This window comes from Erythrobacter sp. SCSIO 43205, assembly GCF_019904235.1.
Classification (GTDB): Bacteria; Pseudomonadota; Alphaproteobacteria; order Sphingomonadales; family Sphingomonadaceae; genus Erythrobacter.
Map to the genome: position 1 here is coordinate 1 of NZ_CP063202.1, position 54,489 is coordinate 54,489.

The window sequence follows — 54,489 nt, forward strand, 5'->3', positions numbered from 1 at the left end:
CGTTCGAAGATGCGTTTATTCAAAATCACTCGGCGCGGGACAGTCCGGGTTCAAACAATTGGGACGACTGGTTAGCCGGCGGGGGGTGCTCTGCCGGAGGGGATCTCTTCGCCTGTCGCAACGGTAACATATCCAACCTTGGAAGATGCACTCTTTCCAAGGGGGCACTCGTAGTGGGGAAGCAATGGGCTATAATATTGATAAAGCGCGGACAACGCGCCGAAAAGCGGACGACGATTTGATGGAAGATGCAGAAGCCGTAAATCTCGCGGCCGATTGGGCGGATATCAGCCAGGGGCTCAAGAAAGATCTGGGCCATCAGCTTCACAGCCAGTGGATCAAGCCGATCCAGGTGGGCGGCATCAACAAGGAGACGGGCCAGCTTGACCTGTTCCTCCCTACAGAATTTTCAGCGAACTGGGTGAAGGATCGTTTCCACGACCGCCTGCAGCTTGCGTGGAAGATTATGCGCGGTGATGTGCGCTCGGTTAACATTCAGGTGCACCCGGGCCGTCGCCAGCTGCCTGACCTTCGCATCGATGATGGCCGCCGGCCTGCCAATGATGGCGCGAGCGCGATTGCGGTTGCTGCTGGTACGATCAATGATACAGGCTTCACCTCAAGCGTCGGGCTTGACCCGTCGCTTACCTTTCAGGCGTTCATCACGGGCGAGGCCAATGTGCTTGCCTGCAATGCTGCACAGCGCATGGCCGCAACCGAACAGCCGCAATTCTCACCGCTCTATCTCAAAGCTGCGACAGGGCAAGGCAAGACGCACTTGCTCCACGCCATCGGTCACGGCTTCTTGGCCAGCCACCCGCGTGCGCGCATTTTCTATTGCTCCGCTGAACGCTTCATGGTCGAGTTCGTGCAGGCATTGAAAGCCAACCAGATGATCGAGTTCAAAGCACGCCTTCGCAGCTTTGACTTGCTTCTGGTGGACGACATCCAATTCATCATCGGCAAGGCATCAGCTCAAGAAGAATTGCTCTACACGATTGACGCGCTTCTGGCTGAGGGCAAGCGGCTTGTGTTTGCTGCCGACCGCGCACCGCAGGCACTGGACGGGGTCGAACCGCGCCTTTTGTCGCGCCTTTCGATGGGCCTTGTCGCCGATATTCAAGCTGCTGACATCGAGCTTCGCAAGAAGGTTCTGCACTCAAAGCTTTCGCGCTTTGCACCATTGAGCGTGCCAGAGGATGTCATCGACTTCCTTGCACGCACCATCACGCGCAACGTCCGCGAACTCATCGGCGGATTGAACAAGCTTATCGCTTACGCGCAGCTGACAGGGCAGGAGGTGTCACTACAGCTCGCTGAAGAGCAGCTCACCGATATTCTTTCAGCGAACCGCCGCCGGATCACGATTGACGAGATCCAGCGCACCGTTTGCCAGTTCTACCGGATCGACCGGTCGGAAATGTCATCCAAGCGCCGCGCCCGGGCGGTGGTGCGTCCACGTCAGGTTGCGATGTACCTGTCCAAAGTGCTCACGCCGCGCTCTTATCCAGAGATTGGCCGCAAATTCGGTGGCCGCGATCACTCGACGGTTATCCACGCCGTACGCCTGATCGAGGATTTGCGCACGCGCGATGCCGATATGGACGGCGATGTGAGGAGCCTGCTGCGCCAGCTTGAGAGCTGATCCAAAGGTTAATTCGCACACTTTATGCACATAGGGGGAACAGGGTGGTTCACAGCCACCCTCCCAAGCCCATCAACCGTTTGCCAACACGTTAGTCACAGGGCCATCCACAGCCCTGTCGACACCTCATGCACATCCTGTAAACAGCTTTTCCATGAGCTTATCCCCTTCCCCGCCGCTGCACTCTGACAGCAAACCAAACCTGCCGCAAAGCTGGTTTGATGCCGTTTTCAGAGGTCTTAAAAGCACCTGCCCCAGATGCGGGGAGGCAAAGCTGTTTCGCAAATGGCTCAAACCCCACGACACCTGCCCCCATTGCGCGCAGGATTGGTCACAACAGCAGGCTGATGATTTCCCCGCCTATATCGGGATCTTCGTGGTCGGCCACCTGCTCGCCCCCGTGGTGATCGCCATGATTGCGACCTTTGAAATGAGTGCATGGGCTACACTTGCAATCATTTTGCCGCTCGCCGTAGTGCTGCTGATCGCAACCTTGCAGCCTGTCAAAGGCGCGGTGATCGCTTTTCTGTATTGGCACGGGATTGGCGCATTTTCGAAAGAACGGCGCATCGACGATGTCATCATCGAAGAAACGCCAGATCAATGAGCCTGCCTCCAGCCCGCCTCGACCGCTTTGCCCGCCATATCGTGCTGCCGGAAATCGGCGGCGCGGGTCAGGTGGCGCTGGCGGGTAAGCATATTGCGGTGATCGGGCTTGGCGGTATCGGCTCGCCCGCTTTGCAATATCTTGCGGGCGCCGGGATCGGGAAATTCACCCTCGTCGATGATGATGTGGTGGATGTGAGCAATCTCCAGCGCCAGACCATCTTCACCACTCGCGATGTCGGCCACGGCAAAGCGACAAGTGCACGCCGATGGCTCGCGAATTTTGACGATGCTCTGGATGTGACCATATCCGACAGCCGCATCACCGCTCAGAACGTGGGCGACCTGATCGCTGGCGCAGATTTGGTGCTTGATGGCACCGATAATTTCGCAACGCGCCTTGCGGTGTCCAATGCTTGCGTTGCCGAGCGTGTTCCGTTGCTCTCTGCTGCCGTAGGTCGCTTTCAGGGTCAGGTCGGTGCCTTTGCAGGCCATCTTGCAGGCCAGCCCTGCTACCGCTGTTTTGTCGGCGATGCCTTCGATGCAGAGGATTGCGACACCTGCGCCGAAGACGGGATGCTGGGCGCGATGGCAGGTTGGACCGGAAGCTTTGCCGCAATGCAGGCGGTGCGTGTGCTGCTCGCCGGGGTCAGCCGTTTTGGCGATCCCCAATGGGGCAAGCTTCATATCCTTGACGGAATGACGCCGGGTATGCGCACCCTCACCATCACGAAAGACCCTGCGTGCAAGGGGTGCGGGCACGTCGAATAGGCAATAAGTCGATTGGTGTGATCGGATAAATCCTGCCCAAAATTCGCGATCACGCTGGACATTGAGGGACCCTATCGGCCACCAGTTTGTTGATTGACCAACGTCAGAACGACATAGCCCAACTCAGATTGATTCCGGAACCAGACTTAATGATTACCCTTCTCTCGCCCGCCAAAAAGCTCAACTTTGATGAGCCCAGCACTTCGCTTGAGATCACCCGTCCGCGTTTTGAAGAGGACACGCGCGAGATTGCGGGCGTTGCGAAAAAGCAATCGGCAAAAGACCTAGCCAAGCTGATGAAGATTTCAGACAATCTGGCTGAACTTAATGCAGAACGCTTCAAGGCGTTTGATCTGGATGGCCGTCCCAATTCGGCAAAACCCGCCGGCCTCACCTTTGATGGCGATGTTTATTGGGGGCTCGAAGCAAAGTCGTTGGGAGATGAAACGCTCCGCTACGCGCAGGACCATTTGCGCATACTTTCAGGGCTTTATGGCGTGCTGAGGCCCATGGACGCGATCCAGCCTTATCGCCTTGAAATGGGCACCAAGATGAAGAATCCGCGCGGTAAATCGCTCTATGATTTCTGGGGCAGCCGGATTGGTGAGCAATTGGCGCACGACCTCGAAGGCCACGGCGATCAGACTATCGTGAACCTTGCCTCCAATGAATATTTCAAGGCGGTCGACACATCAGTGCTGCCGGGCAAAGTGATTGAGGCGACCTTCCTCAATGTGAAAGACGGCGAGGCGCGCCGCCTCATGTATCACGTCAAGTTCGCGCGTGGCCTGATGGCGCGCTGGATCATGGAAAACCGGATCGAGAAGGCGGACGATTTGCGTGGGTTTGATGCCGAGGGCTATAGCTTCGATGCCAAGGCTTCGAGTGAGACGCAGCTCGTGTTCATCCGGCCTCAGCCCCCGGTCAAAAAGAAGTAGTCAAAAAGAAGTAAGCGCCATGAGCGATGACAAATCCTCCAACGATCTGGCCGAAGACCGCACGGACCTGGCTCAAGACCGCACCGATTGGGCGGAGGATCGCACGCTCATGGCGAACGAGCGCACCTTCGCCGGATGGATGCGCACCGGGCTTGCTGCGGTGGGTATCGGGCTTGGCTTCAATGCGCTTTTCGGCAAACTCGAACCCGCTTTTTTGCCAAAGGCAATCGCGACGATTTTCATCCTCCTCGGGATCGGCATATTCTTTGCCGCTCAGCGTAATGGATGCGCGGTGCACACAAGGCTTCAGGCGCATAAGGCCGAACCCCTTCAAACGATGAATATGCAATTGATCGCAGGCTTTATGGCCTTTGGAAGTGCAAGTCTTGCGGTGGGCATCTGGTTGATGGATTTTTGAAGACCGACCGCTCAAGAGGCAAGGAATTCATCCACCCATTGGGGCACCAATTCGCCCGCTTTGCCATAGCGGGCCTGCGAAAAGAAATGCGAGCCTTCACTGGGCTCAAGGTTGAGTTCAAGCGTTTGCGCCCCATGGCCGCGCGCTTCCTGAACAAAACCAGCAGCTGGATAAACCGCGCCGCTGGTGCCAATGGAAACAAACAGGTCGCACACGCTCAAGGCGGCATAAATCCGCTCCATCTGGTAAGGCATTTCGCCAAACCACACGACATCGGGGCGCAATGTGGGCGCTTGGCAAACGGGGCACGGTGGGCGCTGTCCATCTTTGGCCGACATGGGCGCATCCCACGGTGAGCGGACCTCGCATGAATTGCACAGTGCAGACTTCAATTCACCGTGCATATGCAGAACCTGAGACGAGCCACCGCGCTCGTGCAAATCATCCACATTCTGCGTGACGAGAAGGAGATTGCCGGAAAACTCACGTTCCAACCGGGCAAGCGCGGTGTGCGCCGGATTGGGCTCTACTGTGGAGAGCGCCTCGCGCCTGGCATCATAAAAGCCGAGCACCAGATCAGGATTGCGAGCAAATCCTTCAGGTGTTGCCACATCCTCGACCCGGTGTTGTTCCCATAAGCCTCCGGCTGAGCGAAAGGTGTCTATGCCGCTTTCTGCGCTAATCCCGGCCCCTGTCAGGATGACGATGTTCTTGAAGTCTGCCATGGTGGTATTGAAACACTGCACGAATGAGGGAAGCAATGGCAAAATTTGCAGTCATCGGACACAAAGGCCGCATGGGTCAGGCGCTGGCCACCGCGATAGAGGAGGCTGGCCATGAGTTTTGCGTTGGGATAGACCTTGGCGGTGATCCCGCGCCTGTCATTGGCCAATGCGATGTCGTGGTCGATTTTTCGTCACCGGATGCTTTGGTGGGAAATGTGAAGGCAGCGCGTTCAAAAGGCGTGCCCATCCTGATCGGGACAACCGGGCTTGAAGAGGCGCATTTTTCCGCAATCGACGAGGCAGCCAGAGACATCCCCATCCTGCAGACCGGCAACACCTCGCTTGGCATCACCTTGCTCAGCGCTCTGGTGAAGCAGGCGGCTGAGCGACTTGGCGATGATTGGGATATCGAAGTGCTCGAAATGCATCACCGGATGAAAGTCGATGCGCCATCGGGCACCGCCAAGCTTTTGGGCGAAGCGGCAGCAGAAGGGCGCGGCGTCGCGCTCGACGACAAAATGGACAGCGGGCGGCATGGTCAAACTGGCGCGCGCACGCCGGGCGATATCGGCTTTGCCACACTTCGCGGCGGGACCGTAGCGGGTGATCACTCGGTGATTTTTGCCGGGAATGAAGAACGCCTCACCCTCGCACATTCGGCCGAAAACCGGATGATCTTTGCACGCGGCGCAGTGCGAGCAGGCGGATGGTTGATCGGCAAGCCACCTGCGCGCTACACCATGCACGACGTGCTGGACCTTTAGTCTGGTGAGTGGGGGTGAAAATGGGGGCGATGCGGACCAAACTGTATGAGCAGCTCTTTGTCGGAGCGCATCCTGACGGGCGCCTGACGCTGCTCAACCGCTTGCTAATCCTGACCATTGTCCTCGCCGTCATCGGCGCCGCGTTGGGTACAGAACCCACTCTCTCACCCGAATGGCATAGCGCGCTTTTAGTCGGGGAACTTGTTTTTGGCACGATCTTCCTCGCGGAATATGTGGCACGTGTTTACGCCGCCGCCGAAGCGCCGGGAGAAGGCTCTGCTTGGGCCAAACGTTGGGCTTTTATGCGCAGCTGGTTGGGGATCGTCGATCTGATCGTGGTGGTGGCAACTCTTGCGCCTCTTATCGCAGGCGATGCGGCGGTTTTGCGGGTCCTGAGGCTCTTCCGCGTGATCGCAGTGATGAAATTTGGCCGCTTCAGCCTCGCGATCAAATCGGTATGGCAAGCGATTGCGGACCGGGGCGATGATTTGATCGTGACAGTCGCGCTTGCCTTTGTCTTCGTTCTGACAGGCGCAACCTTGCTGCACGTGGTTGAGGGTTCGATCCAGCCCGAACAGTTCGGCTCGATCCCGCGCGCTCTGTGGTGGGCAGTGATCACCTTGACCACCGTTGGCTATGGCGATGCCTATCCGGTGACGATCATCGGCAAGTTCATCGGCGGCACGCTAGCGCTGTCAGGCGTCGCCTTTGTCGCCATGCCAACCGGGATCATCGCCGCTGCATTCTCCGATGCCATGCAAGCGCGCCGCGACCAGAAAATCCAAGAAATGCGCGAGCATCTGGAGCGATTGGACGAGATCGACGAGAACGTGGTGGCAAAGCTTGAGCGGCTAGAGCGGGCAAGCCAGACGCCGCCGGGGTCTTGAGGGGGGGGGATTGGATGGCAGGAAAGAGGACAACGCGGCCCGCTCATCTGCCACATGGCCGTTGGCTGAGCGATTTGGAGCCACCGCAGTTGCGCATTGCGGAAAAAGCCCTGGTCGAGTGCTGCAAACGCGGAGAGGCTTGGGAACCGAAGAATTGGGATAAACAAAGGCCTGAAAAAGGCACCAACGCCAACCGCATCCGGGCGGGGTTAATCCGCTTTTTGCTTTTAGGGGGCGATACGAACCACCCGGTGCACGAAACGGGGGTACAATTGAAAGGGGCATGGGTCGAGGGCGAACTCGACCTGGAAGAAATCGAGAGCCCTAACCTTCTATCGATGTCCGAATGCCATTTTTGCGAGTATATCAGAATGAGCGATGCCCGGTTTTCAGGCTTGATCCTGAGCCGCTGCCGGATCGCAGGGCTTTCTGCGCAGCGTGCTCGTTTCGCTGGCAATGTCTCGCTCGAAGGCTCACGTTGCGAAGGGTTCATCAGCTTCGCTGCCGCAACTATCGAAGGTCAATTCGACCTTGATGACACGCGTTTGCTCAATCCGCTGAAAGAAGGTGAGGATGAAGGCGACGAGGAGAGCCATATCAAGCGCGCTGGCAAGGCGCTGATCGCGCAGAACCTTGTGGTCAAAAACCAGATGTTCTTTCGCCCCAAAAAGGTTCAGGGCATTGTCCGCTTCACCAATGCGACGATCGATACTCTGATCGATTGCCACCAGGACGACTTTGGCGATTGCAAAACCTATTGGCCCGATCACCAATATTATCTCGACGGCCTCGTTTATAAACGCCTGCCGCGCGGGGTGAATGTCACACGGCGGGTCGAATGGCTGAACAAACAGCACTCCGAACAACTTGGAAAAAATTTCGCCCCCCAACCATGGGAACAACTCGCCAAAGTCCTTCGCGAAAACGGCCACAGCGGCGAGGCTGGCGAAGTCGCCATCGCCAAACAGGAAGCGCGGCGTAAAGCGGGACAAATCGGTTGCCGGCCGGTGAGCACCTTTGACGACAGCCGAATCCCAAGTGTTCGCATGGGGATTGACTTTATCTGGAAAGAAATCTCGAACCGCATCGAATACGCATGGCATTGGATATATGGCGGAATTTCGGGCTATGGCTATCGCCCGCAGCGCATTGTCTATCTCATGTTCGGCATCGCGCTTTTGTCTGCACTTGCCTATCAGGAAGGTTCGCGTGCGGGCCATTTCGGGCCAACGCACCCACTCATCCATCAGGACGATGATCGAGTCGAATGCGGCCCTGATGGCAAAAATTGGGTGCTGGCCGAATGCAGTGTTCCCCCAGAACATTCGACCTTTCAGCCCATGCTGTATTCGCTCGATTTGATCCTGCCACTTGTCGACCTTCATCAAGAAAGCGATTGGCAGCCTATTGTCGTTAAAGAGGACGGCGAGACGGTATGGGCGGGCTGGTGGCTTCGCGCACTAATGTGGTTTGAAATCCTGTTTGGGTGGTTTGGCTCACTGATGCTGGTCGCGATCCTTGGCCGCCTCGTGGAAAAGGACTAAGCGGCCACTCACCATGACCAAAGACCAGATTTTCGAGTTTTTCCGGCGCTTGGCCGAGGACAATCCTGAACCTGAAACCGAGCTTGAATATGGCAATGCCTATCAGCTGGTGGTGGCCGTGGCTCTCTCGGCGCAGGCGACCGATGTGGGGGTAAACAAGGCGACGCGCGCGCTTTTCGCCAAGGTTGAGACACCGCAACAGATGCTTGATTTGGGGCTTGAGGGGCTCATCGAACACATCAAGACGATTGGCCTGTTCAACTCCAAGGCGAAGAATGTAATCGCCCTGTCGCAGCTCCTTATTGACGAATACGGCGGTGAGGTTCCCGACACGCGCGATGATCTGGTGAGGCTGCCGGGAGTGGGGCGCAAGACGGCGAATGTGGTGCTGAACTGCTGGTTCAAACAGGAGACCTTTGCGGTCGATACGCACATCCTGCGCGTCGGCAATCGCACCGGGCTTGCCAAGGGGAAGACGCCGGAGCAGGTCGAAGCAAAACTCGAAAAGCGCGTGCCCCAGCCCTTTCGCCTCCACGCGCATCACTGGCTGATCCTGCATGGCCGCTATGTGTGCAAGGCGAGGACACCTGAGTGCTGGCGGTGCGATCTGGTTGATCTGTGTTCTTTTCGCAAGAAGGTGCTGGAAAAGCCCAAGGGTCGGTGACTCAGCGCGGGTTCAGCTTTGGCGACCTATTGCAAGTCAAACAGGAGAGCGCTCATGATCCGTCACACCCTAGCACTGTTGCCTGTGGCCGGCCTTATGGCTTGCGCCACCGCTGAAGGCGAACCGCGCCAAGACCCGGCACTTGCTGGCCCTGCGGTGAAAACCGTTGGCGAGGCGCAAAGCTGTATCAATCGCACCGCCATTCGTAACACGAAGGTACGCTCCGATCAGGTGATCGACTTCGAAATGCGCGGCGGGAAGGTCTATCGCAACGTGCTGACGAGCCGTTGTCCAAGGCTGGGGTTTGAACGCGCGATCACTTACGAAACATCGCTTAGCCAGCTGTGCCGCACCGAGATTATCTACACGCTCGAAAACATGGGCGGCCAAGTGCAACGCGGCGCGGGATGCAGCCTCGGTGAATTTGTGCCGGTGGAATATGTTGAGGATGACGCCTCAGGCGAGTGATCACAAGGTCATACAAGGCTTTGGCTGAGTGCTATGGTGTCTGCCGGGGCCCCAAACCACTTATCGCTGACCAGCACTAAACATCATCGGCGCTGATAAGTTCGGCCCTGTCCAGCTCACCCGTCATCGCGGCCACCGTGGTCGCCACGGCTGCATCGCCGCTGACATTGGTGGTGGTGCGCATCATATCCATGATCCGGTCGATGCCAGCGACAAGAGCAATCGTCTCAAGCGGAACGCCAACCGCGCCGAACACCAGCACCATCATGATAAGGCCGGCCCCCGGAATCCCTGCCGCGCCAATCGCGCCCAGAGTGCCAAGGATCGAGATCAGCACATAGTCGCCCATGTCGAGGGTCACGCCGAACACTTGCGCGCCGAACAATGTCGCAAGGCCCAGATACATAGCAGTGCCGTTCATATTGATCGTGGCGCCAAGGCTGATCACAAAGCTTGCGACCGAGTTTGATACACCCAAGTTGCGCTGAGCACAGCGCAAGGTCACAGGCAGGGTCGCATTGGAGCTAGCGGTAGAATAGCTCACCGCGATTGCGTCGACGATCCCGCGGAAGAAATCGATCACCGGAAGCTTGGCGATGAATTTGATCATCCCGCCATAGATGAGCCCGATGATGAGCAAGCAGCCCACGTAATTGAGCACCACCACAATGCCGAGCGCCTGAAGCGCCTCAAGCCCCAAAGTGCCCGCCACCCACGCCATCAGCGCAAAGACGCCAAACGGGGTCAGCTCCATGACCACCATGGTGACTTTCTGCATGACGACACTGCCCGAATCGAAGATTTTGAGGACAGGCTCGCCCTCTTCCTTGGCCATCAAAATGCCAATACCGATCAGCAGCGAGAATATGATGAGCGGGAGGACATTGACATCCGCCATCACCTGAACCGGGCTCGATGGCACCATTTCAAGGATCATCTGCTGAACGGTAACGCCATCTTCCTGCCGCGCCTGAGCACGCTCCAAGGCGGCAGCATCAAGGTTCATCCCGCTTGCGTCCAGCCCTGAACCCGGTTGTACGAATGTACCAATACCAAGACCCAGCCACACCGCCATTTGCCCCGTTACGACAAACAGCAAAAGCGCGCGCCAGCCGACGCTGCCAAGCTTTTTAAGATCGCCGATACTCGCGACTCCAGCGACAAGGCTGAAGAAGATCAGCGGCACGACCAGCATTTTGATAAAGGCGATGAAAATATCGCCGATAATCTTGATGCTTTCAGCCCCCGGACCCCAGATATATCCAACGACAATCCCAAGGATCAGCGCACCGATCACCCGCTGCCACAGCGGAATTCTGAACCAGGCTTTCATGTGTCGTTACGCCTCTTCTTGCGTTGTTTCGAGCTGAAGCGCCCCCAGCGCTGCACGTGTGTAAATCCTTGCTAGCGCATCCAGATCAGGAATGGCCACCGCTTCATTTCGCTTGTGCATAGTTGCATTGCACAGGCCAAATTCGATCACGGGGCAAACGCTGCGAAGGAACCGCGCATCCGATGTGCCGCCGGTGGTGGAGGCTTCGGGTGTGACGCCGGTTTCCGCCTCAATAGCTGCGGCCAGCATATCCGAAAATGGGCCCGGAGCAGTGAGGAACGGTTCACCAGAGATAATCGGCAATGCGCTCCCGCCGTGCTTTTCGGCGACTTCGCTTGCCCATTGGGAAAGGCTTGCGCCCGAATGAAGGTCGTTGAACCGGATCGAAACCCGCGCCTTCGCCGTCGCCGGGATCACATTGTGCGCGGGATTGCCGACCTCAAGATCGGTAATTTCAAGGTTCGATGGCTGAAACCAATCGGTGCCCTTGTCGAGTACCTGACGGTTCAAATCGTCCAGCATCGCAACCAGTTTAGGGATCGGATTGTCGGCCAGATGCGGATAGGCAACGTGGCCTTGCGTGCCCTCAACCGTCAGCCAGATATTGACCGATCCGCGCCGCCCGATCTTCATCATGTCACCAAGGCGATTGACGCTAGTGGGCTCGCCCACAAGGCACAGATCAGGCTGAATACCCTCGGCATCCATATAGTCGATCAGCGCGCGCGTGCCGTGGAGCGCTGGCCCCTCTTCATCGCCGGTGATGATAAAGCTGATTGTGCCAGCGTCCTCTGGAATGTCGTGGCACGCAGCGACCATACAGGCAATTGCGCTCTTCATATCGACCGCGCCGCGGCCATAGAGAAGCTCGCCCTCTTGGGTGGGGGTGAAGGGATCGCTTTCCCACCCATCTCCGGGCGGCACCACGTCAAGATGGCCTGCAAAGGCAAAATGCTTGGAGCCTTCCGGCCCTTTGCGAACGGCAAAAAGGTTTTCGACAGGGGCCTCATCCGTGCCCTTTGCCCCGTCTCCGCGTTTGAAGCGGTGGATGTCAAAGCCCAAAGGCGCAAGCAACGCCTCCATCACATCGAACACCTCACCTGTTGCAGGGGTGACAGAAGGCGCGGCAATTAGGCGTTTGGCGTAGTCTAAAGCTATACTCATAGGCCAGCGTGCTAGCAGGAGATGCGCCCAATGCCCAAGCTTGATTTAACGAGCATTCCGCAAACCAATGCGACCGGATACCCCGCGCCGTTTGATGCACCTGTTCAGGGGCGCAATTACCGCCGTCTTGCCCCTGCGACAGGGATGGAGCGGCTGCGCGCAAGCCACGTCGTGCTGGAACCTGGCGCATGGTCATCGCAGCGCCATTGGCACCGCGAGATTGATGAACTTCTGGTGATGATTTCAGGCGAGGCTGTTCTGGTCGAGGACGATGGGGAAAGCGTGGTGCAAGCTGGCGACATTGTCGCTTGGCCAGCGGGAAAGGAAAATGGCCATCACTTGCAAAACCGGACAGATGAGCCCTGCGTATTCGTGGTGGCTGCTGCGGGACAATACGACACAGACGGCGGTGAATATCCCGATATCGACATGGTGTTTGAGCCGGACGGCTACTTCCGGAAGGACGGGACAAAATACGAAACCGACCGGATCCCTTAGTCGCGCCTAGTTACGCTGAGGCCTTGGCAAGGGGCCCTGTGCAAAGGCGCTTTCCAAAAGCTGTGCAATCCGGATGCCTGCCTGCTGGACCCTGCGCCGCGCGATGGGCACCGCCTTTTCGATGTCTTCCTGGCTGAGCTTGGTCTTCATCGGCAATTCGCCTTCGCACACATCATCTGTGTCAAAAGCGGTGGGATAGACGAAATTGCGGCTGATTTGCCAACTTTCCCGCCCCCAGTCAGCCGGGGTTCCTCCGCCCAGATCTGCACGTTCAGCAGCGCTGTAAACGCGCACGACGGGCCGCGCAGGGTCGCTGATTGCGCGCTCGGCAAGCGGACCATCCCAAATGCGGTGGAGATTGAGGCCGGGCACAATGCCGTAATCCGTCTCGCGGTCATTGCCGCCGCGATCCTCGCGATCACCGGAATGGAGCGGCATATGCACATCGCCTGCGAAATGCACCATGAATGCAAGCGCCTCCAGCCGCACATGGTCGGGCAGGCTTTCATCAGCCAGCACCCGGTGCGCGCGTTCAATCTGTCCGGTCACACAGCTGCCTCCCGGACAGTTTTCGCGGGGCTTATAAGCCTTGCAGATAGGCGCGGTGCGATAGTGCCACGCGGCGGTGTAGCCCCAGCGCGAGAAGTCGCGGCGAATGCAGTCTGGCCACACGCTGGCATCCTCAATGCTGGAAAGCTCGCATTCGGGCGTCCCCACCATCGCCTCTGAACGAAGCAGGTGCTGGATCTTGGCGCGCACCTCAGGCGAAACATTGGCCTCAGCAATCTCAGCCGTCTTGCGATGCGCATAAAAGCCCCATGCGCCCGCCTCGCCCGGCAGAATCAAAACTATCGCGCACAAGCTTAGGAAAAGAGCCCTCATCCCGCTGTCTCAAATTGCTCAATCACCCATTCTTCGTCTTCGGAAGCGGCAATCCATTGCGCCATCCAATCGTGTTCGAGAATGGCCTCCATATAGCTTTGCGCAAAGCCGGGCACGCCAATGCCATAGGTGGTAAAGCGTGAGACAATAGGCGCGTAGAAAATATCCGCTGCGCCAAAGGTGCCGAACAGATAGGGGCCTGCCGAACCATGGCGCGCGCGCGCTTCGGCCCATAGCTGGAGGATGCGCACAATATCGGCCTTGGTTTGCTCCGACAGATTTTGCAGCGGCACGCGTGAGCGCACATTCATCGGCATCTGAGAGCGCAGCGAGCCATAAGAGGAGTGCATTTCCGCAACCATTGCCCGCGCCATGCCGCGCGCGGCATCGTCCTTGGGCCAGAAGCGGTCGCGGCCAACCTTGTCAGCGAGATATTCAAGGATCGCAAGACTGTCCCAGATCACTGCGTCTTCGTCCCACAGGATTGGCACCTTACCCGAGGATGGCTGAAACTCTTCGCCGCGTTTTTGCGCCTCCCAATGCTCACCCAAAAGCGGCACAGTGATCTCTTCAAATGGCAGGCCCGATTGCTTGACCGCCAGCCAGCCGCGCAAGCTCCAGCTCGAATAATTCTTATTGCCCATGATGAGTTTCATTTGTTGCGCGCTCCACCTTGCTTGCGTGTGAGTGCCTATATATTCAGACTTTGCCTGTCGAGCATGAACATCCTGCTCAGCTTACGGGTCAGCAAAATCTGCTTAGAAGGCCTGCTCTAATGTCCCTACCTCCCTTCCATCTCGCTTTTCCCGTTCACGACCTTGTCCAAGCGCGCGCCTTTTATGGCGGGGTCATGGGATGCGAGGAGGGGCGTTCGTCGGATGAGTGGATCGACTTCAATTTTCACGGCCATCAGATTGTGGCGCATCTGTCTCCGACACGCAGCGGTGATGCGGCGACCAATCATGTTGATGGACACGGCGTACCTGTGCCGCATTTCGGTCTGGTGCTTACGATGAAGGATTGGGAGGCTCTGGCCAAGCGATTGCGCGAGGCAAACACTGACTTCGTGATTGAGCCCACGGTGCGCTTTAAGGACAAGCCGGGTGAGCAGGCGACCATGTTCCTGCGCGATCCATCAGGCAATGCGCTTGAATTCAAAGCCTTTGCCGATCCCGACCAACTTTTCGCGACATGAAACAAAATCGCCGGGCACCAGCAAAAGGCACCCGGCGATTATTCGTGCAGCCACTGGACAGGCAAGCTGCGCGATTGTGTTCCTTATTGGGAAACGCTGGCGGTGTTGCCGTTGCCCGACTGGATAACATCAGAAATGTTGCCATCGGTGGACTGGACAACCGTCGCTGAGTTTGTGTCGCCGTTTTGCGAAACAAAGCTGACGTTGTCATTGCCCGACTGAAGCACGTCGGCAAGGTTGCTGTTGCTGGTCAGCGTGTCGCCTTGACCAATCGCGCTGAAGTTGCCGGTGCCGGTCTGAGTGACCACAGCATCGTTCAAAGAGCCGCCGTTGAAGCCCTGATCGATGAAGCTTTCATTGTTGTCAGCGAACTGGTTCACGCTCGCAGAGTTGGTCAGGCCATCCTGAAACACGGTCGAAGTTGCCCCGTTGACGGCTGCGCCCACCGCGCCCTGATTGACGTCGGCCACGTTGCTGTCGCCGCCCTGGATCGTGAGGTCAGTGTTGCCATCACCGATTTGGTCGACAAACACGATACCCGATGTGCCGCTTTGGTTGACGTCTGACAGGTTGTCAGAGCCGCGCTGAATGCTCTCTGCGACATTGGTAAGGCCGCTTTGCGTGATGCTTGCTTCGCTGTTGGAGCCGTCGTCCTGATCGATCAGGGCAAGGTTGCCGCTCAGTCCACCGCCATTGCCGGTCTGAGTGACTGTGGCGGTTGCGCCCACGGACAGAACGTCTTGCACAACAATCGCGACATCGCCGTCTGCATCGCCGGTCTGGCTGACGCTCGCAGTACCGCCAAGACCGTTCTGGAACACGCCAGCTTCATTCGCGCCGGTCGCGGTCTGCGTGATGGTCGAGGTGTTGCCATCGCCGGTGGTCTGATCGACGCCCGCGACATTGTTGTCGCCCACTTGCGTAATGGTCGATGCGTTGGCGTTATCCTGCACCACGTCAGCGATGTTGCCATTACCCGTCTGGTCAACAGTCGATGAGCTTTGCGCAAGTGCTGGCGCTGCCATGGCAAGAGCTGCCATCGATGCGCCTGTGAGAATGATCTTTTTCATATGTGGTCCTCAACGTGGTTGGTCACTGGTCTGGGGACACGTTCTTGCGGCGAAAGTTTTCCGGGAAGTTAACGGCAGGCAAATCGCGGCCTAGGGGTTTTTCCGGGGGGCAGCTCTTATGGTTAGGCAAAGGTTGACGCTCGGCCTTGCGCACGCAGGCAAGAAGCGCACGCGTTAATCAGCTGATTGACTTTGACCAAGGGCGACACAGCAATGCGAAGCGCACCGCGTTAACTAAAGGTCGAAGAACTCTTCGCCCAATGCGTCAGCCACAACGGCTGCACGAAGTTCTTCAATCCCCATGCCTTTTTCGCTGCTGGTGAGGTGAAGGGTGGGAAATGCCGCCGGATGTTTGCGCGATTCGTCAGCAATCCGATTCGCCACACGCTCAAGCTCGCTTGCCTTAACCTTGTCTGTTTTTGTGAGCACAATGCGATAGCCAACGGCGGCCTCGTCGAGCATTTTCATCATCTCGCGGTCAACATCCTTAAGCCCGTGGCGGCTGTCGACCAGCACGAGATTGCGCGCGAGCACTTGCCGTCCGCGCAGGTACGTTTTGACGAGGTTTTTCCAGCGCTCGACCACTTTGACAGGAGCCTTGGCAAAGCCGTAACCCGGCATATCAACGAGGCGGAACAGCGGGGGGCCGCCGGGGTTATTGGGGTCTGCCATCCCCACTTCAAAGAAATTGAGTTCCTGCGTGCGCCCCGGCGTGACTGATGCACGCGCGATTTTCTTGCGGCCTGTGAGCGCGTTCAAAAGCGAGCTTTTGCCAACATTACTGCGCCCGCAAAAAGCGATCTCTGGCACTGTGGGTTCAGGCAGGAATTTCAATTGTGGCGCGGACAAGAGGAAATCCACACGCCCGGAAAACAGCTTGGAGGCTTTACGCTCGCGGCGCTGTTGCTCGCGCAGTTCGAGCTCCTCTGGCGTGGGATTGGGGGCGGTCATGGCTTGTGCGTTACGCCCCGCTTTTTTCCGCTTCTTCGCGCGCCTTTGCCTGTGCTTTTTCCGCTTTCTCTTTCTGCGCTGCCGCCTTCAATTGCGGGTGCTTGGAATACAGATAGCTTTGCTGAGCGACGGTGAGGATGTTCGAGGTTACCCAGTAAATGAGCAAGCCCGCTGCAAACGGTGCCATGACGAACATCAGCACCCACGGCATGAGATTGAAAATCTGCTGCTGCATCGGGTCCATCGTCGACGGGTTCAAGCGGAAGGTCAGCCACATGGTGAAACCAAGGAGCAGCGCAAGGATACCAATCCCGAGGAACCCCGGCACATCATAGGGCAGAAGGCCAAACAGATTGAGGATCTTTGCAGGATCGGGCGCAGAAAGATCGTTGATATAAAGGAACGGCTCGTGCCGCATCTCAATCGCGAGATAAAGCACCTTATACAAGGCAAAGAAGATCGGGATCTGAATAAGGATCGGCAGACAGCCGGAGAGCGGATTGACCTTCTCTTCCTTGTACAGCTCCATGATCTTTTGCTGCTGCGTCTGTTTATCGTCCTTGTAGCGTTCCTGAATCGCTTTCATCTTGGGCTGCACTGCCTTCATCGAGGCCATGCTCGCAAAGCCCTTTTGCGCGACCGGGAACATGGCCGCGCGGATAATGCAGGTGAGAAGGATGATCGCGACGCCGAAATTGCCGACGAGGCCGTTGAGAGTGCGAAGGAGCCACAAGAAGGGTTTTTCAAACCATTCAAACCAGCCCCAGCTGATCACCTTGCCGAAATAGGTGATCCCTGCCTCTTCGTAATTGTCGAGGACAACGCTTTCCTTGGCGCCTGCAAAAAGCTGTGTGCCTTGCGCCGAACTGCCTCCAGCGGGCACCGTTTCGGTGTCATAAATGAGATCAGCGCGGAACAGATTGTCGCCAAGTGAGCGCCAGCCTACGGTGTCAGTTGCGCCTTCGCCCGGAATGAGCGCACTTGCCCAATAGGTGTCAGTAAATCCAAGCCACGCAGCTTCGCCAGCCGGACTATCACGGCCCAGTTCAGCGAGTTCTTCGTATGAATTTGGATCATACAAGGAGCCGCCAAACACGCCCGTTGGACCAGCATGGGCGATGAATTGGTCAGGCGAAGCGGTGGTGCTGGTGCGCTTGATGAACGCGAATGGCTGAACAATCGCGGCTGCCTCGGATCCGTTTTCGATCACTTGTTCGGCGGCGATCATGTAATTGTCGTCGATCGACAGCTTGACCTTGTAGGTAACGCCAGCCTCATCCGTGTGCGAAAGCGTAACCGGCGTTTCAGGCGTCAGTGTTTCGCCATCGGCCTGCCAAACGGTTGAGCTCGGCAGGCGCTTGCCTCCGACGACAAAGCCAAACTCGGCAAAATGCTCCATCTCAGTGCCATCAGGCGCAAAAAGGCGAACAGGATCATCATCCTCGCCGACGGTCGCATCGTAATCTTTCAGCACAAGATCATCGAGGCGCGCGCCCACAAGATTGATCGAACCCGCAACGCGCGGCGCATCAATTTTGACGCGGGTTGCGGATGCAAGCGCGCCCTCTAGCGTGACAGGCCCGCTGGGCGCCTGCGTGTCGGTCACATCGGCACTTGCGCTGGTCGCTGTATCAGAAACAGCGTTCGCCACAGGCGATTCGATGTCCTCACTCGCCTCGGCCACGGGGTCTGGCGGGGTGGGGTAGAAAAACCGCATCCCAAAGTCCCAGCCCAGAATAAGCAGGCCCGAAAGCACCACGGCGAGCAGAAGATTGCGCTGATTGTCCAAGATGTACGCCCTACAAGATAATCATATGAACTGTGTTATATAGGCATGACACCCACTTTTCCAACTGCCTTAAGGCACCGGATCGTGGCCATGCCCTCCCCATGGGTGACAGCGCCCTATACGCTTTAGCCCCAACCATCCACCCTTGATCGCGCCGTATTTTCGGACCGCCTCAATCATATACTGGCTGCACGATGGGGAATAGCGGCAGGTGGGCGGCATAATGAGCGATGGACCAAGCTGCCATGCTCTGGCGAGGGCAATCAAAATATACTTCATTTCGCCTCGCGTTTGGAGCGGTGAGCGCGGGGCCTTCTTGGCCTTGGAGAATCGCCCTTGCCAGATTGCGCACGTTCCAAAGCCTTGCCAAGTTCCAGCGCCATTGTCGCAAAATCGCGCTCTACCCCGCCAGCTCTGCCGATCAACACATGGTCGTGATTGGGAAGCGCACCTTTGGGCAAAGCATCGCGCAAAAGCTCGCGAAAGCGCCGCTTCATCCGGTTGCGCACCACAGCGTTGCCGATCTTCTTGGTGACAGTGATGCCGTAACGCACGCCCTCGCCGCCATTGGGCCTCGTCAGCAGGACAAAGCCAGGCTTGGCATTGCGCAGCCCTTTATTCGCCGCCACGAAATCGCTGCGTTTTGTGAGAACCTTGAACATCGCAGGCTTCAATAACGCGTACGGGCCCCCAATGGGAGCCCGCTTTGAGCCTTCAAGGCTTCTCGCATTGTGATGGACGTCCGCGAAAGCCGACGCCCAAGCCTATCGCTTAGGCAGACAGGCTCTTGCGACCGCGACGACGACGCGCACGGATAACCTTGCGGCCACCTGGCGTTGCTTTGCGTGCGAAGAAACCGTGGCGACGAGCGCGCACGAGATTGGAAGGTTGGAAAGTCCGCTTCATTGTATCCTCAAGTGAGCCAGTGGGCTTCAAAAAATTGCTAATGGTCCTGCCGCTGCGCCTTTACCCAAGGCCCCACGCGTTCATGACCGATAACGACCCCTTTTCAACAAGCGGTCTGATCAGGGGCGCGCAGTTATGGAAAAGATGCGCCTGAGTCAAGAAACATCTGAGGCAAGAAACATCGTAATCTCGCGTGGCCATTGTGCGCTTATACCCTTCCTACAATGCTGTAAGGGCAAGCCCGCTCATATCGCCATATCCGATCCGGGGCTGCACTGCAGCGATGAAGGGCGCGTCCAATGCGGCATTATCAATCAGGCTCTGCGTTACAGCCAGATTGGCCTCAACACTTGCACAGATCACACATTCGGCAAGCATTTGCCGGGCTGCGAAACGTCCCTCAAGCAGATCAGGCGCTACCCAGCCGCGCATCTCGTCAGAAGTCAGCCATAACGCATCTGCGTGAGGCACTGAATTGGTCATCGCATAAAAACGCTGCGCCTGTTCTTGGGTAAAGCCCATGGCGACATAATAATCGAGATAGAGCCGGTGCGCAGGGTGACCGGGGGCAAAGTCGCTTGCTTCGCGTCCGTGATTGTCGAGCCATGCGTGAACCGCAAATGTCGCGCCATCGTCAATTGTACGGGTCGCGCCAGCCAAAAACAGTTCTACTGCACCAGAACGCACAGAGCCATCGCTAGGCACGTGGGTGGAAATGCCCCGGGCGCGGATCTTGCGTCCGACCTCAAGATTGGCGATGTCATTGCTGGTGCCCGGCGCCTCAATCATTTCAAGGGTTTGGATGCCGGGAAAATCGCGCATCATCGCATCGAAATCGCGCGGGGATTGCCAATTGGTCGGGCCTACCATGATGGCGACATTCTCGCTTGTCACCTGAAACGGGCCGTATTGCGCAAGCGCACGCCGCGGGCGATGTGATGGAACGGGCAGGGCATAACGCGCAGCATTGCGCGTCTCGGTCACTTCGCGGCCATCTATGATCGTGGTCACCACGGTTGGCAGATTTGCATTGTGAGAGGCGTTGGCATCCTCATCCACGCGCACCCAGCGCCCTGTCGCCGGGTCCCATTCCTCAACCCAGCTTTGCGTTTCGACCACCCGCGCGCTCGAATACCCTTGCGCGGCGAGAGAGGCCGGGAAGAGCGCCAGCAGGGCCAGAACAAACAGGGCTGCACAATTCAGGGCTGCAAAATTTTTCATCACGGCAAAAATATGCCGCAGCCCCTTCACGCTTTACGAAAGTTTATGCTTACAAACTCCTTTCGTAGCCGTGCGTAAGCGCTCGACAAGATGCTGTTTACCCTGCACAAGCTGTCAAAAGGGAACAGCCGGGTGCGAATGGCTAAGGGGGGTTGCGGCATGGTCGCACTCATTCGCACGGTTGCGTATCTGGGACTTGAGGCGCGCGGGGTCGAAGTACAGTGCCAGGTCGCGCCCGGTATGCCGCGTTTCTCTATTGTGGGATTGCCTGATAAAGCGGTGAGCGAAAGCCGCGAGCGGGTTCAGGCGGCGCTTTCCGCAATGGGATTGGCGCTTCCGCCCAAACGGATCACCATTAACTTATCGCCCGCAGACCTTCCCAAAGATGGCTCGCACTATGATTTGCCGATTGCTCTGGCACTGCTTGCGGCGATGGGTGTGACCGATGCCGAGCAATTAAACGACTGGATCGCGGTGGGGGAGCTATCCCTGGATGGCCGCGTGGTTCCCTCCCCCGGCGTGCTGATCGCAGCACTCTATGCCAGCGGTGAGGAAACCGGGCTTATCTGTCCCGCTGCGCAAGGCTCCGAGGCGCGCTGGGCAAGCGGGGTGCCAGTCCTCGCGCCGCGCGATTTGGGAAGTTTGCTTGATCACCTCAAAGGTGACGGCGTGCTCGCTGAGCCACCCAGAGGCGAAGTCGAAGAGCCGCCCGTGGCCACCAATTTAAGGCAGGTCAAAGGGCAGGAAACCGCCAAACGCGCACTGGAAATCGCAGCCGCAGGGGGGCACAATTTGCTTATGTCCGGGCCGCCCGGTTCGGGAAAATCCATGCTTGCCTCTTGCCTCCCCGGCATCTTGCCAGAATTAACGCCAACCGAAGCTTTGGAAGTTTCGATGGTGCAATCGGTCGCTGGCACTCTTGAAGGCGGGCGGATCAGCCGCACCCGCCCTTTTCGCGCGCCGCATCATTCCGCCAGCATGGCAGCACTTACCGGAGGGGGATTAAAAGTGCGCCCCGGCGAAATCAGTCTCGCGCATCTGGGCGTGCTTTTTCTCGACGAACTGCCCGAATTTCAACGCCCCGTGCTCGATTCGCTGCGCCAGCCGCTTGAGACGGGGCAGGTCGATGTTGCACGGGCCAATGCTCATGTGACTTTCCCCGCGCGCGTTCAATTGATCGCGGCGATGAATCCGTGCCGCTGCGGCTATGCTGGTGATCCGGCACAAAACTGCAACCGCTACCCACGCTGCATGGGCGATTATCAGGCGCGGCTATCAGGGCCACTGCTCGACCGGATCGATCTGCACGTCGATGTCGCAGCGGTTTCTGCAATGGACCTGACGCTTCCTCCCTCTGCGGAAGGCAGCGAAGAGGTCGCCGCGCGTGTGGCAACAGCGAGAGGCCATGCCAGCAAGCGCGGCGTGCGTTCGAACGCCGAGCTCGAAGGGGACAATCTCGAAACGCACGCTTCCCCCGATGAAGAAGGCCGCGCATTGCTGATGCGGGCCGCAGAAAAACTGCGATTGTCGGCGCGAAGCTACACCCGCGTTTTGCGGGTCGCGCGCACCGTCGCCGATCTGGCCGGCGCAAGTGAGGTCAGCCGCCCGCACATCGCAGAGGCGCTCAGTTACCGGCAGAAAGTTCGTGCACCGTAACATTTCCAAGCTAGAGGGCTCCTCATGCCCGTGTTCGATTCTTCTTGGCTAATCTACCTTGGCGCAGCGCTTTTGCTGGTCGCCTATGCCATTCGTGATGAGCTGAAACTGCGCATCCTCATCGTCATCTCGACCTTTGTTTACATCGCCTATTATTTCCTTCTGCCCGGCGGTCCTTTGTGGGATCCGATCATCACCAGCCTGCTGTTCGTGGCAATCAATTTCTGGGTGTTGGGACAGATCGCGATGGAGCGCACCACCTTGCGCCTTAGCGACGATGAAAAACGCTTATTTGAAGCCTTTGAAACCTTAAGCCCGGGGCAGTTCCGGCGCGTGGCCGCCATTGCGAAATGGCAACGCGCAGATGATCCTTCGGGCACTATTCTTACACAAGAGGATGAGCCGTCCGATGCGCTGTTCTATGTTTTTGAAGGGGTTATCTCGGTAGAAAAGCGCGGTCGGCAATTCCGCCTGCCCGAAGGCAACTTCGTCGGCGAGGTCGCCTTTGTCCTCAACCGCCGCACGACCGCGACCACGGTGGCCCCGCAATCAGTGCGCTATGTGGAATGGGACAGCGAGGCCCTACGCAAGCTTGGGCGCAAGCACGAAGCCTTGCGAATATCGCTGAACGCGCTTCTGACCCGCGATCTCGCCAAAAAGCTCAGCAGCAGCTACCAGCCCGAAGACGCGCTTCCCGCGACACCGCAAAGCATCGAGCTTTTGGAAGAAGCGCAGAGTTGACGGTTTTCGCCCGTTAACATTCGCCCGCAGGGTCTTAGTCTTCTTCGCGCACGATGTTACCCTCATCCACGCCGCGTTCTTTTAGCAACGCCGCAATATCATCCTCAAACTCAGGCGGGCCGCACATATAAAATGTGCTGTCGGGCTCCAGACCGATTTTGTCGAGGAAATCGCCGTCGATTTGTCCGTGGTGGAGGCCTTCAACCTTCTCTTCGGAGACAAGGAAAATAACCTCCAAGCCCTTCATCGAAGAAAGCTCATCGCGCAAAATGATGTCCTTTTCACACGAATTGGAGAAGACGAGGCGATAGCCGTCGAGCGTGCCCTTATCAGCCAGACGTGCCCGCAAGATGGCGATGAAAGGGGTGATCCCTGCGCCAGCGGCCAAAATTGTTCCCGGTCCGCGATCTTCAATCGCGCCCCACGGCTCCTCGATGATTACACCATCGCCCGCTTCCATTTGCCCGATCTGTTCGGTTACGCCATCGTGGTCGGGATAGGATTTGATGACGAATTGCAGTTTCTCGGCATCGGGAAGCGATGCCATTGTAAAGGGACGCTTTTCATCGCGCCATCCGTCTTTATCCAAGGCAAAGTCCGTGGCCTGACCGGGTGCGAAGGTGAAGCCGTCTGGCCGGTCAAAGGTCAATTCTTGCGTATTGTGGGTAACAGGGCGGATCGCTTTGAGGGTGAGGGAATGAGAGATGGGAACTTCCTTTATTTTGGCGTGGTCACTCCTGTCGAACAGCCAAAGAAAGCTTATCGTTCCGATTTGCTCTCTACCCCACGACTACTGACCGCCAGAATGCTCGCGCAAAACCTCAAGGAAATCTGGCCCCCACGTATCGAGCTTTTTCTCCCCCACGCCCTGCAATTCGCCAATTTCGCGCAAGGTTTGGGGCTGAAACGCAGCCATCGCGCGAAGGACGCTGTCGTGGAAGATGATATAGGCGGGGATGCCGTGCTCTTTAGCGAGCTGAGCGCGTTTTGCCCTGAGAGCATCGAACAACGGATCGCCAACGGGATTAGGGATCGCACCTCCTGAACCGCCACCGGACCGGCGCCGCTTGGCTTTGGGCGGCTCTGCAATCGCAACCGCGCGTTCGCCTTTAAGAACGCCTCGCGCCTCCGGGCCAAGCGCAAGGCCGCCGTGCTCTGTCGTCACCAGCATTTCATGCGCGGTGCAGAACCGCATTACAGGTTTGAGAAGGGTCGCCTCGCTGCCGCTGACAATGCCGAACACGGAAAGCTTGTCGTGGCCGCGGCTGATGACACGCTCATCGTCGCGGCCCAAAAGCACACGTTCGATATGGCCCATGCCAAAGCTTTGCCCGGTGCGATAAACAGCAGAGAGCAGCTTTTGCGCTGTCTGCGTCACGTCAAGCACCTGCGGCGGCTCCAGGCAGCGGTCGCAATTGCCGCAATCCTGCGGAAGCTCATCGCCAAAGTGGGCGAGCAAAAGCTTGCGGCGGCACTGGGCGCTTTCGACAAGGTTTGCGAGTGCATTCAAACGCGCGCGTTCGGCGGGCAAGCGCTCTTCATTTACATCGGACAGCCATTGGCGCGCCTTAGCAAAATCGCTGGCGGCCCAGAACAGATGCGCCTCAGCCGGATCACCATCGCGCCCTGCGCGGCCGGTTTCCTGATAGTAGGCTTCGATTGATTTGGGCAAGCCAGCGTGCACGACAAAGCGCACATCAGGTTTGTCGATCCCCATGCCAAAGGCGATTGTTGCCACCATCACCATGTCTTCGGACGCTACGAAATGGCCTTGCGTTCGTGCTCGCACCTCGGGCGGCAATCCTGCGTGATAGGCGGCGACATTGCGGCCTGTGACAGAGGCGAGCTTGTCGGCCAGATCTTCTGCACCTTTGCGGCTTGATGTGTAAACAATGCCAGCGCCGGGGGTCTTGGCGATCACTTCGCTGATTTGCTTTGCGACATTTGCGCGCGGGCGGATGAGGTAGCGGATATTGGGTCGGTCGAAGCCCGCTTTAATTAGCCCCTCTGGCGCGATACCAAGCTGTTTGAGTATATCTTCGCGCGTTACCTCATCCGCTGTCGCTGTAAGCGCCAGTCGCGGCACACCGGGAAAACGGCCAAGCATTTCGCGCAAAGCCCGATAATCCGGGCGGAAATCGTGCCCCCATTCCGAAACACAATGCGCCTCATCAATTGCGAAAAGCGAGATGTGGGCATCCGAAAGAAGCGACTGAAACCCGCTGGTATTGGCGCGCTCTGGCGCGACATAGAGGAGGTCAAGTTCACCAGCGCGCAAGGCCGCGGCCGTTTGAGCATTGCCTTCATCCACCGAAGTCATTGAGGCGGCTCTTATCCCCACAGAGCGCGCGGCCCTGATCTGGTCGTGCATCAACGCGATAAGCGGCGAGATGACGATGGCCGTGCCTGTTCGTGTCAAAGCCGGAATCTGATAGCACAGCGATTTGCCAGCACCCGTCGGCATCAGAGCGAGCGTATGCTCCCCCGCCAAAACCCGTCTGATTACCGCTTCCTGCATCCCGCGAAAACCGGCGAAACCGAACGTGCGGCGCAAGGTGTCATACACCTCTTGCGGTATCGCGCTCGTCGCTTGGGGGCCGGCGCCAGAATTCACGGATGCATGAGCAGCGGACAAAAGGGAGGGCCTGATAGGGGATGGGACTATCCCTCAGCGCTACGGCAGGGCCGCGCATCCCGCCAGAGCGCACGCCCTAGTCGTCCTCAGTTTTTTAGTGTCAGCTGTTTCGCGCCGAACGGGCTTACTTGCCCACCGCTTTCTTCGCGGCATTAAGGTCAATCACGCTTCCCACCGAACCCGGTACCGCGATGGTGCCATCAGCGCGTTTGCCCACGTCAGCGCGCGCAACCAGATTAAGCTCGCTTCCATCAAGCACACGACCATCGTGGCTGACAATCGACACTGGCCCGATAGGCAAGCGGTCTGTCTCATCAACCAGCACCGGATCTTCGTTCACCGGCTCAACGCTGTATTTCTGACCCCACTGGCGCAGCGCAATCATGGCGGGCAGCAGATCAAAGCCTTTTTCAGTGAGCCTGTATTCAACCTTACGACGATCATCAGCGCACGGTTCGCGTTTTAAGATACCGTGCTCAACCAGCTTTGCGAGGCGATTGGACAAAATGTTGCGGGCAATGCCCAGCTCGCTCAAAAATTCCTCAAAATGGTGCAACCCATTGAAGCTCGCACGCAAAATCATGAACGACCAGCGTTCGCCCATCACTTCGAGCGCTTGCGGAAGGCCGCATTCGATCAGTTCGCGCAAAGGTTCTCTTATTTCGCCCATAAGTCAGTCCTCTTCCTGAAACCTAAATAACCGACTTTGACGAAATCGCAAAATGGATCGGAATTTTGGTGGATCAGCAGAGCGCCAAATAAATATAAGTTTTTTGTTGCAACTTAAATTGGGCTCGCATAGGTAGTGATTCGCAACTGGTTTCGATTCGAAACTGTGCAATGCAACATGATGACCAAATAGGCACCATCAAAAAGGAATACAAGATGTCCCTCTCTCTCCCTCGCGCCGAGCGTATTGCTGTTTTCGCATCGGCTCTTGCATACACCGCCCTCACCTTTGGCATCGCCACTGCTCCTGCGCCCGCAAGCGCCGATAGTGGCCCTTACTACACTGCACAATTGGCACAGCCTGCCGAAGACGACCGCCTCGTTGCAGGCGGCGTTGCATGGGCGTGCAAAGGCACAACCTGTGTCGCAAACAAGGGCTCTTCACGCCCTTCGCGCATTTGCCGCGGCCTTGCCCGCGATGTGGGTGAGATCAAGGGCTTTGTCGCAAACGGCGAAGAGCTTGCCGAAGACAAGCTTGCTCGCTGCAACGGCAACTGATCCGAGCGGTTTAGATCAGGATTTAACCCTCTCCATCAGCGGGCTGCTGCTTCAACCAGATGTTCCCAACTTCTGGCCCTCACGTTTGAAGCGTAGTCCGCACCCTCTCCTCGCCCATCTCTCCACATGGGCAACACTCCTCCCCCGGCAAGCGCCAGTCCCCAACGGCTGCTTGCCGGGGTTTTTTCGTCTTGAATGAGAGTGTTTTAAAGGAAGCCTGAGGCTTTCAGCTGAGAGCGAAGCGAGGCGGCATCGGTAAACAGATGCGCGTCCCAGCCTCGGCTTTTCGCGGCCTTGATATTATCGGGATTGTCGTCGGTGAAAAACAATTCGCCGCCCTCGCGTCCGCTGCGCTTCTCTGTGATTTCGTAAATGCGCGAGTGCGGCTTGGCGATTTTCTCTGTGCCAGAGACAACGATGTCTTCGAACAAATCGAAGATCGGTTGCGTAGGGCGAAACCCGGCCCACAATTCGTGCCCGAAATTGGTAAGGCAATAGAGCGGGACGCCCACTTCTTTTAGTTCGCGCACGATTTGGTGAGTGCCGTCAACCGGGCCAGTGATCGTTTCGTTGAAACGCTTGGCATAGGCTGTGATGTGTTTTGCATAGGCCGGAAACTGCGCGATGCGTTCAGCCACCATGTCGTTGAGATCACGCCCGCGATCGTGCTGGAAATGCCATTGTTCAGTGACGACATTTTCAAGAAACCAATCGAGTTCACGCTCATCTGCGATCAGCTTTTCAAACAGCGCGCGAAGCTGCCATCCGAACAACACTCGGCCCACATCAAAAACGACCGCTTTCTTCACTTGCGCGTGATCCTCAAACAGAAGCGGCCCGCTCTCCCCTATATGGAAGGCGGGCCGATCATTTCATTCAATCGCTCTGGCGCGAAGCAACTGCTCCACGCCAGGCGAGGCGCCAATTAGCCTTGGCGCGCCTTGAAACGACGGTTGGTTTTGTTGATCACATAGGTGCGGCCGCGGCGACGAATGACGCGGTTATCGCGGTGACGGTTTTTCAGCGACTTAAGGCTGTTACGGATCTTCATTGCTCAAGCTTTCAAATAAAAAGCGCGCCCAGGTGTGTCCGGCGCGCCGAAAAATCTGGGTGGCACATATGAAGCCTGTGCAGATTCGTCAACCGATTCCTTGCGCGGCGAAGGACGAATTAACCTCTTAAATCGGTCAATTTGCGCTCCCAGGCAAGCGCATGGCTGATGATCGTATCGAGATCGGCGTATTTCGGCTCCCACGGCAAAGTCTCACGGATAAGCGAAGGATCAGAAATCAGCGATGCCGGATCGCCTGCTCGCCGCCCCTCAAAACGCCGATCAATCGGGTTGTTTGTGACCCGATCAACCGCATCCAGCACTTCGAGAACCGAGAATCCCCGCCCGTACCCGCAATTCATAATAAGCGAGCGCGTCGGCTCAGCCATAAGGGCTTCGAGAGCGTGAACGTGGGCAGAGGCCAGATCGCTCACATGGATATAATCGCGCACGCCCGTGCCATCAGGCGTATCGAAATCGGTTCCAAAGACACCGACATAATCACGCTTCCCCAGTGCAGCTTCAAGCGCGACCTTGATAAGATGGGTTGCGCCAGCGGTGGATTGTCCCGTGCGCGCCTGTGGATCGGCGCCCGCCACATTAAAGTACCGAAGCGCACAGAAATTCAGCGGATGCGCGCCCGCTACATCGCCAAGCATTTGTTCGGTCATCAGCTTTGACCAACCATAGGGGTTGATCGGGCGTTGGGGCGTATCTTCGCTAACCGCTGCAACATCGGGCACGCCATAAGTCGCAGCCGTGGATGAGAAGATGAAATGACCAATACCAGCCTTCACCGCTGCTTCGATCAGAACCCGGCTTTTCGCAGTGTTGTTGTGGTAATATTTGAGCGGGTTCGCGACGCTTTCAGGCACCACGACTGACCCTGCGAAATGCATAATCGCGCCCACATTCTCATCGGCAAAAATTCGCGCCAGAAGCTGCGCATCTTCGATATCGCCCTCGTAAAAGGGGACACCATCCGGCACCGCCCAGCGAAAGCCCGTGGTGAGGTTATCGATCACCACCACCGGCCAGCCCGCGTCCAAAAGCGCCAGCACGCCATGGCTGCCGATATAACCTGCGCCGCCAGTGACAAGGACGGCCTGTTTATTCCCGGCGGCTTTCGCTAAGGTAGGTTTTGATGTCATGGCGCGCTGGCTAGCACCAAGGCCCTAAAAAATCGTGCGCAAAATCGCACTTAAGTCGAGAAGGATATGAAGATGGTCGCCAACACTCTTTGGACAGCTAAGGCAGTGCCAGCGCTGGTCCTCGGCCTGTGCTTAAGCGCTTGCACCGGCACTGCTTATTCCGGCCCTGTCGAAGTCACCCGCTTTGTCGGTGAGCTAAGCGCGCCTGCCGCACAAAATGGCGAACGCGGCGAAATCGCGATCACCTTTCCGCGCGAGATGAAGAACGAGCGCGCGCGCAACGCCTTTTACAACGCCGTCGCCGCCGAGCTTTCCGCGCTTGGCTACACGGTGATTGCTCAGGACCAGATGGGTGTCCAAACCGCCCGCGTTGAAACCAGCCGCAACGAGCTTGCCCCCGCCTCTTCGCGCGGGCCGGTGAATGTAGGCGTTGGGGGTTCCACCGGCAGCTATGGCAGCGGGCTCGGCCTTGGCATTGGCATCAATCTTGGCGGGAATACTGCCAAGCCAAATGCACTCACAAAGTTGTCGGTTCGTATTTCCGACCGCCACGGCAATTCGCTATGGGAAGGACGCGCTCAACAGGCGGTTTCGATCAACTCCCCTTACGCAGAGATTGAAGCGAGTGCGGCCGCTCTCGCAAAGGCGCTTTTTAAAGACTTCCCCGGTGGCAATGGCGAGACGATCTCGATCAGCCCCAAAGACCTTCAGGAATAAGATTAGACATGACTCAAATCGCGATTGATGCCGCCTTTGACAGCGGCAATATCGAAGTGCTTTCAATCGACGGCGCGTCAGCGCGTCTTGCGATCCCCAAAGATAACAATTCCGAGTTTAAACAGTGGTTTCATTTCCGCGTCGCTGGCAAAGCGGGCGAGGAACTGACGCTCAAGATCACTCAACTTAATGACAGCGCCTATCCGGGCGGTTGGCCGGGATATGACGCTTGTGTTTCTGAAGACCGTGAATATTGGGCGCGCGCTTCCTCTTCTTTCGACAAGGACGAAGAGGGCGGCACGCTGACAATCACTTATACGCCCGCCTCAAACATTGCCTATTTCGCCTATTTTGCACCCTATTCGATGGAGCGGCACCACGACCTCGTCGCAGAAGCTGCTGCTTGTGAGGGTGTGGAGCTTACCCGCATTGGTGAGACATTGGACGGCCAGCCGCTCGATATGCTGCAAATGGGCGAAGGCGACAAACAGGTCTGGCTCTACGCGCGCCAGCATCCGGGCGAAACACAAGCGGAATGGTGGATGGAAGGGGCATTGGAGTGCCTCACCGACCCAGCCGATCCGGTTGCGCGCGGACTTTTGGCCAAGTGCCGGTTCCATATCGTGCCCAATTGCAACCCCGACGGATCGCGCCGAGGACATTTGCGCACCAATGCTGCTGGCACCAACCTCAACCGCGAATGGGCAGAGCCGAGCGCCGAGGCCTCTCCCGAAGTGCTCGCTATCCGCAACACAATGGACGAAACTGGCGTTGATTTCGCAATGGACGTTCACGGGGACGAAGCCATCCCGGCGGTATTTCTTGCAGGGTATGAAGGCATCCCTTCTTGGACCGACGAGTTTGGCGAAAAATTCTACCGCTACGAGCGTATCCTTGATCGTCGCACTCCCGATTTTCAGACCGAGCTTGGCTATCCCAAGACACCGGCAGGCCGCGCGAACCTCGCCATTTCAACCAATCAGGTGGCGGAGCGTTACGGTGCCTGCGCGATGACGCTGGAAATGCCTTACAAGGATCTTCGCGACTTTCCAGAACCCGAGCAAGGATGGTCACCCGAACGCTGCAAAATGCTCGCGCGCGAATGTCTCGCCGCCTTGCTTGAATGGCTTGACGACGAATAGCTGCGTCGCTGACATGATTTTACATCACTGAAACCCGCCATTCAGGCGCGAATTGTGATAAAAGCCTCTCTTACCGGGACCGTTTGAGGGGAAAATTCATGTCACGACCAACCAATCGTCGCCGCTTTATCGCAGGCGCAGGGATGCTTGGGATTGCCAGTCTGATGCCAGCCGCCGCCCATGCGCAAGGGCTCGGCGGGCTTTTGGGAGGGCGAGGGCGTTCAGGGCTCAACCTCTCCTCGATCCTTGGCAATGCGACCGACAATGCCCTCGACAAGCTGGCAGTGCCGGGCGCGTTTTATGGCGATGAAGACATACGCATCGGCCTGCCCATAATCGGCAAGCTTGGTGGCGGATTGGGCGGCTTGCTGGGCGGTGGTTCAAGCGATGGCGGGGACGACCTGTTGGGCTCGGTTCTCGGCGGCGCAGGCAGGCTTGGCGTGCTTGACGGGATCACGCGGCGGATCAACGATGCAGCCGGCGTTGCTGCGGGCGAGGCCAAGCCGATCTTCCGCGAAGCGATCGACGATCTTTCCTTCTCTGACGCGCCCGGCATTATCCGCGAAAGCGATGGCGGCACGCAGTATTTGCGCGCTTCGGCCAATGATCGTCTGCACGCCCGCCTGAACCCGCTGGTCGACAGCGCCTTGGAGAGCGCCGGAATTTACAAAACCTTTGATGGTCTGGCTGAAAAGCACTCCTTTATCCAGCAAGCAGGGCTTAACCGCGAAAAAATCAATCGCTCCGTCACCGATCAGGGGCTCGACGGGATTTTCAGCTATATCGGCGCAGAAGAGCGCGCCTTTCGCAAGAATCCGCTGGGCGGCTTGCTGGGAAGCTGACGTCAGGACGTGCCGCGCACTCCATCAAGGATGATATCGTCGACCTCAACGCTTCCATGAAGCACTGAGACATCGCCAGTCGTCTCAAGGATAGCGGCGCGCACCTCTGATAATTGCAGCACGTTGGCCTCGCGCAGTTTTGCGATGATGTCCTCGCGACGCACATTGTTTGCTTTCAGCGCTGCGTCATCGAATTCACCGTCGCGCATGATCAGGCAGGGTTGGTTGCCGATGGTGTCAGCGACCGAATCCGAGCGACGGCGAAGCGTGGAGGTCGCCGCCTGCGCAAGCACAAGCCCCACCATGGCAGCGAGCGGTTGGATGACATCGCTCCACGCTGTCACTTGGGCGGCCCCGGCAAGAAGCGAACCGAATGCAACCGTCGTCACAAAGTCGAAATTGGTCATTTTGGACAACGTGCGAAGGCCGTTCAGGCGGATGAGCAAGTTCATCCATCCCAGCGCAATGACAGCAATAATGATGCCGCGCGCGACGGCTTCGGCTGTGGGGTTTTCAAAAATCATTGGCACCTTCCCTCATTCCTGTCTCACCTACAAATGAAGCGGGAGATTGTGCCAAAATAATTATTCAAGATGCGCTGGACCAAATGCGTGGGGAAGAAGCTGCGACAATGTCACTTCGCGCACCTGTTCATCACCAACGCAATAGATCACCGGGTCCGTGCCGCCCACCCCTGCGATCTCGTTTAAGACCTGACGACAGCGCCCGCATGGTGTAACAGGTGCGCCGTCGCCCTTGCCTGCTGGCCCGACGACCGCGACCGCTTGAAGCCCGCCCCTGCGTCCTTCGCCAAAAGCGCGCGCAACCGCGACGTGTTCAGCGCAGACAGTGAGGCCATAGCTAGCGTTCTCGACATTGGTCCCGGTGATGATCGCGCCATCATCGAACAAAAGCGCAGCCCCCACCTGATAATCGGAATAGGGCGCGTAAGCTTTGGTTGCGGCTTCCCTCGCCGCTGCAATCAGCTGATCTTTCGTCTCACTCATTCCTTAGCCCTTTATCGCTGCACCACGACCCACTCAATCGGCGTCTCGGAAGCCTCGCTGACATAGTGTCCATTGGCGCTCCACAACAGCCAGGGCCGTCCGGCATAGTCGGGCCGTGCCCGGTCGCGTTCAAGCCACAAGTCGCGTTCAATCATTCGCGCGACATTATGACGCAGCTCAAAATCGCGCGAGAGGCGCAGGATAACGGGCTTGCCTGCGTGCATTTCGATCTGATTGATGAGGGTCATCAATTCCGCCTCCACTGCCGCATCGCTAACCGCAGGGACACAGGCGGACCCCAATTGGCGAAGCTCAAGCGCCGGTGATAAAAGCTGCGCATCGCGCGGCACCATGCGGGTAAAACGGGCCGATTGCGCATCCGCTTTAAGGCACGGATCAAACGGCATGGAGATGCCGGTCTGGAGCGCAGAACTGCGCGCGCGGCTCAACCTTGCAGCAAAGCCCGGATCAGGCGCACCGCCAGCCCCGCCAAGCTTCAGATAAACAAATCCAGCGCCCGTCGCCGCTAAAGTTTCAAACCGTGTGCCTGACGTACCGTTTGCGATAACTGCGCCTTGTTCGGGATAAAGCGCCGTGTCAGGGCGCCACGAACGCATATCCCACCAAAACCACGCGGCAAACGCGATAGCGACAAGCACGAGCAATGCGGCGGCTCGAAAGACCCAGATGCCAAGCCCGCGCTTTTTCTTGCGATTTTTAGAAGCCCGCCGTGCCACGCCCGATCGCCTCAGCCTTTGATATGAAGCACGCAGATCAGCGTGAAAAGCCGGCGCGCGGTCGCAAAATCGGTTTCAACTTTGCCTTCGAGCCGTTCGACCAAAAGCTCCGCCGCGTTATTGTGGATGCCGCGTCGGGCCATATCAATCGTCTCGATCTCTGCCGGGGTCGCCTTGCGAATCGCCTGATAATAGCTGTCGCAAATCGCAAAATATTCACGGATGAGACGACGAAAACGCGCCAGACCGATCAGCAGAGTTTCAAGGGTATTCTCTTCCTTATCGGCAATTTCCATCGCCAACCGCCCATCTTGTACCGAAAGCTTCAAACGGTACGGCCCCTTTGCCCCGCGCGCCGCGCTTCGCACCGGCTTGAACGTGTTTTCCTCGATCAGATCATAGATCGCAACGCGGCGTTCCTGCTCGACATCAGCATTGCGCCACAGGATCGTCTCTTCATCAAGAGAGATGTGGGCAATGCGATGGGAGCCTTGCGCGCCGCTCGCGGAATCGGATTGGACACCAGTCATTCTGAGTGCTGCCTTCGCAGAGACAGGGGGGCAACTTCAAGCACTACTATGCCCAATCCCCGCTATCCACAGCCAAGGGACGCAAATTTGTCGCACCTCCCGCTTGCCTCCATCCCGGTCAGCGAGCATTGAGAACGGCTATGGCCGAACCCACTGCTCTCTCCCTTGTTGACAATGATCCCGATACCGGGCGCAAACTTCCCTCGAATCTTGAGGCTGAAGCCGCGTTCCTTGGCGCGGTCCTGATCGACAACAGGGTGATCGAGGAATTGCAAACCCCGATCAGGCCCGAACATTTCTTCGAACCGCTGCACGAGCGGATTTATGAGCGTATTCTGGCGTTGATCGAACGCAATGCGACCGCATCGCCTGTGACTTTGCGCCCCCATTTCGAAGCCGATGAGGCGCTAAAAGAGCTTGGCGGTCCAAAATATCTGGCACAGTTGACCGCAAACGGGGCAGGGCTTCTCGCCCCGCGCGAACTGGCGCAGCAGATTTACGATCTGGCGCTCCTTCGCGAGCTTGTAAGCGTTGGCCGCGGCCTTGTCGAAGGGGCGCTGGACACTTCCGAGGACACAAGCCCGGTTGACCGCATCGCTCAGGCCGAGGCGGATCTTTACCGCGTGGCAGAGGGCGCAGCGACCGGCAAGGAAGCGTCCAGCTTCCGCGAGGCGGCGCTGGAAGCGATCAAAATGGTCGAGGCCGCGATGAATTCGGGCGGCGGTTTGTCGGGTAAGACATCAGGGCTTGCAACGCTCGACCAGAAAACATCGGGCCTGCACAATTCCGACCTTATCATTCTTGCCGGTCGTCCGGGCATGGGCAAAACCTCGCTTGCCACCAACATCGCGTTCAACTGCGCTGAGGAATATCTCAAATGGCAAAGCGAAGGGGGCGAACATTGTTATGGCGCGCCCACCGCCTTTTTCAGCCTTGAGATGAGCGCCGACCAGCTTGCGACGCGGATTTTGGCCGAGCAATCGGAAGTTTCATCCGAGGCGCTTCGTTCGGGTACACTTACCCGCGACGACTTTCAGCGCCTAAGCTTTGCAAGCCAGCGCCTTGCAGAATTGCCACTTTATATCGACGATACACCGGGGCTCACCATTGGCGCGCTTCGCACACGGGCGCGGCGGATGAAGCGGCGGCATGATATTGGCCTCATCATCATTGATTATCTGCAACTCTTGCAGGGGTCGGGCAGAGCCAATGACAACCGCGTCAATGAAATTTCCGAAATCAGTCGGGGTCTGAAAACGCTGGCCAAGGAATTGAGCGTGCCTGTCATCGCGCTTTCGCAGCTCAGCCGTGCAGTGGAGCAGCGCGAAGATAAAAAGCCGATGCTTTCCGACCTTCGCGAATCCGGATCGATTGAGCAGGACGCGGATATGGTCTGGTTCATTTATCGCGGGGATTATTATAAAGAGGCCGAGCGCCCCGAAATGCCCAATCCCGACGGGTCAAGCAGCATCGAAGTGCAAGAAAAATACGCGCAGTGGGAAGCGGAATATCTTGAGATCAAGAACAAAGCCCGCCTGATCGTTGCCAAGCAGCGTCACGGTTCAACCGGCGATGTGCAGCTCCACTTCCAAAGCGAGATTACCAAGTTCACCTCGCCTGTTACGCGCGATTATTCGAGCTGGGGGATGGACAGCTAAGGCTGAAAGACCAAGGCGGCGGTCAAGCCGGAATTTCTTGACTCTTCGGAGCCGAAACCCTAGCTGCGAGGCTCTTTCCAAAGAATTCAGAATCCAAGAGGCCCACCCGATGGCACGTGTTACCGTTGAAGATTGCGTCGATAAGGTTCCAAACCGTTTCGACCTCGTCCTGCTTGCCGCACAGCGCGCGCGCGAAATTTCAGGCGGTAGCGAGCTCACTCTTGAGCGCGACCGCGATAAGAACCCGGTTGTGGCGCTTCGTGAAATCGCTGAACAAACGATCAAGCCGAAAGAGCTTAAAGAAGCTCTTGTGACCAGCCTGCAGAAGATTCTTCCCGATGACGAAGATGATGCGGACGAAATCGGTTCACTCAGCCAATCGGCAGAAGCGCTTCGCATCACTGCATCAGCGCCAACCCGCTCGACCTCGATCGGGGCTGATTACGACGGGTAAGCCACTGAGCTCGAACCGGGCTTTAGTTGAAAATACCGAAGGGCCGCCGTTTCTGGCGGCCTTTTGTTTGCCCCATTTCGTGACACGACACCCGCCTTTCTTGCTAAACTTATGCATTCTCTTACCTTTGGCATTAGGGTGAGCAGAGAGATGGGCAATGGCTTCGATAGCGGTTTACAGTGTCAAAGGCGGGGTCGGTAAAACCACCTTTTCAGTCAACCTTGCCTGGTGCGCGGCCACCATCTCGCGGCGTCAAACCCTGCTGTGGGATCTTGATGCGTCCAATGGTTCAGGCTTTCTTCTCAATGTCGATGCCAAGGCAAAGCGCAGCGCACAAAGCGTTTTTGATCTGGACAATGCTCCGACGAAACTGATCCGCAAGACCGGCTATCCCAACCTGCACCTGCTTCCTGCCGATGAGAGCATTCGCACACTCGACCGCCAATTTCATCAGATTGGCAAGAAAAAGCGGCTTGCAAAAATCGTTGATGGCCTTGCCAAGGAGTATGACCGGGTGATTTTCGATTGCCCGCCCGTCTTGAACGAGGTGAGCGCACAAGTGATGCGCGCCGCCGATCTTGTGATTGTCCCCCTGCCCCCCTCTCCCCTGTCACAGCGAGCGCTGGAGCAGGTGGTTGCTGAGGTCAAAGGCGCAGGCAAAAAACATCCGCCGATCCTGCCGGTTCTTTCGATGATGGATATGCGCCGCACCCTTCACAAGGAAACGCGCGAAGCTTTCCCAAAATGGCCGATGGTGCCGCTGGCAAGCGCGATTGAGCAATGCGCCACGCTGCAAAAACCGGTCGGCGAATTCGCACCCAAATCGCCAGCCGCGCGCGCTTTTGCGCAGCTTTGGACCGCGATTGAACGCAAAATCGCCAAAGGCTGAGCCGCTGCGCAAGCTGCCCTTTGGCATTTGCCGTCCAATGGCTATAGTGCAGTGCAGCACGGATGGGGGCAGCTTCAAATGAGCGATATCGCCGAAGGGATAGGCACAGTTGTCGAAGGCGGAGTAGCTGGCCGCGCGGTTGAGCCTGAGCGCAGTAGCGATGGCGCCCACAAGCCGCATGGCCCTGACACGTGCCTCAATTGCGGCGCCCACGCACCGGACACATTCTGCCCCAATTGCGGTCAGAAAACCCATGTGCACCGTTCCCTTGCTGCGATTGGCCATGATTTGATGCACGGTGTGTTGCACCTTGATGGCAAGCTGTGGCGCACCCTGCCGCTACTGACCTTCAAGCCGGGCAAGCTCACGCGCCGATATATCGATGGCGAACGCGCCAAATTCGTGAGCCCCATGGCGATGTTTTTGTTCAGCATCTTTGCCATGTTCGCAGTGTTTCAGATGGTTGGGCTCACCACTCCCACTGACGTCAACGTGCCTGACCCTGCGCAGATCGTGCGCGAACAGGGTGAGGCTGAGGCTACGCGACTGCGTGAGCGGATCGCTGAGCTTCCGGAAAACAGCCAGGAACGAGAAAGGCTCACTGAAGAACTCACCACAATCGAAGGCTATCTCGAACGAGAAGCAGCCGGCGAATTAACCACGCAGGAAATCGTTGAGGATATACAGGCAGAAGCCGCACAAGACGGTTCAGCTGCGTCTGCAGATCTGCTCGACAATCTGAACGAGGCCTTGTTCACAGACAACGCCAATGTCGATGTAAACCTCACCGGAAATGAGACAATCGACAAAGGGCTTTTGAAAAAGTGGCGCGAAAATCCGGGGCTCATGCTCTATAAATTACAGGCGAACGGCTACAAATTCAGCTGGCTACTGATCCCGATTTCGCTACCGTTCGTGTGGCTTATCTTTGCATGGAAACGGCGTTTCAAAGCCTATGATCACGCGATTTTCGTGACCTATTCGCTTTCTTTCATGTCGCTTTTGTTCATCGCCGCATCGGTGATAGGAACGCTAGGCGTTGGCGCGGAAATTGTCGCTCTTGCGCTACTGATCATTCCACCCATTCATATCTACAAGCAGCTGCGCGGCGCCTATGACCTCTCGCGCTTTTCTGCCTTCTGGCGGCTGATGGTGCTGAGCATCTTCATCTGGATCATTATGATCCTGTTCCTTCAGGCGCTCCTGCTTTTGGGCGGGTTTTAGACGCGAAAAGGGCGCTTGCGACCAAGTCGAAGCGCCCTTTTTCATTTCAGCAATCGGTACAGCTTACGCGCCCTGCGGTGCCTCACCGCCTGAACCGCCAAAGCGTTTACCAGCCTTCGGCACGGTTGAGCCTGCAACAGGCTTAACCACCTTTGGCCCCTTTGGCTCATCGGGACGGTCAATCTTGCCATTTTCCATAAGCTGATTGATTTCCTCGCCCGTCAGCGTCTCATATTCAAGAAGCGCCTGAGCCAGCGTGTGAAGCTTGTCCTCCTGAGATTTCAGAATTTCTTCAGCGCGCTTAAGCCCGCCTTCGACAAGAGCCTTGATCTCGGCATCGATGAGCTTGTTGGTTTCTGCCCCGCCCATCGTACGAGCGGTCTGGCCCATGCCAAGATAGCCTTCCTGGCTTTGCTCATATTGCAGTGGGCCAAGCTTCTCGCTCATGCCCCATTTGGTGACCATATTGCGGGCAAGGTCGGTTGCGTACTGGATGTCACCAGAGGCGCCAGAGGATACTTTGTCATGGCCAAAGATGATGTCTTCAGCAACGCGGCCACCCATCGCAACCGCGAGGTTCGCGTGCATTTTATCGCGGTGATAAGAATAGCTGTCGCGCTCTGGCAGGCGCATGACCATGCCAAGCGCACGGCCGCGCGGAATGATTGTCGCCTTGTGGATGGGGTCTGATGCCGGCTCATTCAGCGAAACAAGCGCGTGGCCTGCCTCGTGGTAAGCGGTCATCTTTTTCTCGTCCTCGGTCATCACCATGGAGCGGCGTTCTGCGCCCATCATGACCTTATCTTTGGCGTCCTCAAATTCCTGCATCGCAACGAGGCGCTTGTTCCGGCGAGCCGCCAAAAGAGCCGCTTCGTTGACAAGGTTTGCCAAGTCCGCGCCCGAAAAACCGGGCGTGCCGCGCGCAATCGTGCGCGGGTTTACATCAGGTGCCAGTGGCACCTTCTTCATGTGCACGCCAAGAATTTTCTCGCGTCCGTCAATATCAGGGATCGGCACCACAACCTGACGGTCAAAGCGGCCCGGACGCAGCAGCGCAGGGTCAAGCACATCGGGACGGTTGGTCGCCGCAACGATGATGATGCCTTCGTTGGCCTCAAAACCGTCCATCTCAACCAAAAGCTGGTTCAGCGTTTGCTCGCGCTCATCGTTGGAGTTGCCAAGACCGTGTCCACGCGAGCGGCCCACAGCGTCGATTTCGTCGATAAAGACGATACACGGCGCGCTTTTCTTGGCTTGCTCAAACATATCGCGCACACGGCTTGCGCCAACGCCCACGAACATTTCGACAAAGTCAGAACCGGAGATAGTGAAGAATGGCACGCCTGCTTCGCCTGCAATCGCGCGGGCGAGGAGCGTTTTACCCGTACCCGGTGAACCCACCAGCAGAGCGCCTTTCGGGATCTGCCCGCCGAGTTTGGAAAAGCGCGTCGGATCTTTCAGAAACTCGACCACTTCTTCCAATTCTTCGCGCGCTTCGTCGATACCGGCGACATCGTCGAAGGTGACTTTGCCCGAACGCTCGGTCAGCATTTTGGCTTTCGATTTGCCAAAACCCATTGCGCCCCCGCCGCCGCCTTTTTGCATTTGGCGAAGAGCGAAGAAGGCGATGCCAAGGATCAGGATGAACGGCAGCGCTTGCACGAGGATTAGTAGCAGAAGGCTCTGCTGCTCACGCGCCATACCGGTGAATTGAACGTCATTCTCTTCAAGCAGAGCGGTGATGCGCGTATCGCTTGTCACGGGAACAGTGCTGAAGCTCTCGCCGCTTTTAAGCGTGCCCGTGATCACATCATCGCCAATCTGCACGTCTTTCACCGCACCAGCGGCCACTTGATCACGAAAATCGGAATAAGGGATGGCATTGCCCGAAGGCTGACCGCCGCCACTGAACATGGAGACGACAAGCAGGAGCGCCATAAAAATACCGCCCCAGATCATCAGCTGTTTGACCCAAGGGTTCTGGCCTTCTGGTGGCTGCTCGTTTGGATCGTTCTGGTCGTTCATTCGCTTCGATTCCTTGTTTGAACCCTCAATGTAGGACTGGCGCGGTGAATCGCAAGATAATGCGCATCTGTGCCTGGCCCGCGATTTTGCGGTCACTCACATCAAAAATTACGATCAATTCGCGCCATAGGCTGCAAGGAAGACACTAACCGCGCCTTTAATACGCTCCTGATTTTCTGCCTCAGGCGAAGCCGCACCAAACCGGCGTTCGAGATCACCCATGCCTTTGGCCATTGAAGCGAATTGTTCGGCCGCAAGGTCAGGGTCGGGAATCAACAGCTCTCCCTTTTCGCTGGCATGGGCCAGCCACGCGCTAAACGCTGCTTTCATCCGCCATGGTCCGGCTTCGAGGAAGGCGTGCCCCAGCCCCGGCTCCTTCTCTGTTTCGGCCGCTATCCTGCGTTCGAACTGAATCATTTCCGGGCGCGAGAGGAAGGCAAACATTGCCTGTGCGATAACGGTGAGGCGCTCTTCAATGGTGCCGCTGGGCAGTTCATCAAGCGAGAAATGCCCGCGCATCTTTTCGCATTCACGCTCAACCGAAGCGGAGAAAAGTCCGCGTTTATCGCCAAAGTGATTGTAGATCGTGACCTTGGAGACGCCGGCATCGGCTGCGACTTGCTCGATTGAGGTCGCGGCGAACCCATCGCGCATAAACCGATCAGAAGCCGCTGCAATGATTGCCTGCCGTTTGGCCTCGTCCAGAGGGCGCCCGGCTTTGCGCTTCTCAGCGGAAGGGTTTGGGTTCGATGAGATCGGAATATTCAATTTTGAGGAACCCGCCCGGTATTGCTGAGTTGACAAAATGAACGATGCCGTTCATTTATCCGCTTAAGTAAACGGCATCGTTCATTAATAGCGATTCTGTTGGTTTGCGCAAGCCCTCCTCCAGGGATGGGTTTACTGAACAAGGTGGTGGTTCAAGGATGCTGTGGATTGCGATCCGAATGCTCACAGGCGATGCGCAAAAGTTCTATGGGCTTTTGTTCGGCATCGCCTTTTCGACCCTGTTGATCACGCAGCAGCTGACCATTTTCGTGAACCTGATCGAACGCGGGGCGAGCGGCGTGTACAATGCGCCTGAGGCGGAAATCTGGGTCATGGACCCGGTCAGCCGCACGACAGACGTCAGCTACGCCATGCCGTCGACCGCATTAGACGAAGTGCGCTCTGTCCCCGGTGTCGAATGGGCAGTACCGCACTTGCGCTCTGCCGCATCGGTCCGCACGAAAGAAGGCGATCTGGAGCAGGTGGCCATCATCGGTGTCGATGATGCGACCCTGATCGGCCTGCCCCAAAATCTGGTCGAAGGGTCAAAGCAAGCCCTCCAGCAGCCCGATACGGTCATCATCGACGATGGTGGCCTGTTCAATATGTTCGGCCCCGGCGCCGATGTCATGGGTGAACGGCTCGAACTCAATGATCAACGCGCCGTCATCCGGGGCGTTGCAGATTCCATCCCCGCCTTCACCAGCACTGCCGTCCTCTACACCAAATATTCGCGCGCTCTGAACTTCGTTCCGGGCACCCGCAATCGGCTTAGCTTCGTGCTCGTCGGGGTCAGCGATGGGCTAAGCGCGGATGAGGTTGCCGCGCGGATTGAGGAACAGACCGGCCTTAAAGCGGAAACGCGCGATGAATTTGCTCAGGCGGGTGTGAATTTCATTATCGAAAACACCGGCATTCCGACCAATTTTGGGATCACCGTTATCCTTGGCTTTGTTGTCGGCGTTGCGATTGTCGGCCTTACCTTCAGCCTCTTCATTCGCGACAACATCCGCCAGTTTGGCGCGCTTAAAGCGATTGGGGTCACCAATATGAAGATCGTACGAATGGTCGCAGTGCAGGCCGGAATGGTGGGGGCAATTGGTTATGCGCTGGGCGTGATGGGCACCGCGATCTTTCTTTGGAGCTTTAGCGGCAATCCGTTTTTCAAAGGCTTTTATATTCCATGGCAAATCCCACTGGTCAGCTTGGGAGCGGTGATTTTGATCCTTGCGATCACGGGATGGCTCGCGCTGCGCAGCGTGCTGTCCACCGAACCTGCATCGGTGTTTAGATGAGCGCGCCCGTCACCCCTGCCCCCGAATACACTTCGGCCGAAACCGCCATTCGCGCGCGCGGAATTGTGCGCGACTTTCAGGCGGGCCAATCCACCATACGCGTCCTTCACGGCATCGACACGGACATCCGCTCAGGTGAGATGACTTTCGTCGTGGGGGAAAGCGGATCGGGCAAGACCACGTTGATATCGATCATGTGCGGCATTCTTTGGCCAACGGACGGCGAAGTGAAGGTTTTCGGCACTGACATCTATAAGCTGTCAGATACTCAGCTTGTGAACTTCCGGCTTGAGAACATTGGCTTCATCTTCCAGCAGTACAACCTCATCCCCTCAATCGATGCCGCCGCCAATGCAGCCGTGCCGTTGATCGCCAAAGGTATGGGCATCGACGAAGCACGCGCGAAAGCGAAAGAGCTTCTCGAAAAGCTCAATATTGGCGATCAGGCGGAGAAGCTCCCCAACCAACTTTCCGGCGGCCAACAACAACGCGTGGCGATTGCGCGCGCATTGGTGCACGAGCCGCGCTTGGTGGTGTGTGATGAGCCGACCGCTGCGCTTGACGCAAGCTCTGGCCGCCGGGTCATGGATCTGCTGCGCGAAGTGGCGGTGGCCAAGGATCGCGCCTGCATCATCGTCACCCACGACAACCGCATTTTCGACCTCGCTGACCGTATCCTCGTTCTGGAAGATGGTGTCGTCACCCATGACGGCACTGAAATGCCCGAAGGTCACTAAACCCGCTTTTTCAACGCCCATTCTACCCAAGAGAACACCATGGCCCTTCTCCCCTCAAACGTCAGTTTCTCAAGGCAAGTCCTCCCGGTTCTCGCTCTTGTCGGCATCATCGGCGCGGTGCTTTATATCGCGTTCGGTCTGCCCGATCGCTCGATTGCGGAGCCTGCGAATGAACCGCCCAAGGCCACAGGCGAACTGGCGAACAGCGCGCGTGTGGCGGGTGCTGGCATTGTCGAACCGGCGAGCGAGATAATCGACATCGGCTCTGCGCTTTCAGGACTGGTGACCGATGTACGCGTTGTTCCGGGCGACAGGGTGGCAAAGGGCCAGCCGCTTTTCCTCGTCGATGCGCGCTCTGCCCGTGCACAATTGTCTGAGGCCAATGCCGCTATTCAGGAAGCGCGCGCAGCTATCGCAGAAGCGCGGACCGCTCAACAAACGGCCGCACAGCAGCTCGCGCTGTATAACAGCCTTTCCGATCCCGCAGCGGTCAGCCGTTCAGAGATCATCCGCGTCGAAGGTGAAGCTGAGGCCGCGAAGAGCCGCCTCGCGCTTGCCCGCGCCAGGCTCAATGCCGCTCAGGCCCGCGCCAGCAGCGTGCGCACAGAGATAGAGCGCCTGACCGTGCGCGCGCCGATCACCGGGGAAATCCTCGCGGTCAATGTGCGTCCGGGCGAATTTGTCGCGACGCAGGGGGCCGGAGGCGCTGAACCCTTCATCCAGATGGGCGAGACAAACCCGCTGCATATCCGCGTTGATATCGACGAAAACGAAGCGGCGCGTGTAAAACTTGGCGCACCTGCCATTGTCTCACCGCGCGGTGCGGCAGACATTCGGGTCGAGGCATCCTTTGTCCGGGTCGAGCCGCAAGTGGTTCCCAAACGCTCGCTCACCAATAGCGCAGCCGAACGCGTCGATGTGCGCGTGCTTCAGGTGATCTACGCCCTTCCGCAGGATAAAGGCGGCGATGCCTTCCGAGTGGGGCAACAGATCGACGCCTTCATCCCGGCTGCCAGTGCATCTGACGCCGGCGCTACCGAAGAGGGGGAGGAGTAAGCTGATGGCCACTCTTTCCACCCGTCTTGCTGCGATTGGCCTTGCGGCCTCGCTAACCGCTTGCGTTGCTGGCCCTCCTCCCGAGGTCGCGACGACCACCCCACAGTTGCCGGAAGTGTATACCTTGGCGGTCGATGCGCAGGATGCCGCTTCTGTTGATGCCCTATTACCGAGTGAGGATGCGGGGTTTGTGGCTCTCTCTACCACCGCGCTTGAAAAAGCACCAAGCTTGCTCGAAGCCATCGCCCGCATCGAAGCGGCGCGCGCTGGCGCGCGGCGCGCAGGCGCTGAGCGGCTTCCCAATATCGGGGCCGACGCCAGTGTTACGGAAAACCGTATCAACCCCAATCAGTTTGGCTCAAACAACCCGTTTGCACAGGCGATTGATACCACACAGGTTTCCTACGGCGCGAACATCACCGCGCGATGGGATGCGGATCTGTTTGGGCAATTAAAGGCTCAAGAACGCGCCGCCATTGCCCGGATTGACGCAGCCTCCGCTGCCGCTTCTGCGGTGCGTCTGGCGCTGCTCTCCGAAATTGCAGCAAGCGTAGTCGATTGGCGCGCACTTGATGCACGCACCACAGCGATTGAAAGCGATGTTGCTGCCGCCACGCGCCTCGCCGCGCTGGCCAAAACGCGCGAGGATGCAGGGATTGCGCCGGGTTTCGACCGCGTTCGTGCCCAAGCGCAGGCGAGCGCATCGCGGTCCCGCCTTGCCGCCCTAAAAAGCGAGCGAGCGCGTCTATTGGGCCGGTTGGTCACGCTAACCAGCATGAATGGAGCAGAGGTCGCAGCGGCCTTGTCCCTGCCAACGAATAGCCCTGACCTTGGCTCAGCCCCGGCAAGCCTTCCGTCCCAGCTTCTCGCAAACCGGCCCGATGTTCTGGCCGCCGCTGCTGAACTTGCGGCGAGCGATGCAGAGCTTGCGGCCACGGCCCGCGCGCGCTTTCCCCGCCTCACGCTCTCTGGCGTGATCGGGCTCCTTTCATTCAGCCCCGGCGACTTCTTTGATGAGGACTCGCTTGTTCGCACTCTTACTGCTGGTGTCGCCGCCCCTCTCCTCGACTTTGGCCGCATCGAAGCGGAAATCGACGGTGCTGCGGCCAGCAAGAAAGTCGCATTTCAGGCCTATCGCGGCGCAGTGTTTCAGGCGCTTGGCGATGCAGAAGCTGCCTATGGCCTTGTCGCCGCCGCCGATGAACAAGCAGCCCTCGCCACTCAAGAACGCGACGAACTGGAACGCGCGGCAAACCTTGCCGATGATCGCTACCGCGCTGGACTTGCGAGCTTTCTCGAAGTGCTTGAGGCGCGCCGCGCCGCCGACAGCAGCGGCGAACGCGCGGCGGTCGCTGTTGCTGCTGCGCAAAGGGCGCGGATCATTTTGTGGCAGGCGCTTGGTGGCGATGCCTCCACCGCCAGCAATGATCCCGCTTAAGGCTTGCGTTTAAGCAGTGCCGAACGTTCACACCGGCACACCACTTCATCGCGCTGATTGATCAGCTCATGGATGAAAGTGACAACGCCCGCTTCGGGACGCGATTTGCTGGCGCGCAGTTCCTTGACCTCACTTTCAGCCCGAAGGGTGTCGCCAATAAACACTGGCTTTGGCGTCACGACTTTATCGAACCCAAGATTGGCGACCAGCGTACCCAAGGTTGTATCGCCAACCGAAAGGCCGACAAGCAGCGAGAAAGTGAAGGTGGAATTCACGAGAATCTGACCAAAACCGCTTTCCTTGGCAGCTTCCACATCAAGATGCAGCGGTTGCGGATTGTGGGTCATGGTGGAGAACAGAAGATTGTCCGTCTCGGTCACGGTGCGACGGATTTCATGGCTCAACCGCTCGCCTACTTCCCATTCATCGAAAAACTTGCCCGCCATAAACTACCCTTCTGACAGCCAGTTTTTGACAACGGCCTCGCCATTGTCATCGCTTGACCGAACTTCGCCGGGAGTTCGGCTGAAACGCGGGGCGGGTGCGGGGTGCACTTTCCCTTCGTGTTCGACGTAGACGCCGCGCTCTTTCATGTGCGGGTGGCCAGGCGCATCATCAAGCGGCACCACCGGAGCATAGCACACGTCGGTTCCTTCGAGGATTTCATTCCACTCGGCTTGTGTCTTGGTTTTGAACAGCGCGGTCAATTTCTCTCCGTATTCGACCCAATTGGCAGGATTCATCTGCCCTTCGGCCACCTCAGTTGCGCCAGTTCGCTGGATAAGCTCAGCGTAAAACTGTGGTTCAATAGAGCCGAGCGAGATTTCCTTACCATCCGCACATTCATAGCACTGATAGAAATGCGCAGCCCCGCCGAGCATTCCGGTCCCACGTTCATTGGTGCGGATCATGCCGTGTTGTTGGCCAAAGAAGAAGCTCATCAGGCTGGTCACGCCATCGACAATTGCAGCATCAACGACCTGGCCCTTGCCTGACCGCTCACGCTCATAAAGCGCGGCCATAATGCCAAAGGCGCAATACAATGAACCACCGCCGAAATCACCGATCAGGTTTTGAGGGGGGATCGGCAGCTCGCCTTTCTTGCCGACGGCATCCAATGCGCCCGTGATCGCGATATAATTGATGTCGTGGCCGGCGGCCTTGGCAAGCGGGCCGTCCTGACCCCAGCCGGTCATACGCGCATAAACAAGTCGCGGGTTTGCTTCCATCAGCTCATCCGGGCCAAGGCCCAAACGCTCCATCACACCGGGACGAAGCCCTTCGATCAGGACATCGGCCTTGCTCGCTGCCTCGCGGCAGAATTGCAGGCCCTCTTCGCTTTTGAGGTCGACCATCACTCGGTGCCGCGCGCGTTCCACAACCGGGTTCATCGTGGCGCTGCCGGGACGGTCAATGCGCACGACCTCAGCACCAAGGTCCGCGAGCAGCATTCCCACGTGCGGGCCCGGGCCAATCCCGGCAAATTCCATAACTTTAAGGCCGGCAAGCGGCCCTTTTGCGCTAGTCATGTCTCTCTTTCATCCTCTCATAATCTGGTTGCGGGCCTGTGTGCCGATAAGCGGGAGCAAGAGCAAGCTTTCCACATTGCCGGACGCGGGCGAGCCCTTTATGGCAGAGCCCCAGTTAGGTTAGAAACGATACTCGCAAATATGGGACAAGAGCAGGCAAAAGCCGCAGGAAAGGCGCCTCGCAAGGTACTCGCCGTTGCCTCTGGTGGGGGGCATTGGGAGCAGTTGATGCTTCTGAGAGAAACGCTGGAAAGCCATGACGTGGTCTTTGCGACTACCGATCGCAAGATCGCTCAGCAGCGCGGCGTTGCTGATGCCGAGGTCCTGCCGGACTGCAACCAGAATACGCCATTCAGAGCCCTCTTGTGCGCCTTGGCTGCGGTCAGGATTCTCCTCAAACACCGCCCGCATATTGTCCTTTCAACAGGCGCTGCGCCGGGATATTTCTGCCTTTTGGCCGGAAGATTGGTGGGCGCAAAAACACTTTGGATCGACAGCGTCGCCAACGGTGAGGAGCTTTCCATGTGCGGAAAGCTTTCCAAACGCACAGCACACGCGTGCCTGACCCAGTGGGAGCATCTCGCTGACGGCAGCGCGGTGAAGTATCGCGGGGCGGTGCTGTGATTCTCGTAACCGTCGGGATGCAGCTGGGCTTTGACCGCTTGATCGAGGCGATGGACCGTTTGGCGCCCTCGCTTGGTCAAGAGGTGATCGCTCAGGTGGGACGAGGCGAATACACGCCGCAAAACATGGAAGCCCGCATAAGCATTGCGCCCGCTGAATTTGAGCAATTGGTTGCGCGTTGCCAATTAATCGTCGCTCACGCCGGGATCGGTACGGTCCTTACCGCTCAACGTTTTGACAAGCCGATTGTGCTCGTCCCACGGCAGTTTGAATATTCGGAGCATCGCAACGACCACCAGATCGCCACCGCGCGCCACCTGGAAGGGCGTCCCGGCGTGCTGATTGCAATGGAGGAAGGCGAGTTGGAAGCCAAGATTGCACAGGGCCTCGCGATAAATGTCGCCGATGCGCCTGTCTCTGCAACGGCGGCCCAGCTGCACCAGGCTATCGGCAGCTTCATCGAAACGGGCAAGCTTTAGTCTTTGCGGCCAATCCGGCCTTTAACAAACCGGCCTGTGACAATGCCAACGTAGTAGATCGCTGCCCCCAAAACGGCGAGGCTCGCTCCCATATCGCCGACCCAATTGAGTTTGAGAGGACCGCAATCGATAACCGACTACCCATTACGCAACCAAACCATGCTCGCTTTCGCAGCGTTTGCCTTGGTGCTGCTTGTGCGTTTCAGCGTGCCCTCAAGGGGAGCAAGAGGATGATTACGCGTATCATCTGGTTTGCCGCCTTGCTCGTGGTCGCTGGTGTGTGCATCGGCGTTCAGCTCGACCGACAATCGCGCAAAGACCCTGAGCTTGCGCAATATGTGCCTGAACCTTTTCGCTCGTCGGCTCAACGTGTGCTTACTGCAAGCGCAGTTAATGCCGGGAAGCCCGAAGCTGGCCTTGCCGAGGCGCGCAAGCTGGTAGAGCGCCGCCCTTTGCCCGCTGAACACCTGCGCCTGCTCACTCAGGCACAGGTTGCTGCGGATGATGCGGAAGCTGGGACAATCACAATCCAATATGCCGCACAGCGCGGGTGGCGCGATCCGTATGTGCAATTGGCCATGGTCCAGATTGCGTTGGAAGTGGGCGACGAAGCTCAATCTGCCCGCCGATACGCCGCTCTTTTTATGATTCGGGGCACGCAGGAAGAACTGCTCGAACAGCTTGGCGCACAGGTTCTTGCTGAACCGGGCGGTGAGGCGCGAGCGGTGCTTGCTGAAATCGTGAGCGGTGCAGACCGGTGGCACAGCATATTCCTCCAACGCGGCGCGCGAGTGATGCCACCCGATGCCTTCGTTGAGATTGTCACGCTGAGCGCGGGTGAAGGCGTGCGGTTTGATTGCCGCAGGCTTGAACAGGCTGCGCGCTCGCTGGCGTCAAGGGATGCGAGCGCAGGCGAGGCTCTCACAGCGCTTATCGCCAGACAGTGTTGAGGTGCCGCCAATACCTTCCTCATCCATTTGTGCCCGATCCCCCCTTGCCCAATCCGGCTGATTGCCGCATGGGCGCGGGGGTAATTGTGGTACGCTAAGTGGGATTTTCGAGCCATGTCCAAGGCCTCTCCTTTGTCTGATCAATTGGTCACCGTGTTCGGCGGTGGCGGCTATATCGGCAACTATGTTGTCCAAGCTCTGCTGGCGCGCGGTGCGCGTGTTCGCGTGGCGAGCCGCAAGCCGGAGAAAAGCTGGCCATTGAAGCCGCTGGCCAATCTGGGACAGCTGCAATTTGTCCGCTGCGATTTGATGAAGAACGAGCACATCACCGCCGCGCTCGCAGGGGCGGAGTATGTTGTGAACCTGGTGGGCGATTTTGACGGCGATCTCACAACCTTGATGGGCGAGGCGCCGGGACACATGGCGCGCACCGCCGCTGCGAATGGAGCCAAGGGTTTCGTCCATGTGAGCGCAATCGGCGCGGATGAAAACTCGGCGACCGAATATGGAAAAAGCAAGGCGCTGGGCGAACGCCTCGTACGCGAGGGATTTGCGGATGCGATCATCCTTCGACCCTCCATCGTGTTTGGCAAGGACGACAATTTCCTCAATCTCTTCGCCGGGATGATTGAGCTTCTGCCCGTTCTGCCAGTCTTCGGCCCGGATAAAGAACTCCAACTTGTATATGTCGATGACGTGGCTGAAGCTGTGGTGACCGCGCTCGAAGCGCCTGAAACCCACGGTGGCAAGATTTTCGAGCTTGGCGGTCCTGAAAAGCTCACCATGCTTGAAATCCACGAACGCATCGCTGAGGCACAAGGGCGAGAGCGGCGCTTCATTGCAGTGCCCGATGGCGCAAGCGCGCTGTTTGCCAGCCTGCCTCTGACCCCGATGAGCCGCGATCAGTGGACGCTTTTGAAAGAGGGCAATGTGGTCGCAGACGGCGCGAATACCCTTGCCGATCTTGGCATCGAAGCGCGCCCGCTTGGCCTTTTCCTCGACAAATGGATGTTGCGGTTCCGCAAGTTTGGCCGTTTCGGCCTTGCCAACGAACGCCAGAAAAAGCGCGCCTCGAACCTTTGAAAAGGCCCCTTGCCTGATCCCGTTTGAGACACTTGAGACACTGTTCAAGAGCGGAAAACTCTTCCCCCCGCCGACCGCATGAAAATGCAAGGCCAATCAGGGGGTTAGAGTGTATCATGCCATGCGCTTTACACCTGTCTCATGGCTGTAGGAAACCGGCCTGGAAGCCGCCGTTTAAAGATACGCTGAATACAGCTGCATAAGGTCATCGTAGCCTTCTTCTGCGGCTGCTTTGTCATAGGCCGGGCTATCAGGCACCATCCAGCCATGATCGCCGGCATAAACCTTCACATCGGCGGGGCGTCCTGCTTCCTTGGCTGAGGCGGCGAAAATGTCTTTATGCGTGGGCGCTTTTGCATCGTCGTCCTGCGCAACCGCGATGAGATAGGCCGCCTCGCTTGACCCGAGCACTTTATGCGGGCTCTTGTCATAGTCATCGCGCACCAGTCCCCCGCCGTGGAAGCTCGCCGCTGCTTTGATGCGTGAAGGCACTGCCGCTGCGCTCCACACAGTGAAGGGTCCACCCATGCAGTACCCTTGCGTGCCGATGCCTTGAGTTGTGTCGACCGCCTCTTGCGCGTCAAGCCACTCAACGGCCGCCACTGCATCACGCCCGATCGAATCCGCATCAAGCTTTTCGCGCCATGGCGACACTTTGGCAAAGCCTTCGCTACCGATAAAATCAGCAAAATCCTCAAACTGCTGACCGCTTACATCGCGATAATACGGGTTAAGCACGAGCACGGCATAACCCTCGCTCGCCAGACGGCTCGCCATGTTGATCTTGGCAGGGCGGATGGAGGCAATATCGGGCCAGAAAATGACCGCCGGATACTCACCTTCAGTGGGGTGGATAAAGACCGCGTCCATTGTGCCATCGGCTGTTTCGAAGGTGACGTTGCTCGTCGTCGTCGCAATGGTTTCCTCGCCGCCCTCTGCGGTCATCGCGCTCGGAGCGCAGGCCGAAAGCGCCGCAACACTGGCCAGCACGCCCAATTCGCGGCGGTTCACCTGTCCGCGCGCCCATTCCTTCAACTTGGCTTCATCACACATCGTACGTCATCCTTTTCTCAGCGCCCTGCTTGGCCCATGCGATAGGCGTTTAGCCCCCCCATGGACAAGCGCCATTTTCCAAGGCAGGATGCGTTGCAAGACGGGACTTAAAAGTCCTGCGGGGAGAGAAGAGAACATGAAAAAGCTGATTTGGGCAGCGCCTGTGCTGGCGCTGGGTGCCTTGGGTCTGGCCTCGTGCGAGGAGATGGCGGGCGGCGGTGAAGGCGGCATCACCTCTGCAATGCTGCTGGGGGCCGGCGATGATTATGCCAACTGGATTACGCATGGGCGCACCTATGATGAGCAGCGCTTCTCTCCATTAGATAACATCAATGCGGAAAACGTGGGCGAGCTTGGCCTTGCGTGGTACGCCGATATGGACACGGCGCGCGGGCAGGAAGCAACGCCGCTGGTCATCGACGGCAAAATGTACCTCACCACCGCATGGTCCAAGGTGAAAGCGTTCGACGCGACCACGGGCGAACCGCTTTGGGATTACGACCCGGAAGTACCCGGCGAAACTGGGGTCAAAGTATGCTGCGACGTGGTCAACCGGGGTCTGGCCGCATGGGGCAATGACTTGTTCCTTGGAACACTGGACGGGCGGCTGGTGTCGCTCGATCGCGATACGGGCAAGGTCAATTGGGAAGTCGTCACCGTCGATCAGGACATGGCTTATTCCATCACCGGCGCGCCGCGCATCATCGATGGCAAGGTCATCATCGGCAATGGCGGCGCAGAGTTCGGCGTTCGCGGCTATATCGCGGCATACGATGTCAAAGACGGCAGCGAGTTGTGGCGCTTCTATACCGTGCCAGACGGGACTGAAGGCGATGATGCACCAGAGTATCTGAAAGCCGCCGCAGAGACATGGAACATGGAAGCGCTTGCCGGTTCGGATGCCATCGGAGGCGGCGGAACCGTATGGGACTCCATGGCTTATGACCCCGAATTGAACCTCCTCTATTTCGGTGTCGGCAATGGCTCCCCGTGGAACCGCGCCTATCGTTCTCCGGGTGAGGATGGCACGGGCGAAGGCGACAATCTCTACCTTTCCAGCATAGTCGCGGTCCGTCCTGATACGGGCGAATATGTCTGGCACTATCAGACAACGCCGGGCGAAACGTGGGACTACACTGCGACCCAGCACATCATCCTTGCCGATATGGAAATCGACGGCAAAGAGCGGCAGGTCTTGATGCAGGCTCCCAAAAACGGGTTCTTCTACGTCATTGACCGGGCAACGGGTGAGTTTATCTCTGCCGAAGAATACATTCCGCAAAACTGGGCCGAAGGGATTGATGAAAACGGCCGGCCCATTGAAAAGCTCGAAGCGCGCATCGACAAGACGGGCAAGCCCGCCATGGTAATGCCCGGACCGCTGGGCGGACATAATTGGCACCCGATGGCCTATCACCCGGGCGAAGGGCTCGTCTATATCCCGGCATTTGAAGCAGCGACCATTTACGCACCAGAAGAGAATTGGAAACCTGATCGCGCGCGTGGATTTAACGTCGGGATTGACCTTGGTGCAGGCGATCTGCCGCCTGATCTTGGTATTCGCAAAAGCTTGTATGGCACTGTCAAAGGCAAGCTGACGGCGTGGGATCCGGTGGCGCAGGAAGCGCGCTGGACTGTCGAATTTCCGGGGCCGTGGAATGGCGGTCTATTGGCGACTGGTGGCGGTCTGGTGTTCCAGGGCAATTCATCGAGTGAGTTTGCCGCGTACAAGGCGAGCAACGGCGAAAAGCTTTGGAGCTTTGCTGCGCAAACCGGCATCGTGGCGCCTCCCATCACCTACACCGTAGGCGGGGAGCAATATGTTGCGGTTCTGGCTGGCTGGGGCGGCGCTTATGCGATCACCGCCGATGGACATATGATCAACGATCAAGGACCAGTGCGTAATATCTCGCGCTTGCTGGTCTTCAAAATCGGCGGCGAAGCAGCGCTTCCCGATATGCCAGCGCTCGCTGACATTCCGCTTGATCCACCGCCAAGCCGGGCGAGCGCCGAAACGATCGCATTGGGTAAGGCAAAGTATGCGCGTTACTGTGCGGTCTGCCATGCGCCTGCTGCGGTTGGCTCTACCGAGCTTCCCGATTTGCGCCGCTCTGGCACGCTTGGCGATGCAGCGAGCTGGCAGGCGGTGGTGCATGACGGCATCCTCAAGGACAACGGCATGGTAAGCTTTGCCACATCCTTGTCCAAGGACGAGATCGAGGCGATCCGCGCCTATGTCATCCAGCGCGCCAATGAAGATAAGGCGCTTGAGGCGGCAAGCGCGAAGCAGGTGGCGGCGCGCTAAACTGTATTTTTGACAACACAGATGTTCAGCCACGTGTCACGAATAAAGGCGTAACTCCCCCGTCGGTCGCACAACCTCGGGGGAGTTTTCGCTTTTATGAAATTCAGCACAGCGCTCAGCATAGCCGCCTTTGCAGCCAGTTTCGCCCTGCCCACACCGGCAATGGCACAATCACTTTCCAGCGGTGATTACGAACAATGCTCAGTCTATGATCGCGATGGCGATTTTTCGGGTTATGACAGCGTTTGCCTTGAGCGAAAGCGCACACAAATTTCGCGACTTCGGGAACGACAAAGCCGGTATAATCCGCCGGTGCCAACCCGCAGCATCTATTGTCCGCAAATCGCCAATCTGGGCGCGGGATACCTCACGACGTGGTGGAGTAATGGGGGGCTGCCACCTTATGCGAGCGCTTATGACGCTCCGGTCAACGGGCGACCGTGTGTTCCCAATCAGGTGCGCATTTTGCGGGGCGTACCATAGGGCTAAAGCCACTTACCCCCTGAACACCACCGTCCGCTTGCCATTGAGCAGGACGCGCTCGCTTGCAAACAGGCGCACGGCTTCGGCCAGAACGCGCCGTTCAATATCGCGGCCCTTTCGCACCAGATCGCTGGGGCTGTCGGCGTGGGTTATGCGCTCGACGTCTTGATGGATGATCGGCCCTTCATCAAGGTCAGCGGTCACAAAGTGCGCGGTTGCGCCGATGATCTTCACCCCGCGCTCATGCGCTTGGTGATAGGGCCGCGCGCCTTTGAAGCCGGGGAGGAAGGAGTGGTGAATATTGATGCAGCGCCCTGCGAAGTGCGCGCTCTGCTCATCTGACAAAATCTGCATATAGCGCGCAAGCACAATCAGCTCAGCCTTGGTTTCCTCAGCGATTGCGCGAACCCGCGCTTCGGCCTCAGGCTTCGTCTCAGGGGTTACAGGCACGTGATGAAACGGAATATCGCCAATGTCGGTGCGAATGGCGACCTCGCGCGGGTGGTTGGAGATAATCGCAACCACTTCGATATTGAGCTCTCCCATGCGCAGGCGATAGAGCAG

General features: G+C 57.8%; 60 protein-coding genes (1 of these 60 only partly in view). 32 read left to right on the forward strand and 28 right to left on the reverse strand.

Annotation, left to right across the window (positions count from 1 at the left end):
• The first annotated feature begins 184 nt into the window (after nt 1-184).
• From dnaA to INR77_RS00025, 5 genes are all read left to right on the forward strand, one after another.
• Nucleotides 185-1,645: a chromosomal replication initiator protein DnaA gene (gene dnaA, locus INR77_RS00005; RefSeq protein ID WP_223071934.1), complete on the forward strand. Its 1,461-nt coding sequence runs from the start codon at nt 185-187 to the stop codon at nt 1,643-1,645.
• 154 nt (nt 1,646-1,799) lie between these two features.
• On the forward strand, nt 1,800-2,252 hold the full coding sequence (locus INR77_RS00010) for a DUF983 domain-containing protein (protein WP_223071935.1): 453 nt from the start codon (nt 1,800-1,802) through the stop codon (nt 2,250-2,252).
• Nucleotides 2,249-3,022 carry a HesA/MoeB/ThiF family protein gene (locus INR77_RS00015; protein WP_223071936.1) on the forward strand — a complete coding sequence of 258 codons (774 nt, stop codon included), beginning with the start codon at nt 2,249-2,251 and terminating at the stop codon, nt 3,020-3,022. Before INR77_RS00010 ends, INR77_RS00015 begins: the two co-directional genes overlap by 4 nt.
• Before the next feature lie 149 nt (nt 3,023-3,171).
• Nucleotides 3,172-3,960, forward strand: a complete 789-nt coding sequence (yaaA, locus tag INR77_RS00020) for a peroxide stress protein YaaA (protein WP_223071937.1) — start codon at nt 3,172-3,174, stop codon at nt 3,958-3,960.
• Nucleotides 3,961-3,979: 19 nt separating this feature from the next.
• Nucleotides 3,980-4,378, forward strand: a complete 399-nt coding sequence (locus tag INR77_RS00025) for a YidH family protein (protein WP_223071938.1) — start codon at nt 3,980-3,982, stop codon at nt 4,376-4,378.
• An 11-nt stretch (nt 4,379-4,389) separates the two neighbouring features.
• On the opposite strand, the gene INR77_RS00030 is transcribed toward INR77_RS00025, so the two are convergent.
• Entirely contained in the window at nt 4,390-5,103 is a 714-nt protein-coding gene (locus INR77_RS00030) for an NAD-dependent deacylase (RefSeq protein WP_223071939.1), read from the reverse strand.
• 35 nt (nt 5,104-5,138) lie between these two features.
• Here INR77_RS00030 and dapB point away from each other — a divergent pair, with 35 nt between their 5' ends.
• Genes dapB through INR77_RS00055 form a run of 5 tightly spaced genes read left to right on the forward strand, consistent with a single transcriptional unit; the run spans nt 5,139 to nt 9,430 of the window.
• Nucleotides 5,139-5,867 (forward strand): 4-hydroxy-tetrahydrodipicolinate reductase, encoded by a 729-nt coding sequence (gene dapB, locus INR77_RS00035; protein ID WP_223071940.1) that lies wholly within the window; start codon nt 5,139-5,141, stop codon nt 5,865-5,867.
• Nucleotides 5,868-5,896: 29 nt separating this feature from the next.
• The gene (locus INR77_RS00040; RefSeq protein ID WP_223071941.1) at nt 5,897-6,754 is read left to right on the forward strand and encodes an ion transporter; all 858 of its coding nucleotides are present in this window, start codon (nt 5,897-5,899) and stop codon (nt 6,752-6,754) included.
• A gap of 14 nt (nt 6,755-6,768) precedes the next feature.
• Nucleotides 6,769-8,298: a pentapeptide repeat-containing protein gene (locus INR77_RS00045; protein WP_223071942.1), complete on the forward strand. Its 1,530-nt coding sequence runs from the start codon at nt 6,769-6,771 to the stop codon at nt 8,296-8,298.
• Nucleotides 8,299-8,311: 13 nt separating this feature from the next.
• Entirely contained in the window at nt 8,312-8,962 is a 651-nt protein-coding gene (gene nth / locus INR77_RS00050; protein WP_223071943.1) for an endonuclease III, read from the forward strand.
• Nucleotides 8,963-9,016: 54 nt separating this feature from the next.
• Entirely contained in the window at nt 9,017-9,430 is a 414-nt protein-coding gene (locus INR77_RS00055; protein WP_223071944.1) for a hypothetical protein, read from the forward strand.
• Nucleotides 9,431-9,506: 76 nt separating this feature from the next.
• Here the strand turns inward: INR77_RS00055 and INR77_RS00060 are convergent, their stop codons facing one another.
• Together INR77_RS00060 and dapE are read right to left on the reverse strand one after the other, a co-directional pair.
• Nucleotides 9,507-10,763, reverse strand: a complete 1,257-nt coding sequence (locus INR77_RS00060) for a dicarboxylate/amino acid:cation symporter (RefSeq protein WP_223071945.1) — start codon at nt 10,761-10,763, stop codon at nt 9,507-9,509.
• A 6-nt stretch (nt 10,764-10,769) separates the two neighbouring features.
• Nucleotides 10,770-11,927 carry a succinyl-diaminopimelate desuccinylase gene (gene dapE / locus INR77_RS00065; protein WP_223071946.1) on the reverse strand — a complete coding sequence of 386 codons (1,158 nt, stop codon included), beginning with the start codon at nt 11,925-11,927 and terminating at the stop codon, nt 10,770-10,772.
• Nucleotides 11,928-11,957: 30 nt separating this feature from the next.
• On the opposite strand from dapE, the gene INR77_RS00070 reads away from it, so the two are divergent.
• On the forward strand, nt 11,958-12,425 hold the full coding sequence (locus INR77_RS00070) for a cupin domain-containing protein (RefSeq protein ID WP_223071947.1): 468 nt from the start codon (nt 11,958-11,960) through the stop codon (nt 12,423-12,425).
• A 6-nt stretch (nt 12,426-12,431) separates the two neighbouring features.
• Here the strand turns inward: INR77_RS00070 and INR77_RS00075 are convergent, their stop codons facing one another.
• A complete protein-coding gene (locus INR77_RS00075) occupies nt 12,432-13,271 on the reverse strand; it encodes a S1/P1 nuclease (protein ID WP_370632246.1) in 840 nt (279 codons plus the stop codon).
• Nucleotides 13,272-13,303: 32 nt separating this feature from the next.
• Nucleotides 13,304-13,963 carry a glutathione S-transferase family protein gene (locus INR77_RS00080; protein ID WP_223071949.1) on the reverse strand — a complete coding sequence of 220 codons (660 nt, stop codon included), beginning with the start codon at nt 13,961-13,963 and terminating at the stop codon, nt 13,304-13,306.
• Between the two features lie 119 nt (nt 13,964-14,082).
• Between INR77_RS00080 and INR77_RS00085 the strand changes: the two genes are divergently transcribed.
• On the forward strand, nt 14,083-14,502 hold the full coding sequence (locus tag INR77_RS00085) for a VOC family protein (RefSeq protein WP_223071950.1): 420 nt from the start codon (nt 14,083-14,085) through the stop codon (nt 14,500-14,502).
• A gap of 83 nt (nt 14,503-14,585) precedes the next feature.
• Here INR77_RS00085 and INR77_RS00090 read toward each other — a convergent pair whose 3' ends face one another.
• The 7 genes from INR77_RS00090 to INR77_RS00120 all read right to left on the reverse strand — a co-directional run bounded on the left by INR77_RS00090 (nt 14,586) and on the right by INR77_RS00120 (nt 20,439).
• Complete coding sequence (locus INR77_RS00090) at nt 14,586-15,572, reverse strand: hypothetical protein (RefSeq protein ID WP_223071951.1); 987 nt, start codon at nt 15,570-15,572, stop codon at nt 14,586-14,588.
• Nucleotides 15,573-15,806: 234 nt separating this feature from the next.
• Complete coding sequence (gene yihA / locus INR77_RS00095) at nt 15,807-16,523, reverse strand: ribosome biogenesis GTP-binding protein YihA/YsxC (RefSeq protein WP_223071952.1); 717 nt, start codon at nt 16,521-16,523, stop codon at nt 15,807-15,809.
• A 10-nt stretch (nt 16,524-16,533) separates the two neighbouring features.
• Nucleotides 16,534-18,312 carry a membrane protein insertase YidC gene (gene yidC / locus INR77_RS00100; RefSeq protein ID WP_223071953.1) on the reverse strand — a complete coding sequence of 593 codons (1,779 nt, stop codon included), beginning with the start codon at nt 18,310-18,312 and terminating at the stop codon, nt 16,534-16,536.
• A 69-nt stretch (nt 18,313-18,381) separates the two neighbouring features.
• Nucleotides 18,382-18,591 carry a membrane protein insertion efficiency factor YidD gene (yidD, locus tag INR77_RS00105; protein ID WP_223071954.1) on the reverse strand — a complete coding sequence of 70 codons (210 nt, stop codon included), beginning with the start codon at nt 18,589-18,591 and terminating at the stop codon, nt 18,382-18,384.
• Nucleotides 18,588-18,974: a ribonuclease P protein component gene (gene rnpA / locus INR77_RS00110; RefSeq protein WP_223071955.1), complete on the reverse strand. Its 387-nt coding sequence runs from the start codon at nt 18,972-18,974 to the stop codon at nt 18,588-18,590. Before rnpA ends, yidD begins: the two co-directional genes overlap by 4 nt.
• Nucleotides 18,975-19,083: 109 nt before the next feature.
• A complete protein-coding gene (gene rpmH, locus INR77_RS00115; RefSeq protein ID WP_223071956.1) occupies nt 19,084-19,218 on the reverse strand; it encodes a 50S ribosomal protein L34 in 135 nt (44 codons plus the stop codon).
• A gap of 219 nt (nt 19,219-19,437) precedes the next feature.
• Nucleotides 19,438-20,439, reverse strand: a complete 1,002-nt coding sequence (locus INR77_RS00120; protein ID WP_223071957.1) for an alpha/beta hydrolase — start codon at nt 20,437-20,439, stop codon at nt 19,438-19,440.
• 159 nt (nt 20,440-20,598) lie between these two features.
• Here INR77_RS00120 and INR77_RS00125 point away from each other — a divergent pair, with 159 nt between their 5' ends.
• Both INR77_RS00125 and INR77_RS00130 read left to right on the forward strand, forming a co-directional pair.
• Nucleotides 20,599-22,095 (forward strand): YifB family Mg chelatase-like AAA ATPase, encoded by a 1,497-nt coding sequence (locus INR77_RS00125; protein ID WP_223071958.1) that lies wholly within the window; start codon nt 20,599-20,601, stop codon nt 22,093-22,095.
• Between the two features lie 24 nt (nt 22,096-22,119).
• Nucleotides 22,120-22,836, forward strand: coding sequence for a Crp/Fnr family transcriptional regulator (locus tag INR77_RS00130; RefSeq protein WP_223071959.1), 717 nt, complete (start codon nt 22,120-22,122; stop codon nt 22,834-22,836).
• A gap of 34 nt (nt 22,837-22,870) precedes the next feature.
• Here INR77_RS00130 and INR77_RS00135 read toward each other — a convergent pair whose 3' ends face one another.
• From INR77_RS00135 to INR77_RS00145, 3 genes are all read right to left on the reverse strand, one after another.
• Entirely contained in the window at nt 22,871-23,599 is a 729-nt protein-coding gene (locus INR77_RS00135) for an FAD-binding oxidoreductase (protein WP_370632330.1), read from the reverse strand.
• Nucleotides 23,600-23,626: 27 nt separating this feature from the next.
• Nucleotides 23,627-25,450 (reverse strand): DNA helicase RecQ, encoded by a 1,824-nt coding sequence (gene recQ, locus INR77_RS00140; RefSeq protein ID WP_370632250.1) that lies wholly within the window; start codon nt 25,448-25,450, stop codon nt 23,627-23,629.
• Between the two features lie 145 nt (nt 25,451-25,595).
• Nucleotides 25,596-26,141, reverse strand: coding sequence for a helix-turn-helix domain-containing protein (locus INR77_RS00145; RefSeq protein WP_223071960.1), 546 nt, complete (start codon nt 26,139-26,141; stop codon nt 25,596-25,598).
• A gap of 215 nt (nt 26,142-26,356) precedes the next feature.
• Between INR77_RS00145 and INR77_RS00150 the strand changes: the two genes are divergently transcribed.
• Nucleotides 26,357-26,698 carry a hypothetical protein gene (locus INR77_RS00150; RefSeq protein WP_223071961.1) on the forward strand — a complete coding sequence of 114 codons (342 nt, stop codon included), beginning with the start codon at nt 26,357-26,359 and terminating at the stop codon, nt 26,696-26,698.
• 206 nt (nt 26,699-26,904) lie between these two features.
• Here INR77_RS00150 and INR77_RS00155 read toward each other — a convergent pair whose 3' ends face one another.
• The 3 genes from INR77_RS00155 to galE form a co-directional block, all read right to left on the reverse strand.
• A complete protein-coding gene (locus INR77_RS00155) occupies nt 26,905-27,507 on the reverse strand; it encodes an HAD-IA family hydrolase (RefSeq protein ID WP_223071962.1) in 603 nt (200 codons plus the stop codon).
• Nucleotides 27,508-27,623: 116 nt separating this feature from the next.
• Nucleotides 27,624-27,749 (reverse strand): type B 50S ribosomal protein L36, encoded by a 126-nt coding sequence (gene ykgO / locus INR77_RS00160; protein ID WP_066763420.1) that lies wholly within the window; start codon nt 27,747-27,749, stop codon nt 27,624-27,626.
• Nucleotides 27,750-27,868: 119 nt separating this feature from the next.
• Nucleotides 27,869-28,900, reverse strand: coding sequence for a UDP-glucose 4-epimerase GalE (gene galE, locus INR77_RS00165; protein ID WP_223071963.1), 1,032 nt, complete (start codon nt 28,898-28,900; stop codon nt 27,869-27,871).
• 72 nt (nt 28,901-28,972) lie between these two features.
• On the opposite strand from galE, the gene INR77_RS00170 reads away from it, so the two are divergent.
• From INR77_RS00170 to INR77_RS00180, 3 genes are all read left to right on the forward strand, one after another.
• Complete coding sequence (locus INR77_RS00170; RefSeq protein WP_223071964.1) at nt 28,973-29,617, forward strand: DUF4136 domain-containing protein; 645 nt, start codon at nt 28,973-28,975, stop codon at nt 29,615-29,617.
• An 8-nt stretch (nt 29,618-29,625) separates the two neighbouring features.
• Nucleotides 29,626-30,759: a M14-type cytosolic carboxypeptidase gene (locus tag INR77_RS00175; protein WP_223071965.1), complete on the forward strand. Its 1,134-nt coding sequence runs from the start codon at nt 29,626-29,628 to the stop codon at nt 30,757-30,759.
• Nucleotides 30,760-30,857: 98 nt separating this feature from the next.
• The gene (locus INR77_RS00180) at nt 30,858-31,601 is read left to right on the forward strand and encodes a DUF4197 domain-containing protein (RefSeq protein ID WP_223071966.1); all 744 of its coding nucleotides are present in this window, start codon (nt 30,858-30,860) and stop codon (nt 31,599-31,601) included.
• Nucleotides 31,602-31,603: 2 nt separating this feature from the next.
• Here the strand turns inward: INR77_RS00180 and INR77_RS00185 are convergent, their stop codons facing one another.
• From INR77_RS00185 to INR77_RS00200, 4 genes are read right to left on the reverse strand one after another with little or no spacing between them, the layout of a single operon-like run.
• Nucleotides 31,604-32,125 carry a DUF421 domain-containing protein gene (locus INR77_RS00185; protein WP_255573835.1) on the reverse strand — a complete coding sequence of 174 codons (522 nt, stop codon included), beginning with the start codon at nt 32,123-32,125 and terminating at the stop codon, nt 31,604-31,606.
• 60 nt (nt 32,126-32,185) lie between these two features.
• Nucleotides 32,186-32,608 (reverse strand): cytidine deaminase, encoded by a 423-nt coding sequence (locus INR77_RS00190; RefSeq protein ID WP_223071967.1) that lies wholly within the window; start codon nt 32,606-32,608, stop codon nt 32,186-32,188.
• 11 nt (nt 32,609-32,619) lie between these two features.
• On the reverse strand, nt 32,620-33,345 hold the full coding sequence (locus INR77_RS00195; RefSeq protein ID WP_223071968.1) for a glycoside hydrolase family 25 protein: 726 nt from the start codon (nt 33,343-33,345) through the stop codon (nt 32,620-32,622).
• 11 nt (nt 33,346-33,356) lie between these two features.
• Entirely contained in the window at nt 33,357-33,875 is a 519-nt protein-coding gene (locus INR77_RS00200; protein WP_223071969.1) for a UPF0262 family protein, read from the reverse strand.
• A gap of 140 nt (nt 33,876-34,015) precedes the next feature.
• Here INR77_RS00200 and INR77_RS00205 point away from each other — a divergent pair, with 140 nt between their 5' ends.
• From INR77_RS00205 to INR77_RS00220, 4 genes are all read left to right on the forward strand, one after another.
• Nucleotides 34,016-35,533 carry a replicative DNA helicase gene (locus INR77_RS00205; RefSeq protein WP_223071970.1) on the forward strand — a complete coding sequence of 506 codons (1,518 nt, stop codon included), beginning with the start codon at nt 34,016-34,018 and terminating at the stop codon, nt 35,531-35,533.
• 109 nt (nt 35,534-35,642) lie between these two features.
• Nucleotides 35,643-35,987 (forward strand): DNA-directed RNA polymerase subunit omega, encoded by a 345-nt coding sequence (rpoZ, locus tag INR77_RS00210; RefSeq protein ID WP_223071971.1) that lies wholly within the window; start codon nt 35,643-35,645, stop codon nt 35,985-35,987.
• Nucleotides 35,988-36,144: 157 nt separating this feature from the next.
• Nucleotides 36,145-36,876, forward strand: coding sequence for a ParA family protein (locus INR77_RS00215; RefSeq protein WP_223071972.1), 732 nt, complete (start codon nt 36,145-36,147; stop codon nt 36,874-36,876).
• Nucleotides 36,877-36,954: 78 nt separating this feature from the next.
• The gene (locus INR77_RS00220) at nt 36,955-38,100 is read left to right on the forward strand and encodes a DUF3667 domain-containing protein (RefSeq protein ID WP_223071973.1); all 1,146 of its coding nucleotides are present in this window, start codon (nt 36,955-36,957) and stop codon (nt 38,098-38,100) included.
• Between the two features lie 63 nt (nt 38,101-38,163).
• On the opposite strand, the gene ftsH is transcribed toward INR77_RS00220, so the two are convergent.
• Together ftsH and INR77_RS00230 are read right to left on the reverse strand one after the other, a co-directional pair.
• A complete protein-coding gene (ftsH, locus tag INR77_RS00225) occupies nt 38,164-40,125 on the reverse strand; it encodes an ATP-dependent zinc metalloprotease FtsH (RefSeq protein ID WP_223071974.1) in 1,962 nt (653 codons plus the stop codon).
• Between the two features lie 114 nt (nt 40,126-40,239).
• Nucleotides 40,240-40,893, reverse strand: a complete 654-nt coding sequence (locus tag INR77_RS00230; RefSeq protein WP_255573836.1) for a TetR/AcrR family transcriptional regulator — start codon at nt 40,891-40,893, stop codon at nt 40,240-40,242.
• Between the two features lie 158 nt (nt 40,894-41,051).
• Between INR77_RS00230 and INR77_RS00235 the strand changes: the two genes are divergently transcribed.
• The 4 genes from INR77_RS00235 to INR77_RS00250 are packed head-to-tail and all read left to right on the forward strand — an operon-like array spanning nt 41,052 to nt 45,419.
• Nucleotides 41,052-42,188, forward strand: coding sequence for an ABC transporter permease (locus tag INR77_RS00235; protein WP_223071975.1), 1,137 nt, complete (start codon nt 41,052-41,054; stop codon nt 42,186-42,188).
• Nucleotides 42,185-42,925, forward strand: coding sequence for an ABC transporter ATP-binding protein (locus INR77_RS00240; RefSeq protein ID WP_223071976.1), 741 nt, complete (start codon nt 42,185-42,187; stop codon nt 42,923-42,925). Before INR77_RS00235 ends, INR77_RS00240 begins: the two co-directional genes overlap by 4 nt.
• A 39-nt stretch (nt 42,926-42,964) precedes the next feature.
• Entirely contained in the window at nt 42,965-43,981 is a 1,017-nt protein-coding gene (locus INR77_RS00245; protein ID WP_223071977.1) for an efflux RND transporter periplasmic adaptor subunit, read from the forward strand.
• Nucleotides 43,982-43,985: 4 nt separating this feature from the next.
• Nucleotides 43,986-45,419 (forward strand): efflux transporter outer membrane subunit, encoded by a 1,434-nt coding sequence (locus tag INR77_RS00250; protein ID WP_223071978.1) that lies wholly within the window; start codon nt 43,986-43,988, stop codon nt 45,417-45,419.
• On the opposite strand, the gene INR77_RS00255 is transcribed toward INR77_RS00250, so the two are convergent.
• Both INR77_RS00255 and INR77_RS00260 read right to left on the reverse strand, forming a co-directional pair.
• Nucleotides 45,416-45,865 (reverse strand): MaoC family dehydratase, encoded by a 450-nt coding sequence (locus tag INR77_RS00255; RefSeq protein ID WP_223071979.1) that lies wholly within the window; start codon nt 45,863-45,865, stop codon nt 45,416-45,418. The genes INR77_RS00250 and INR77_RS00255 overlap by 4 nt on opposite strands.
• A gap of 3 nt (nt 45,866-45,868) precedes the next feature.
• Nucleotides 45,869-46,948, reverse strand: coding sequence for a CaiB/BaiF CoA-transferase family protein (locus tag INR77_RS00260; RefSeq protein ID WP_223071980.1), 1,080 nt, complete (start codon nt 46,946-46,948; stop codon nt 45,869-45,871).
• A gap of 141 nt (nt 46,949-47,089) precedes the next feature.
• Here INR77_RS00260 and INR77_RS00265 point away from each other — a divergent pair, with 141 nt between their 5' ends.
• From INR77_RS00265 to INR77_RS00280, 4 genes are all read left to right on the forward strand, one after another.
• On the forward strand, nt 47,090-47,572 hold the full coding sequence (locus INR77_RS00265) for a UDP-N-acetylglucosamine transferase subunit ALG14 (protein ID WP_255573837.1): 483 nt from the start codon (nt 47,090-47,092) through the stop codon (nt 47,570-47,572).
• On the forward strand, nt 47,569-48,051 hold the full coding sequence (locus INR77_RS00270; RefSeq protein ID WP_223071981.1) for a glycosyltransferase: 483 nt from the start codon (nt 47,569-47,571) through the stop codon (nt 48,049-48,051). Before INR77_RS00265 ends, INR77_RS00270 begins: the two co-directional genes overlap by 4 nt.
• A 230-nt stretch (nt 48,052-48,281) precedes the next feature.
• Nucleotides 48,282-49,001: a hypothetical protein gene (locus tag INR77_RS00275; RefSeq protein WP_223071982.1), complete on the forward strand. Its 720-nt coding sequence runs from the start codon at nt 48,282-48,284 to the stop codon at nt 48,999-49,001.
• A gap of 114 nt (nt 49,002-49,115) precedes the next feature.
• Nucleotides 49,116-50,084, forward strand: coding sequence for a complex I NDUFA9 subunit family protein (locus INR77_RS00280; protein ID WP_223071983.1), 969 nt, complete (start codon nt 49,116-49,118; stop codon nt 50,082-50,084).
• Between the two features lie 174 nt (nt 50,085-50,258).
• Here the strand turns inward: INR77_RS00280 and INR77_RS00285 are convergent, their stop codons facing one another.
• On the reverse strand, nt 50,259-51,137 hold the full coding sequence (locus INR77_RS00285) for a dienelactone hydrolase family protein (RefSeq protein WP_223071984.1): 879 nt from the start codon (nt 51,135-51,137) through the stop codon (nt 50,259-50,261).
• A 136-nt stretch (nt 51,138-51,273) separates the two neighbouring features.
• Here INR77_RS00285 and INR77_RS00290 point away from each other — a divergent pair, with 136 nt between their 5' ends.
• Nucleotides 51,274-53,442, forward strand: a complete 2,169-nt coding sequence (locus INR77_RS00290; RefSeq protein ID WP_223071985.1) for a PQQ-dependent dehydrogenase, methanol/ethanol family — start codon at nt 51,274-51,276, stop codon at nt 53,440-53,442.
• 96 nt (nt 53,443-53,538) lie between these two features.
• Nucleotides 53,539-53,925 (forward strand): hypothetical protein, encoded by a 387-nt coding sequence (locus tag INR77_RS00295; protein ID WP_223071986.1) that lies wholly within the window; start codon nt 53,539-53,541, stop codon nt 53,923-53,925.
• 12 nt (nt 53,926-53,937) lie between these two features.
• On the opposite strand, the gene purU is transcribed toward INR77_RS00295, so the two are convergent.
• A protein-coding gene (gene purU, locus INR77_RS00300; RefSeq protein WP_223071987.1) for a formyltetrahydrofolate deformylase crosses the window boundary here: on the reverse strand, nt 53,938-54,489 show its 3' portion. The gene runs 303 nt beyond the window's last position; only the last 552 of its 855 coding nucleotides appear in the window; the start codon falls outside the window, past its right edge — the gene reads right to left on this strand; the stop codon is at nt 53,938-53,940.

Excerpts from the sequence above, each read along its gene's own strand:
- dnaA (WP_223071934.1), top strand. The coding sequence starts at position 185 with ATGGGCTATAATATTGATAAAGCGCGGACAACGCGCCGAAAAGCGGAC.
- INR77_RS00010 (WP_223071935.1), top strand. The coding sequence starts at position 1,800 with ATGAGCTTATCCCCTTCCCCGCCGCTGCACTCTGACAGCAAACCAAAC.
- INR77_RS00015 (WP_223071936.1), top strand. The coding sequence starts at position 2,249 with ATGAGCCTGCCTCCAGCCCGCCTCGACCGCTTTGCCCGCCATATCGTG.
- yaaA (WP_223071937.1), top strand. The coding sequence starts at position 3,172 with ATGATTACCCTTCTCTCGCCCGCCAAAAAGCTCAACTTTGATGAGCCC.
- INR77_RS00025 (WP_223071938.1), top strand. The coding sequence starts at position 3,980 with ATGAGCGATGACAAATCCTCCAACGATCTGGCCGAAGACCGCACGGAC.
- INR77_RS00030 (WP_223071939.1), bottom strand. The coding sequence starts at position 5,103 with ATGGCAGACTTCAAGAACATCGTCATCCTGACAGGGGCCGGGATTAGC.
- dapB (WP_223071940.1), top strand. The coding sequence starts at position 5,139 with ATGGCAAAATTTGCAGTCATCGGACACAAAGGCCGCATGGGTCAGGCG.
- INR77_RS00040 (WP_223071941.1), top strand. The coding sequence starts at position 5,897 with ATGCGGACCAAACTGTATGAGCAGCTCTTTGTCGGAGCGCATCCTGAC.
- INR77_RS00045 (WP_223071942.1), top strand. The coding sequence starts at position 6,769 with ATGGCAGGAAAGAGGACAACGCGGCCCGCTCATCTGCCACATGGCCGT.
- nth (WP_223071943.1), top strand. The coding sequence starts at position 8,312 with ATGACCAAAGACCAGATTTTCGAGTTTTTCCGGCGCTTGGCCGAGGAC.
- INR77_RS00055 (WP_223071944.1), top strand. The coding sequence starts at position 9,017 with ATGATCCGTCACACCCTAGCACTGTTGCCTGTGGCCGGCCTTATGGCT.
- INR77_RS00060 (WP_223071945.1), bottom strand. The coding sequence starts at position 10,763 with ATGAAAGCCTGGTTCAGAATTCCGCTGTGGCAGCGGGTGATCGGTGCG.
- dapE (WP_223071946.1), bottom strand. The coding sequence starts at position 11,927 with ATGAGTATAGCTTTAGACTACGCCAAACGCCTAATTGCCGCGCCTTCT.
- INR77_RS00070 (WP_223071947.1), top strand. The coding sequence starts at position 11,958 with ATGCCCAAGCTTGATTTAACGAGCATTCCGCAAACCAATGCGACCGGA.
- INR77_RS00080 (WP_223071949.1), bottom strand. The coding sequence starts at position 13,963 with ATGAAACTCATCATGGGCAATAAGAATTATTCGAGCTGGAGCTTGCGC.
- INR77_RS00085 (WP_223071950.1), top strand. The coding sequence starts at position 14,083 with ATGTCCCTACCTCCCTTCCATCTCGCTTTTCCCGTTCACGACCTTGTC.
- INR77_RS00090 (WP_223071951.1), bottom strand. The coding sequence starts at position 15,572 with ATGAAAAAGATCATTCTCACAGGCGCATCGATGGCAGCTCTTGCCATG.
- yihA (WP_223071952.1), bottom strand. The coding sequence starts at position 16,523 with ATGACCGCCCCCAATCCCACGCCAGAGGAGCTCGAACTGCGCGAGCAA.
- yidD (WP_223071954.1), bottom strand. The coding sequence starts at position 18,591 with ATGAAGTATATTTTGATTGCCCTCGCCAGAGCATGGCAGCTTGGTCCA.
- rnpA (WP_223071955.1), bottom strand. The coding sequence starts at position 18,974 with ATGTTCAAGGTTCTCACAAAACGCAGCGATTTCGTGGCGGCGAATAAA.
- rpmH (WP_223071956.1), bottom strand. The coding sequence starts at position 19,218 with ATGAAGCGGACTTTCCAACCTTCCAATCTCGTGCGCGCTCGTCGCCAC.
- INR77_RS00120 (WP_223071957.1), bottom strand. The coding sequence starts at position 20,439 with ATGAAAAATTTTGCAGCCCTGAATTGTGCAGCCCTGTTTGTTCTGGCC.
- INR77_RS00125 (WP_223071958.1), top strand. The coding sequence starts at position 20,599 with ATGGTCGCACTCATTCGCACGGTTGCGTATCTGGGACTTGAGGCGCGC.
- INR77_RS00130 (WP_223071959.1), top strand. The coding sequence starts at position 22,120 with ATGCCCGTGTTCGATTCTTCTTGGCTAATCTACCTTGGCGCAGCGCTT.
- INR77_RS00145 (WP_223071960.1), bottom strand. The coding sequence starts at position 26,141 with ATGGGCGAAATAAGAGAACCTTTGCGCGAACTGATCGAATGCGGCCTT.
- INR77_RS00150 (WP_223071961.1), top strand. The coding sequence starts at position 26,357 with ATGTCCCTCTCTCTCCCTCGCGCCGAGCGTATTGCTGTTTTCGCATCG.
- ykgO (WP_066763420.1), bottom strand. The coding sequence starts at position 27,749 with ATGAAGATCCGTAACAGCCTTAAGTCGCTGAAAAACCGTCACCGCGAT.
- galE (WP_223071963.1), bottom strand. The coding sequence starts at position 28,900 with ATGACATCAAAACCTACCTTAGCGAAAGCCGCCGGGAATAAACAGGCC.
- INR77_RS00170 (WP_223071964.1), top strand. The coding sequence starts at position 28,973 with ATGGTCGCCAACACTCTTTGGACAGCTAAGGCAGTGCCAGCGCTGGTC.
- INR77_RS00175 (WP_223071965.1), top strand. The coding sequence starts at position 29,626 with ATGACTCAAATCGCGATTGATGCCGCCTTTGACAGCGGCAATATCGAA.
- INR77_RS00180 (WP_223071966.1), top strand. The coding sequence starts at position 30,858 with ATGTCACGACCAACCAATCGTCGCCGCTTTATCGCAGGCGCAGGGATG.
- INR77_RS00185 (WP_255573835.1), bottom strand. The coding sequence starts at position 32,125 with ATGATTTTTGAAAACCCCACAGCCGAAGCCGTCGCGCGCGGCATCATT.
- INR77_RS00190 (WP_223071967.1), bottom strand. The coding sequence starts at position 32,608 with ATGAGTGAGACGAAAGATCAGCTGATTGCAGCGGCGAGGGAAGCCGCA.
- INR77_RS00200 (WP_223071969.1), bottom strand. The coding sequence starts at position 33,875 with ATGACTGGTGTCCAATCCGATTCCGCGAGCGGCGCGCAAGGCTCCCAT.
- INR77_RS00205 (WP_223071970.1), top strand. The coding sequence starts at position 34,016 with ATGGCCGAACCCACTGCTCTCTCCCTTGTTGACAATGATCCCGATACC.
- rpoZ (WP_223071971.1), top strand. The coding sequence starts at position 35,643 with ATGGCACGTGTTACCGTTGAAGATTGCGTCGATAAGGTTCCAAACCGT.
- INR77_RS00215 (WP_223071972.1), top strand. The coding sequence starts at position 36,145 with ATGGCTTCGATAGCGGTTTACAGTGTCAAAGGCGGGGTCGGTAAAACC.
- INR77_RS00220 (WP_223071973.1), top strand. The coding sequence starts at position 36,955 with ATGAGCGATATCGCCGAAGGGATAGGCACAGTTGTCGAAGGCGGAGTA.
- ftsH (WP_223071974.1), bottom strand. The coding sequence starts at position 40,125 with ATGAACGACCAGAACGATCCAAACGAGCAGCCACCAGAAGGCCAGAAC.
- INR77_RS00235 (WP_223071975.1), top strand. The coding sequence starts at position 41,052 with ATGCTGTGGATTGCGATCCGAATGCTCACAGGCGATGCGCAAAAGTTC.
- INR77_RS00240 (WP_223071976.1), top strand. The coding sequence starts at position 42,185 with ATGAGCGCGCCCGTCACCCCTGCCCCCGAATACACTTCGGCCGAAACC.
- INR77_RS00245 (WP_223071977.1), top strand. The coding sequence starts at position 42,965 with ATGGCCCTTCTCCCCTCAAACGTCAGTTTCTCAAGGCAAGTCCTCCCG.
- INR77_RS00250 (WP_223071978.1), top strand. The coding sequence starts at position 43,986 with ATGGCCACTCTTTCCACCCGTCTTGCTGCGATTGGCCTTGCGGCCTCG.
- INR77_RS00255 (WP_223071979.1), bottom strand. The coding sequence starts at position 45,865 with ATGGCGGGCAAGTTTTTCGATGAATGGGAAGTAGGCGAGCGGTTGAGC.
- INR77_RS00260 (WP_223071980.1), bottom strand. The coding sequence starts at position 46,948 with ATGACTAGCGCAAAAGGGCCGCTTGCCGGCCTTAAAGTTATGGAATTT.
- INR77_RS00265 (WP_255573837.1), top strand. The coding sequence starts at position 47,090 with ATGGGACAAGAGCAGGCAAAAGCCGCAGGAAAGGCGCCTCGCAAGGTA.
- INR77_RS00275 (WP_223071982.1), top strand. The coding sequence starts at position 48,282 with ATGATTACGCGTATCATCTGGTTTGCCGCCTTGCTCGTGGTCGCTGGT.
- INR77_RS00280 (WP_223071983.1), top strand. The coding sequence starts at position 49,116 with ATGTCCAAGGCCTCTCCTTTGTCTGATCAATTGGTCACCGTGTTCGGC.
- INR77_RS00285 (WP_223071984.1), bottom strand. The coding sequence starts at position 51,137 with ATGTGTGATGAAGCCAAGTTGAAGGAATGGGCGCGCGGACAGGTGAAC.
- INR77_RS00290 (WP_223071985.1), top strand. The coding sequence starts at position 51,274 with ATGAAAAAGCTGATTTGGGCAGCGCCTGTGCTGGCGCTGGGTGCCTTG.
- INR77_RS00295 (WP_223071986.1), top strand. The coding sequence starts at position 53,539 with ATGAAATTCAGCACAGCGCTCAGCATAGCCGCCTTTGCAGCCAGTTTC.